The following is a 56370-nucleotide window of genomic DNA, read 5'->3' on the forward strand; positions in this document are numbered from 1 at the left end:
GGCCTGCCAACCTCCATGGAAAATCTGCAAAGTGCGGTGGATACACTCGTCCACAGTTCCAACACCCTGTTTATCCTGATTGGCGCGGTCATGGTCCTGGCCATGCACGCCGGCTTTGCCTTCCTTGAAGTCGGCACGGTGCGCCAGAAGAATCAGGTCAACGCCCTGTCGAAAATCCTCAGCGATTTCGCCATCTCCACCCTGGCCTATTTCTTTATAGGCTATTGGATCTCATACGGTGTGAGCTTCATGCAACCGGCAGCCGTCATCAGCGCCGATCATGGCTATGGCCTGGTGAAGTTTTTCTTCCTGCTGACCTTCGCCGCGGCGATCCCTGCGATCATTTCCGGTGGCATAGCCGAACGTGCGAAGTTTGCGCCGCAGTTGTGCGCCACTGCACTGATCGTGGCGTTTATCTACCCGTTCTTCGAGGGCATGGTGTGGAACGGCAATTTCGGTCTGCAAGCCTGGCTGCTTGCAAGCTTTGGCGCCAGTTTTCACGATTTTGCCGGTTCCGTGGTGGTGCACGCCATGGGAGGCTGGCTGGCGCTGGCGGCGGTGTTGCTGCTGGGGCCGCGCAATGGACGTTATCGCGAAGGGCGCCTGGTGGCGTTTGCACCGTCGAGCATCCCGTTCCTGGCGCTGGGGTCGTGGATCCTGATCGTGGGATGGTTCGGCTTTAACGTGATGAGTGCGCAGACCCTCAACGGGGTCAGCGGCCTGGTGGCCGTCAATTCGTTGATGGCCATGGTTGGCGGTACCGTGGCCGCGCTGGTGATCGGCCGTAACGACCCAGGATTCCTGCACAACGGCCCCTTGGCCGGGCTGGTGGCGATCTGCGCAGGTTCCGACCTGATGCATCCGGTGGGCGCGCTGGTCACCGGAGTAGTCGCAGGCGGCTTGTTTGTGTGGTGCTTTATCGCCGCCCAGGCACGCTGGAAGATCGACGATGTGCTGGGCGTATGGCCGTTGCACGGCTTGTGTGGCGTGTGGGGCGGCATCGCCTGCGGCATCTTCGGGCAGGCCACCCTGGGTGGGCTTGGCGGCGTCAGCTTGATCAGCCAGTTGATCGGCACCGGCCTGGGCGTGTCGGTGGCGTTTGGTGGCGGCTTGCTGGTGTACGGCGTGATCAAGCGCGTGCAAGGGCTGCGCTTGAGTCAGGAAGAGGAGTATTACGGCGCGGACCTGTCGATCCACAAGATCGGTGCGGTCAGTCAGGATTGATCGGCGCTTGTTCATCAGTGTGTGGCGGCGGATAAAACCCGTGCAGCAAGCGATAGTGGTTCTGCCGCACTTCATCCACCCGAGCCTGTACCTGTTGGTCCGGCAGGCCCAGCAGGATCAGGGCGTGGGACGCGAGCATCAGGCTTGACTCAAGCAACTCGGGCACCACTTCGCTGGCCCCCGCGGCCTTGAGTTCAGCCAACTGGCTGTCATCACGGGTGCGCACCAGGATCGGCACCTGTGGGTTGATCCGTCGCGCTTCCTTGAGCACCACCAGGGCGACATCGCTGTTGTCGACGGCGATCACCACCAACCGCGCGCGCTCCAGGCCCACGGCACTGAGCAAGGCACCCCGGCGGCAGTCGCCATAATGCACGCTGCTTTCCTCGGTAGCGGCCTCCTGCACCCGTTCGGGGTCGTCATCCAGGGCGATAAACGCCTGGTGCTCGCGGCGCAAAAACCGCCCGATCGATTGTCCCACCCGACCATAACCGCAAATCACCGCGTGCCCGTGCAACTGAGCGTTGAGCGCGGTGATGTGCTCCAGTTGCACTTGCTGGTTGGGCTTGCGATGCAGGCGCAGGGCAATGGCCGGCGCTGCGCGCAACAGCAGCGGCGTCAACAGCATCGAGCAGAACGTGGCGGCCAGTAGCAGGCCGTTGAACTCATCCGGAATCAACCGGCTCTGCTGCATCTGCGCCATCAGCGCGAAACAGAACTCGCCACCCTGGGCCAGGGCCAGGCCGCTGCGCCAGGCGGTTTCAGTGTCGCTGCCACGCAGCTTGACCAGTACGGCCACCACAGAGCCTTTGACCAACATCAGCGTAAGGGTCAGGCCGAGGATCAACAGGCTGTGGCTGACGAATAACTGCAGGTCGATCAACATGCCGATGCTGACGAAAAACAGCCCCAGCAGAATGTCGCGAAACGGCCGGATATCCGCTTCTATCTGGTGACGATAATGACTCTCGCCCAGCAACATACCGGCCAGAAACGCACCAAGGGCAGGGGACAGGCCGAGCAGGTGGGTGAGCCAGGCGGTGAGCAAGACAATTACCAGCGCCAGCAGCACGAACAACTCTGCGGAATGGGACGCGGCGACCTCATGGAACAACCGCGGCAGCAACCAGCGGCTGGCGAATAACAGGCCGACGAACAACACCACGGTTTTGCCCAGGGTCAGCGGCAATGCCCAGTACCAGGCTTGGTCACTGCTGCCGGCAAACACCGGCACCAGTGTCAGCAGCAATACCGCCACCACATCCTGGAACAGCAGCACGCCTATCGCATTCTGGCCGTGGCTGCTGAAGATCTCCCCAAGACTGGTCAGTTCCTTGCTGACGATGGCCGTGGACGACAACGCCAACCCTGCACCCAGTAACAGCGCGATGCCCGGCGCCAGGCCCAAGCCCATCAGCGCAGCGCCGAGCAGGGCGCCGCATCCCAACACCTGCAAACTGCCCAGGCCGAACACCACGCGGCGCAGGGCGAACATTTTCGACAGGGAAAACTCCAGGCCCAGGGAGAACAGCAGAAACACCACGCCCATCTCGGCCAAGTCCGGCAGGTCCTCGTTGTCGTTCACCCAGTCCAAAGCAGTCGGCCCCACCGCCAGGCCCACGCACAGGTAGCCCAGCACGGGCGGCAGTTGCAGCCGGCGAAACAGCGCAATCACCACCAGGGATGAGGCCAGGATGATCAGCAGGTTGGCAAACACAGGCATCTCCATTGCAGGTGGACGGGCAAAAAGCCGCGAGAATCGCTGAATCAGTTATAGGCCATGGTGACCTGGATCAGGTGTTTTGTCGGCAATGGGATTTCACGGCGCGAGCGGGTTTAGAATGGTCACTTGTTTTTCTGACCGGGTTCTTTCGTCATGCCTCCTGAATGCCAGCTGTTCGGCACCCTGGGTTGCCATCTGTGTGAAATTGCCGAAGCCGAAATCATGCCGCTCGTCGAACACGGGCTGCTGGTGGAGTTGGTGGATATCACTGAGCCAGATGACCTGACAGAAGACTACGGCCTGCGGATTCCGGTGCTTCGCCGCAAGGACACCGGGGCGGAACTGGACTGGCCGTTCGACACCGGCCAGGTCGTTGCCTTTCTGCGCTGACGTTTATCCGATGGCGGGCTTGCGAATATTACGTTACTGTATATTCGTACAGCGATTGAATAGAGGGAACGCCCGTGGTGAATGTTGAACAATTGAAAAGCAGCGTCAATCGCATGTCCGCCGATGTGGTGCGCGACGCGGTCAACGAGCTGCGCCTCGATGGGCTGGTCACGGAAGGCAAGACGCCCTTCAACAAAGTGCATTTCAACACCTGCTTTGCGGAAATCGAGGCGCTGTTCCAGCGTGCCGGTTATCACAAACAGTTGGATGTGGTGGGTTATCAAGGCTTGCTCTACGCGCTCTATGATCCGGGCCGTTGGGAAGCAGTGGACGTACTGCGCTGGCTCAAGGAGTTCACCGAGGCGGCGAGCGCTTCGCCGGTGCTGCGGGCCCAACTGGCCAAGGCATGAGAACGGCCCTAGGCGCAATCGCGCTCCATGCGGGATAATGCCCGCCTGTTTCCAGGTTCGAGCATTTGCATGTCCACTTCCGGTTTTTCCGCCGCCCAGCACCAAGCCAGCACGTTGTATCTGCCACCGGGGCCTTGGGCAACGGTGATCGACTGCCTGTGCGATCACTTCCCGGCCATTGGCCGTGAGCAGTGGCTGGACCGCATTGCCCGGGAACGAGTGCTGGATATCAATGGCAGCCCGATCAGCCTGGGCCTGGCCTACAAGGAAGGCCTGTGCATCTATTACTTTCGCGAAGTACCCAACGAAAAAGTGATTCCGGTACAGGAAACTATCCTGTACGCCGATGAACATCTGGTGGTGGCGGACAAGCCGCATTTCCTGCCGGTGACTCCCGCCGGCGAGTACGTTGAGCAAACCCTGTTGCGTCGCCTGATCCGTCGCCTGGACAACCCCGCCCTGGTGCCGTTGCACCGCATTGATCGGCACACGGCGGGGCTGGTGCTGTTCTCGGCCAACCCGCAAAGCCGCTCGGCGTACCAGCAACTGTTTCCCACGCGGCGTATCGACAAATTCTACGAAGCCATCGCCCCGGCCCTGCCGAATCTGAGCTTTCCCCTGGTGCATAAAAGCCGCCTGGTGGATGGCGAACCCTTCTTTCGGATGCAGGAAGGGCAGGGCGCCAGCAACACCGAGACGGCCGTTGAAGTGCGCGAGAAAAAGGGTGGTTTATGGCGTTACGGTCTGTTCCCGGTGACCGGCAAGAAACACCAACTGCGCGTACACATGACTGCCCTCGGGGCGAGTATCTGCAATGACCCGTTCTATCCCGTTGTGGTCAAGGACGCCGAGGACGACTACGCCCACCCCCTGAAGCTGCTGGCCCAGGGCGTGCGTTTCATCGACCCGCTAAATGGTGAAGAACGCAGTTTTCACAGCCGTATCACCCTCGACTGGTAAACGCCGCAAACGACAAGGCCCGCGCGAGGCGGGCCTTGTTGGCAAGCGTTAAGGCTTACAGATCTTTAACGGTGCGAACCTGGTCTTTATTGATGCGGGTGCGCTTGCCGTCAAGCTGTTGGAATTCGTAGAAACCCGAATCTTCGTCAAATTTCGGGGTGTCGACGGCCTGGATTTCGCGACCGTCATTCAGGGTGATCACTGTTGGCGAGGCGCAACCGGCGAGGGTGGCGAGGCCCAGTGCAAGCATGAGAGCGGCGATGGTCCGTTGAGTCATGAGTTTGTCTCCGAGAAAATACTTTTAAATTGCTGACCTTGTGACGTATGGGACGTCGGCAAAGTTCCTTGTGAAAGGCTCATTCTGACACGCCAGCCCGTGGGTGCAACAGCTCGGGCGTATTAAGATTGGCCAGGCGCGGGTCATCGGCCGGGCATTCCAGGCCGACGCCACCCAGTTGCAGCAGGACCTTGCGCGGGCTGCGTTCACCCGCTTGCCAGGCCCGTTCCACCTGATCTTTCAGGTCTGTTGGGATAATGCACAGCAAGGGTTCCCAGAACTCGCCATGACGCACCATGACGGGAACCTGCGGATTGCGTTGGGCAATCTGACGCAAGTCGGCCAGCAGTCGCTCATCAATCTGCGGCACATCGCACGGCAAGATCAGCAGATGTTCATGGCGTGCAGCGAAGAGTCCTGCTCGGATACCCGCCAACGGGCCGGGAAAGTCCGGGCTGTCATCACTGACCAGTTGGTCGGCATAGGGCGCGTAGTGTTCAAGGTTGCGATTGCACGAGATGATCAGGTCATCCGTGAGCGGCCTGGCCAGCCGTTGCAGGTGGGCAATCAAGGGCTCGCCCCGCCATTGAAGCAGCCCCTTGTCCTGGCCGCCCATGCGTTGGCCACGACCACCGGCCAACAACAGAATCGAACAAGGCAGGGGTGAAGATTCAAGAGACATGGCGGTTCCACTGCGGCAGGTAAAGAGGGGCCTGTGATATAACATCGGGCTGTTTTTTCGACAACTGGACCGAGCCATGAAAGCCAAGGCCGATGCGCCCTTTGTACCCCTGAATATTGCTGTATTGACCGTCAGCGACACCCGCACCCTGGACACCGACACCTCCGGCCAGGTCTTCGTCGATCGCCTGACCGCCGCCGGCCACCATCTGGCCGAGCGCGTGCTGCTCAAGGACGATCTCTACAAGATTCGCGCCCAGGTTGCCCACTGGATCGCCGAAGACGTGGTGCAAGTGGTGCTGATCACCGGGGGCACCGGCTTCACCGGCCGTGACAGCACCCCTGAAGCCGTGAGCTGCCTGCTCGACAAGCAGGTCGATGGCTTCGGCGAACTGTTCCGCCAGATCTCCGTGGCCGATATCGGCACCTCCACCGTGCAATCGCGCGCCCTGGCCGGCCTGGCCAATGGCACCCTGGTGTGCTGCCTGCCGGGCTCCACCAATGCCGTGCGCACCGGTTGGGATGGCATCCTCGCCGAGCAACTGGATAATCGTCACCGCCCATGCAATTTCGTCCCGCACCTGAAGCAGGCCCAACCCTGTGAATCCCGTGGATAAGCCGGGCAAGACCGGCGCACTGATGCCGGTGGAAGCAGCCTTGCAGCGGCTGCTCGCCATGGCGGAATCGGCGCCGATCCGTGACCAGCATGTGCTGCCCCTGGCGCAGTGCGATGGCCGCGTACTGGCTCAGGACCTGATCTCGACGCTCGACCTGCCGCCGTGGCCCAACAGTGCCATGGACGGCTACGCCGTGCGCCTGGCGGACTGGACCGGGGAACCGCTGGTGGTGAGCCAACGGATTTTCGCTGGCACTGCGCCCGAGCCGCTGGCGGCCGGCACCTGCGCACGGATCTTTACCGGCGCGCCGGTACCCGAAGGCGCAGACTGCGTGCAAATGCAGGAAAACGCGGTGGTTCATGCCGATCAGCGCGTGAGTTTCACCGAGCCGTTACGGGTGGGCGACAACATCCGACCACAGGGCCAGGAGACTACGGTGGGTGAGTGCGTACTCAGCGCCGGAACGCGCCTGGGGCCCATCGAGTTGGGCCTGGCTGCGTCTCTGGGGCGGGATCGGCTCGATGTGGTGCGTCGCCCGCGCGTGGCCGTGCTGTCGACCGGCGACGAATTGATCGAGCCAGGCTTGCCGTTGGGCCCGGGGCAGATCTACAACAGCAACCGTCGCGTGCTGTGCAGCTGGCTGGCGCGCATGGGCTGCGAAGTGATCGATGCGGGGATTCTGCCGGATGATCTGGAACAGACCCGTACGTGTTTGGCCGGCCTGGGTAGCGTCGACCTGATCTTGTCTACCGGCGGTGTGTCGGTGGGCGAAGCGGACTTCCTCGGCATTGCCTTGCGTGAAGAGGGCGAGTTGGCGTTGTGGAAGCTGGCGATCAAGCCAGGCAAACCGCTGACCTTCGGGCATTTTCGTGGCGTGCCGGTGATCGGCCTGCCAGGTAACCCGGCCTCGACCCTGGTGACCTTTGCGCTATTGGCGCGCCCGTACCTGCTGCGCCGCCAAGGCGTGGCGCAGGTGCAGCCGCTACGTTTCGAGGTGCCGGCAGGATTCGACTGGCCCAAGCCTGGCAACCGCCGCGAATATCTGCGCGGGCGTATCGAGCAGGGCAAGGCGATTATCTATCGCAACCAGAGCTCCGGGGTGCTGCGCAGTGCGGCGTGGGCGGAGGGGTTTGTGGAGGTGATGGAGGGGACCACATTGGCCATTGGCGACCGGGTCAATTTCATCCCCCTGAGCGAAGTCCTGAACTGAACACAGATCAAAAAATGTGGGAGGAGGCTTGCTCCCGATAGCGGTGTATCAGCCCCAGATAGGTTGGCTGTAATGACGCTATCGGGAGCAAGCCCCCTCCCACAGTGGATCTTGGTATGCCTGTGGCTACTCAGTAATCGTCGCCACGCTCAGTGACATCCCGCTCCATCGGCCCCGCATCCGGGTCGTAGCCCACCGGGAACTTGCCCTTCAACGTCCATGCAAACGCAATGATCTCGGCAATCGTGCGATAGAGCTCTTCTGGAATACTGTCCCCCAGTTCCATACGCGCCAGCAGCTTCACCAGCTCGGCATTTTCATAGATCGGTACTTCATTCTCCCGTGCCAGCTTGAGAATCGCTTCGGCCAGGGCGTCATCGCCCTTGGCGGTCAGGGTGGGGGCTTGTTGGCCGTCGTACTTGAGGGCGATGGCCTGGCGGGGTGGGGCGGCGTTCTTCATGCGGTTTCATCCACCCAGCGTTGTTCCAATCCGGTTTTTGCACCGCGTGGCGGGGTGCCCAGGTGGCAATCCAGGTCGCCGACGTTAAGTCCGGATGACACCAGGCGCTCGCGCAGGCTGCCCAGGTGACTTTCGATCAGGCTGGCGGTGAAAGGGCGACTGGCCCACAACTGGCTGGACAGTTTGCCCTGGGACAACTGCGCCTGAACTTGCAGCGGCCCCAGCGGCTCCATGTCGAAGGCCAGTTCGACGCGCCAAAGCATCTGCTTCGGATCTTTTTTATCCTTGCGCTCGGGCTGATCCTTGTCAGGCGCAGGCTCCTCGCGCTGAAACTTGACCTGCAACGGCACTATGTCTTGCAGGGTGCGCATGGGGATTTCCAACTGCCACGTGGTTTGCAGGCGGCCATCGGCGGTGGTGCCGGTCTGTTCCAGGCTCGACAGTTGGTGGCTCTGCAAGCGCGAGATCGCCCCGGCGGCCAGGCGCAGCAGGTTTTCCAGGTCGCCTTCACCTTCCAGTTTCGCGATCAGCCGCTCCGGCAACGGGAAACCGGCAGGTATCTGCCGAGCGCCGACCTGGCCGAGAGTGTTCAACGGGCTGCGCACAAAGTGCGGCAGCACCTGGGCCAGGGTATTGGCAGCGAGGATCGCATTCAGGTTGGTGTTGGCGGGCAGGGCGGGCAGCAGGTCCGCGACCAGGCGCAACAGCGCGCCTTTCATATCCAGCGGTGGGATTTGTGGGTTCTGCCCAGCGAGCAATTTGGCTTCCAGGAAGGCGCCGCTGTTTTGCACCACTTGTGCCAGTACCTTGGGATTGCTGACTTGCGCCAGATCGGGCAAGGCTGCCAGTAAACGCTCGGCAGCGGCCCGCAGCTCGGCCGAGGTGTTGTCGCCACGGGGCAGGTTCTGCAGGGCAGTGAACACCGCATCCAGCGAGCCTTGGCGACTTTGCTGGGTTGCCAGTTGCTGCGTCACGGCCAGTTGGTCTTTCAGCCCGCTCAGCGGCACAAAATTCAGGGTTTGCGCGTTCTGCACCACGGCACTGAGCAAGCTGCCGACCCGCAAGGGTTGAGGGCTTTCCAGCGTCAGCGTGGTACCGGCCAGGGCATTATTGAGCACACTCACCAGCGAGCGATAGATCGCCGCTTGCGCTGAGCCTTGAGGCAGCACCTGAGTGGTCAGCACCTTGGCTTGCAGCAGTGTGCCCACCGGCATTTGTGTGGTGTCGAGGCGGGTGAGGGCGGCCACGTTGGCGCTCATGGCTTGCTGCAAGCTGATGGCCAGGTTGCCCGCAGGCGTTTGGCTCACTGCCACATTGCTGCCCAGAGGCAAGGGCTGGGCGCTGCTGGCTTGAACCAGGGTCTGGCGACCACCTTCAAGGGTCAGCTTGAGCAACAGCTGAAAGGCTTCACTGCCTTGTTTCAGCGCGATGACTTCAGCGTTTACGGTTTTTCCGGCGCCAATCAACCCGGCCTGTGGCTCCAGGAGCTTGAGCAACTCGCCAGCCGCAGGCAGCGGGGCAGCCTTGGGTGCTGAGGCTGGAGGCAGTGGAGGAAGATTGATCTCACCGGTCATCGTGCGCATCGTCTCTGGGGAAATTGCCCTCTTTAGAGTAGGGCATCGCATGTATAATGCCGCCCGTCTGCAAAGAGAGCGGTAAAAACCGCACAACTATTTGATCCAGCTCTCTAAAATCGGTCGCCAAAGTCGTTATTGTGCATCTCTCTATAACGGCCGCTGCACCGCCGACTTGAACCGTAAAGGCCCGCGATCTCTTGACCAGCCCTCTTCTTGAAGCCGTAGCGCTTGCCTGTGAACGCGACCTGCGCCTGTTGTTCGAGCAACTCGACCTGCGGCTGGCGGCTGGCGACATGGTGCAAATCAGCGGCCCCAATGGCAGCGGCAAGACCAGTTTGCTGCGTCTGCTGGCCGGTTTGATGCAGCCCACGGCGGGTGTTGTTCGGCTCAACGGTAAGCCCCTGCACGAACAACGTACCGAGCTGGCACGCAACCTGGTCTGGATCGGCCACGCCGCGGGTATCAAGGACGTGCTCACCGCTGAAGAAAACCTCAGCTGGCTCAGCGCCCTGCATCACCCTGCTACCCGCGATGGCATCTGGCAGGCCCTGGCCGCCGTTGGCCTCAAGGGCTTTGAAGATGTGCCCTGTCACACGCTGTCAGCCGGCCAGCAGCGCCGCGTGGCCCTGGCGCGTTTGTACCTGCCCGGCCCGCCGCTGTGGATTCTCGACGAACCCTTCACCGCTCTCGACAAGCAAGGCGTGGCCCAACTCGAAGAGCACCTGGCCCGGCACTGCGAGCAGGGCGGCCTGGTGGTGCTCACCACCCACCATACCCTGGCACGCAAGCCGGGTGGTTACCGGGAGCTGGATCTCGGACGGTGGTCGGCATGAGTGTGTTTGCCCTGTTGGTGGCCCGTGAAGCGCGGCTGTTATGCCGTCGCCCGGCTGAACTGGCCAACCCGCTGGTGTTCTTTGCGATTGTGATCGCGCTGTTCCCGCTGGCGGTCGGCCCGGAGACTAAACTGTTGCAAACCTTGTCCCCGGGACTGGTGTGGGTCGCGGCGCTTTTATCGGTCCTGCTCTCGCTGGACGGGCTGTTTCGCAGTGATTTCGAAGACGGATCCCTGGAGCAGTGGGTCCTTTCGTCGCACCCCCTGCCACTTCTGGTACTGGCCAAGGTACTGGCACACTGGGTTTTTTCCGGCTTGGCGCTAGTCTTGCTCTCGCCGCTGCTGGCGATGATGCTGGGCTTGCCCGTCGAATGCCTGCCCGTGTTGCTGGTGTCCTTGTTGCTCGGTACGCCGGTGCTCAGCCTGTTGGGGGCGGTGGGCTCCGCCTTGACTGTGGGCTTGAAAAGGGGTGGCCTGCTGCTGGCCCTGTTGATTCTGCCTTTGTATATCCCGGTGTTGATCCTGGGCAGCGGCGCTTTGCAAGCCGCGCTCATGGGGATGCCGGCGACCGGTTACCTCTTGTGGCTTGGTAGCCTGACCGCCCTGGCGGTAACCCTGACACCCTTTGCTATAGCCGCCGGCCTGAAAATCAGCGTCGGTGAATAATGAGGTCTGACTCGGCGTTAATGACGTTGAGTCAGTAAAGACCCTAAGCTTTTCGCCACGACGAAAAGCACCCGTGATGGAAAATGCAATGAACTGGACCTGGTTTCACAAGCTCGGCTCGCCCAAATGGTTTTATGGCATCAGTGGCAAGCTGCTGCCGTGGTTGAGCGTCGCCGCCGTATTGCTGATCGGCACCGGCCTGGTCTGGGGCCTGGCCTTCGCGCCGCCGGACTACCAGCAAGGCAACAGCTTTCGCATCATCTATATCCACGTCCCTGCTGCGATGCTGGCCCAGTCCTGCTACGTGATGCTGGCGGTTTGCGGCATCGTCGGCCTGGTGTGGAAGATGAAACTGGCCGATGTGGCCCTGCAATGCGCTGCACCTATAGGTGCGTGGATGACCGCCGTGGCGCTGGTCACCGGCGCGATCTGGGGCAAGCCGACCTGGGGTTCCTGGTGGGTGTGGGATGCACGCCTGACCTCGATGCTGATCCTGCTGTTCCTGTACTTCGGCCTGATTGCCCTGGGCAACGCCATCAGCAATCGCGATAGCGCCGCCAAGGCCTGCGCGGTGCTGGCGATTGTCGGCGTGATCAACATCCCGATCATCAAATACTCGGTAGAGTGGTGGAACACCCTGCACCAGGGCGCCACCTTCACCCTCACCGAAAAACCGGCGATGCCCGTGGAAATGTGGGCGCCACTGCTGCTGATGGTGCTGGGGTTCTACTGCTTCTTCGGCGCCGTGCTGTTGCTGCGCATGCGCCTTGAAGTGCTCAAGCGTGAAGCCCGCACCAGTTGGGTCAAAGCCCAAGTGCAAACCAGCCTGGGAGCGCGGGGATGAACTTTGCTTCTTTCAGTGATTTTCTCGCCATGGGCCACCACGGCCTGTATGTCTGGAGCGCCTACGGCATCTGCCTGGCAGTGCTGGCCCTCAACGTCGCCGCGCCGATCCTGGCCCGCAAGCGTTACCTGCAACAAGAGGCGCGACGTCTGCGCCGGGAGACCGAAAAGTGAATCCGCTGCGTAGAAAGCGTCTGTTGATCATCCTTGCCATCCTGGTCGGCGTCGGCATTGCCGTGGGCCTGGCCTTGAGCGCCCTGCAGCAGAACATCAACCTGTTCTACACCCCCACCCAGATCGCCAACGGCGAAGCCCCGCTGGACACGCGCATCCGCGCCGGCGGCATGGTGGAGCAGGGCTCGTTGAAGCGTTCCGGCGATTCTCTGGACGTGACCTTCGTGGTCACCGATTTCAACAAGGCCGTGACCATCACTTACCGCGGCATCCTCCCGGACCTGTTCCGCGAAGGCCAGGGCATCGTCGCTCTGGGCAAACTCAACGCCGATGGTGTGGTAGTGGCGGACGAAGTGCTGGCCAAGCACGATGAAAAGTACATGCCGCCCGAGGTCACCAAGGCCCTGAAAGACAGTGGCCAGTCCGCGCCCGCGACCCCAGCCAAGGAGGGCTAAGTGATGACGTCCGCATTGTTTATTCCTGAACTGGGCCAACTGGCGATGATCCTCGCCCTGTGCTTTGCCGTGGTCCAGGCCGTGGTGCCGTTGCTCGGTGCCTGGCGCGGCGATCGTTTGTGGATGAGCCTGGCGCAGCCGGCCGCCTGGGGTCAGTTTGCTTTCCTGCTGTTCGCCTTCGGTTGCCTGACCTATGCCTTCATGACCGACGACTTTTCCGTCGCCTATGTCGCGAACAACTCCAACAGCGCCTTGCCCTGGTACTACAAGTTCAGCGCCGTGTGGGGCGCCCACGAAGGTTCGTTGCTGCTGTGGGCGCTGATCCTCGGCGGCTGGACCTTTGCCGTGTCGGTGTTCTCGCGCCAACTGCCGCAAGTGATGCTGGCGCGAGTCCTGGCGGTGATGGGCATGATCAGCATCGGCTTCATGCTGTTTCTGATCATGACCTCCAATCCATTCAGCCGCATCCTGCCGCAGATCCCCGCAGACGGGCATGACCTCAACCCGCTGTTGCAGGACATCGGCCTGATCGTGCACCCGCCGATGCTCTACATGGGTTACGTGGGCTTCTCCGTAGCTTTTGCGTTTGCCATCGCGGCCTTGCTTGGCGGGCGGTTGGATGCGGCGTGGGCGCGCTGGTCGCGTCCCTGGACCATCGTCGCCTGGGCTTTCCTCGGTATCGGTATCACCTTGGGTTCGTGGTGGGCCTACTACGAACTCGGCTGGGGCGGCTGGTGGTTCTGGGACCCGGTGGAAAACGCGTCCTTCATGCCCTGGTTGGTGGGCACGGCGCTGATTCACTCCCTGGCAGTGACCGAAAAGCGTGGCGTATTCAAAAGCTGGACGGTATTGCTCGCCATCGCCGCGTTTTCCCTCAGCCTGCTCGGCACTTTCCTTGTGCGTTCGGGGGTGCTGACGTCAGTGCATGCGTTTGCCTCCGACCCCGAACGCGGCGTGTTCATCCTGATCTTCCTGCTGTTTGTGGTGGGCGGTTCCCTGACCCTGTTCGCCCTGCGCGCGCCGGTGGTCAAGAGCCAGGTCGGTTTCAACCTGTGGTCGCGCGAAACCCTGTTGCTGGGCAATAACCTGGTACTGGTGGTAGCCGCGTCAATGATCCTGCTCGGCACCCTCTACCCGCTGGTGCTGGATGCCTTGAGCGGCGCCAAGCTGTCCGTGGGCCCGCCGTACTTCAATGCGTTGTTCATCCCGTTGATGGGCCTGTTGATGGTAGTGATGGCGGTCGGTGTGCTGGTGCGCTGGAAAGACACCCCGGTGAAATGGCTGGCAGGCATGTTGATGCCGGTGCTGTTGGGCAGCGTGGCCCTGGCAGTGATCGCCGGGTTCGCCTACGGCGACTTCAATTGGGCGGTACTCGCCACGTTCCTGCTGGCAGCCTGGGTGTTGCTGGCCGGCGTGCGGGACATCTTCGACAAGACGCGCCACAAAGGCCTGATCAAAGGCTTGCCCACCCTGACCCGCAGTTACTGGGGCATGCAGATCGCTCACATTGGCATCGCCGTGTGCGCTTTGGGCGTAGTGCTCTCCAGCCAGAACAGCGCCGAGCGCGACCTGCGCCTGGCGCCGGGTGAGTCCATGGACCTGGCCGGTTACCAGTTCATCTTCGAAGGTGCCAGGCACTTCGAAGGGCCGAACTTCACCTCGGATAAAGGCACCGTGCGCGTAGTGCGCAATGGCAAGGAAATCGCCGTATTGCACCCTGAAAAGCGCCTGTACACAGTGCAAAGTTCAATGATGACCGAAGCCGGTATCGACGCCGGTTTCACCCGTGACCTGTATGTGGCGCTGGGTGAACCCTTGGGCGACGGCGCCTGGGCTGTGCGGGTGCATGTCAAACCCTTCGTGCGCTGGATCTGGTTCGGCGGGTTGCTCACAGGCTTTGGCGGTTTGCTCGCCGCGCTGGATCGGCGTTATCGGGTCAAGGTCAGCAGCCGTGTGCGTGAAGCATTGGGCCTTTCAGGAGCGGCAGTATGAAACGTTGGTTGATGGTGGTGCCGCTGGCGTTGTTTCTGCTGATGGCAGTGTTCTTGTATCGCGGGCTGTACCTGGACCCGGCCGAGTTACCCTCGGCGATGATCGGCAAGCCGTTTCCCGCGTTCAACCTGCCGACGGTGCAGGGTGACAAGACCCTGACCCAGGCCGACCTGCAGGGCAAGCCGGCGCTGGTCAACGTGTGGGCCACCTGGTGCATCTCCTGCCGCGTCGAACACCCGGTGCTGAACAAGCTGGCCGAGAAGGGCGTGGTGATCTACGGCATCAACTACAAGGACGACAATGCGGCGGCCTTGAAATGGCTGGCCGAGTTTCATAACCCTTACCAGCTCGATATCCGTGATGAAGACGGCAACCTGGGTTTGAACCTGGGCGTCTATGGCGCGCCGGAAACCTTCTTCATCGACGCCAAGGGCGTGATCCGTGACAAGTTCGTCGGCGTGATCGACGAGGTAGTCTGGCGTGAGCAACTGGCCGCCAAGTACCAGGCCCTGGTCGATGAGGCCAAGCCATGAAGCGTTGGTTGACCGCTGCTGTTTTAGCCCTGGGCCTGGCCGGTGTGGCCCATGCCGCCATCGACACCTATGAATTTGCCAATGACGCCGAGCGTGAGCGTTTCCGCGACCTGACCAAGGAACTGCGCTGCCCCAAGTGCCAGAACCAGGACATCGCCGACTCCAACGCGCCCATCGCCGCTGACCTGCGCAAAGAAATCTTCCGCATGTTGGGGGAGGGCAAGGATAACCAGCAGATCATCGACTTTATGGTCGACCGCTACGGTGATTTCGTGCGCTACAAACCGGCCCTTACCGGCAAAACCGCGCTGCTCTGGTTCGGCCCCGCCGGGCTGCTGCTGGCCGGCGTTGTGGTGATGGCGGTGATCGTGCGCCGTCGCCGCGCCGCGCCTACCGATGGTTCCGATGCGCTGTCCCCTGAAGAGCGTAAACGCCTCGACCAATTGCTGGACACCAAGACTGATGATTGATTTCTGGCTCGCAGCCGGCTTGCTGCTTCTGATTGCCCTGAGTTTCCTGTTGATTCCTGTACTGCGTGACCGTCGCGCCCAGCGTGAAGAGGATCGTACCGCGCTGAACGTGGCGCTGTATCAGGAACGCGTCGCCGAGCTGCAAGTGCAGCAGGACGAAGGTGTATTGAATGCCGTGCAACTGGATACGGGCCGCGCCGAGGCGGCTCGCGAGTTGCTGGCCGATACCGAGGGCGTGGAAAAGCCCCGTGAATCGCGCCTGGGCAAACCGCTGCCGTTTTTGGCGGCGTTTCTGGTGCCGGTGCTTGGCGTTGCGCTGTACCTGCATTATGGGGCGAGCGACAAGGTCGAACTGACCCGTGAATTCTCACAGCCTCCGGTGTCCATGGCCGACATGACTCAGCGCCTGGAGCGTGCCGCGGCAGCCCAGCCGGATTCGGCCGAGGGCCTGTATTTCCTGGGGCGCGCCTACATGGCTCAGGACCGTTCCGCCGATGCCGCCAAAGTCTTTGAACGCACCGTAGCCTTGGCCGGGCGCCAGCCGGAATTGCTTGGCCAGTGGGCCCAGGCACAATACTTTGCCGACAATAAACAGTGGTCGCCCAAGGTGCAGGCGCTGACCGACGAGGCGTTAAAGCTCGATCCCAAGGAAGTCACCAGCCTTGGCCTGTTGGGGATCGCGGCTTTTGAAGGCCAGCGTTATCAGGAAGCGATCGATTACTGGAACCGTCTGCTGGCGCAACTGCCACCGCAGGACAACTCCCGTGTAGCGCTGCAAGGCGGTATTGACCGGGCTGGCGAGAAGCTTAAAGAGAGCGGCGGTACGGTCGCGCGCAAGGCGGTAATGACCGTGCGTGTAGACCTGTCCGCCGAAGCGAAAGCCAAAGCCTTGTCGACCGACACTGTGTTCATCTTCGCCCGTGCAGTCAGCGGCCCACCGGCACCCTTGGCGGCCAAGCGCGTCACCGTTGCCGAACTGCCCATCACCGTCGAACTGGGCGATGCCGACGCGATGATGCCGCAGTTGAAACTGTCCAACTTCCCCGAAGTCCAACTGGTTGCGCGCATATCCCGGGCCGGCCAACCGACCACTGGCGAATGGATCGGCCGCAGCCAACCGCTGGCCAGCAGCACCACTGCGCTGCAGCAATTGACCATCGACACTCCGGACAAGTCATTCTGAGGAAACGCCCATGACCGCATTTGCACGCATCACCCTGCTCAGCCTGGTACTCGGCCTGAGCGCCTGTGCGGTCCACCGCCCACCTGCGGCACCCACCGGCCCGACCATCCCGCCATCGGGCCCGTCGACTCAGCCGAGTACCAAGCCTTCCGGCCCGGTGACCCCGCCGCCAAAGCCACTGCCAAGCAAGTCACCCACCTTTGCTCCACCACCGGGGGCTGCCAGCCACTGGGACGGCAAGATGCAGGTGTACGTGCTCGACGACCAGCCCGACACCTTCTACCGCCAGCGTACCTACTACCGCTGGAGCAACGGCTGGAGCCGTTCCATCAGCCCCAACGGGCCCTGGGAAGAAACCAATGTGCAAGGCGTGCCGCCGGGGTTGAGCAAGCAGTACGCGCAATGACCTGTGGCGAGGGAGCGAGCTCCCTCGCCACAGTTGCCAGTTCTGTCTTAACTGACTTGCAGCAGGGCTTGCCCCCTCCCACAGGTGCGCGGCAGCGCGCACTCGGGTAATGTGGCCGCCGCCGGCCTGGCTGGCGAAAAATTGCTGGATATACTTTCCAGTGGCCGCTACCTGGCGCAGGTCGGTTGCTGCGAAGCGTTGCCGGGGGCGCAACAAGCCTGGAGACAAGCCAAGAGGGTGTTTTGATGACGGGCAGGTTGATCTATCTCATCGGGCCATCGGGTTCGGGCAAGGACAGCCTGCTGGATGCCGCACGCCTGCGCTTGCAGGCGCGTGGTTGTCGCATGGTGCGCCGGGTGATCACACGCTCGGCGGAGGCAGTCGGCGAAGCGGCGCAAGGGGTGAGCCCGCAGGAGTTTGCGCGGATGGACGCCGAGGGCGCGTTTGCCTTGAGCTGGCAGGCCAATGGCTTGTCGTATGGCATCCCCAGGGAAATCGACGAGTGGCTGGCCGCAGGGGACGATGTGCTGGTCAATGGCTCTCGCGCCCACCTGGCGCAGACCCGTGAGCGTTACCCGACATTGTTGGTGTTGCTGCTGACGGTCGATCAAGCCGTATTGCGCCAACGTTTGATCGCACGCGGGCGTGAGTCATTGGCGGACATCGAAGAGCGATTGGCGCGCAACGCGCGATTTACCGCTGAGCTGATTGCCGGAAACGGCGCTGGTTTGTTTGTGTTGGATAATTCCGGGCCCTTGGTGCACACCGTCGAACGCTTGCTGTGCTGCCTGGATCAGGCGCACTCGGTAGCTGCGGGCAATCAAGGTGTGTAGGCATTGATCATGTTTCAGATCAGATAAAAGCCTTCACCTCAAGCGTGTTTTCTTCGGTATGTTTGAGTGGGTTTCTTGATGTTGTTAAGTAAAACTCTTGATTGAATTAAGTTGATTTTTTGAAAACTGTTTCTTCTGTGGCTTAACGCCTTTGTGGCGATTGGTATGTAGGGGTGTGTCGATCCGATTAATACTTGTACGGACTTTTTGCTGTTGTGTTTAATAAATGCTTTCGCAAAAAAATAACGGTAGTTAAGGTGTTTTTGATATGGGATTTTTATCGGGCTGGCCACGGATAAGTCAGTGTCGGTAATTCATATATGGACGGTTAATTTTTCACTGTTCAGAGTATCAATACACCATGCAAATCCCTGTTAGGCATTCTGCCCGTACGCGCGCTCCGGCGATGTCGCAGTCCCGGTTATCAGCCGCTGAGAACGCAGTTGTTCTCTGGGCAAACAATAAAAAAACCTTCACCACGGATCAGGCAGCGAAACATATTACGCGCAGTGGATCCAAGTTTCATGATCTCAATAAAGATGGCAAGGTTGTCGTCGGCTTTAATTTTGCTGGCGGTTTCAATGCCGCGCAGAAAGAGCGAGCCAGACAAGCCCTGCAATACTGGGCGGATGTCGCCAATATCGAATTTGTCGAAAACGGCTCGAACACCGATGGCACCATCAGTATCAAGGGCACGTCGGGTTCGTCGGGCTGGGCAAGGCTGCCTAACAGGCATTACTCCAGAGTCCAGGCCAACATCGGCACCAGCGGTGCGCATAACCCGACCATGGGCAGCCACTTCCTGGGTTTGTTGATCCATGAACTGGGGCACACCCTCGGGTTGAGTCATCCGGGTGGATACGATGGTGGTGGCTTCAATTACGAGCGCTCTGCCGAATATGCCCAGGACACCAAGGCACGCAGTGTCATGAGTTATTGGGCGGAGACTTATCAGCCTGGGCATAATTTTGCCAGGCACAGCCCGGTAGCGCCGATGATGGATGATATCGCCGCTGCCCAGCGGCTTTACGGGGCGAATAGCAAAACCCGCAATACCGATACCACCTACGGCTTCAACTCCAACTCCGCTCGGGAGTTCTATAGCCTCAAGCGCGGGAGTGACAAACCGATTTTCACCGTTTGGGACGGCGGTGGTAACGACACGCTCGACTTCTCCGGGTTCACCCAGAACCAAACCATCAGCCTCAAGGCCGAAACGTTCTCGGATGTAGGTGGCTTGCGGGGGAATGTATCGATTGCCAAGGGCGTGAGCGTGGAAAATGCCATTGGTGGTTCCGGCGACGATACATTGATAGGCAACGAAGCTGGCAATCGTCTTACGGGCGGCCGGGGGGCGGATAAGCTTCACGGTGGTGCTGGGGCGGACACGTTCGTCTATCACCGTGTCGTCGATTCAACGCCGCAGAACCCGGACATCATCCAGGACTTCCAAAGCGGGATCGACAAGATTGACCTGACCGGAGTGCTTCAGACTGCGCAGCTCAAGTCGCTGAATTTCTCCGACCGATTCAAAGGCCGGGCGGGGGATGCGGTGCTCGGGCATGACTCGGCGACGGGGCGTTTCACCCTGGCGGTGGATACGACTGGCACTGGCACAGCTGATCTGTTGGTGACCAGCCAAGGCCAGATCAAACAGACGGATGTGGTGTGGAGCGGGCAGGCCCCAACGGTGATTCCTTTCCCCACCCCTGAAACCATTGTCGCGCCTGTTCCAGAACCTCTCCCGACGCCTATTCCAGAACCGACTCCAGACACAGACCAGCCGCACGAACCGGGTCCCAGGCCAGGGGGGAGCTTTATCCAGAACGTTTTTTCATCGTTCACGGGTTTTATAAGCAGGCTGTTTTCGATTTTTTCGTGAGTTTTCAACATTCGGTAAAACAGCCGCCAGTCCGGGCGATGCTTTTTGCGCTTGAATAATGGTAACTCTAGGGTTGCTTTTATTCAGGCCAAGCCACGGAGGCAGCGGTGCAGAGCAGGCTATTGATCAAGGAGTTGCAGGAAGCGCGCCGGGTTGTTTCAGTTTTAAGGAGAGCATTCATGCAATACCCAATCTGTATCGAATGGGGCGATGATTTCACCGCCACCGGTATCCAGATCCCTGATATCCCAGGCGCGGTCACTGCCGGGGACAGTTTCGAAGAAGCCTACAATGCCGCCGTGGAAGTGGCGCATATCCTTTTGCAGGAAATCGCCGCAGAGGGTGGGGTGATTCCGATGCCAACCTCGGTCGCCACTCATCACGCTCATGAAGACTATCTGGGCATGGGCTGGGGCATGTTGGAACTGGACATCTCGCCTTATCTTGGCAAGACCGAGAAGGTCAATGTGACCTTGCCCGGCTATGTCATTCAGCGCATTGACCGTTATGTGCGCGAGCACAAGGTCAAAAGCCGGTCCTCCTTTCTGGCGGACGCGGCGCTGGAGAAGTTGGTGCGCTCTTAGGCGGTTGCCACCTTCACCTGGCGCGATGCAGAAAGGAAACGCAACAACGCCACCAGTGGGAAAGCGCTGCCCACCAGCATCACGCTCAGCCAGCCGCCGTGTTCATACACGCTGCTGGCAATTGCCGAACCGAACGCACCGCCGATGAAGATGCTGGTCATGTACAGCGCGTTCAGGCGGCTGCGGCTGTGGGCATCGAGGGCGTATACAGCGCGCTGGCCGAGGACCATGTTCATCTGCACGCAGAAGTCCAGAACCACGCCGGTCACTGCCAGGCCGATCACGCTGTACACCGGATGCACGAACGCGGGCAGGAAACTCAACGCGCCAAACAGCATTGCCAGCAGCGAGGCGCGGTGGGTGTGGCCGGCATCGGCCAGGCGACCGGCGATGGGCGCGGCGATGGCGCCCAGGGCACCCACCAGGGCGAACAGCGCGATTTCACTTTGGCTCAGGCCATGGTTGCGCGCCAGCTCCAGTGGAGCAGCGGTCCAGAACAGGCTGAAGGTGGCAAACATGCACGCCTGGTAAAACGCACGCTGGCGCAATACCGGCTGCTTACGCAGCAAGGTGCCCAGGGAGCGCAGCAATTGGGCGTAGCTGGCGCTGTGATCGGGTTGACGCTTTGGAATGGTCAGCATCAGCACCACGCTGATAAACGCCATCAAGGCGGCGGCGGCCATAAACATCGCACGCCAGCCGAAGTGGTCGGCCACCACGCTGGACACCGGCCGCGCCAGCAGAATGCCCAGCAGCAAGCCGCCCATGATGCTGCCGACCACACGACCACGGGACTCGGCAGGGGCCAGGTGCGCGGCGAGCGGGATGAGGATCTGCACCGATACCGAACTGAAACCGATCAGTAGCGACACCAGCAAGAACAGGTTGGGCTGTTCGGTGAACGCTGCGCCCAACAGGCTAGCGATAGCCACCACGGTGGTGAAGATCATCAGCCTGCGGTTTTCCAGCAAATCACCCAACGGCACCAGGAAGAACAGGCCCAAGGCATAACCGATTTGCGTCAGCGACACGATCAGGCTGGCCATCGCCGGCGTCAGGCCGATGTCCGGGGCAATCAGTTCGATGATTGGCTGCGCGTAGTAGATGTTGGCGACGATGGCGCCGCAGCAAAACGCGAACAGCATGACCATGCTCCGGGTCATGGTGCCTGTGGCGTGAGAGGTAGCGTTCATGGCGTGCTCGTAAGGCGAAGGACGATGGGGTGAGAGAGTAAAGGCAAGGGCCGGCAGTGAGTAGGCCGCTTGGCGTGATAACTGTCATGCCGCGAAATAATGACTCAATGCAAAACCCAATGTGGGAGGGGGCTTGCTCCCGATAGCAGTGTGTCAGTCAGCACAGGCATTGGCTGACACACCGCTATCGGGAGCAAGCCCCCTCCCACAATTTTGATCGAGTCTATTCAGCCAAGATCATTCACTGGCCGGAGTAGATCTGGTCAAACACCCCACCATCGTTGAAGTGGGTCTTCTGCACCGTGCGCCAGTCACCAAATGTTTTCTCCACCGACAGGAAGTCCACCTTCGGGAAGCGGTCGGTGTATTTGGCCAACACCTTCGGATCCCGTGGGCGCAGGTAGTTGTTGGCCGCAATTTCCTGACCCTCTGGCGACCACAGGTACTTCAGGTAGTCTTCAGCGGCAGCACGGGTGCCTTTCTTTTCGACCACTTTGTCGACCACCGAAACGGGCGGCTCGGCTTCGGCGGAAACGCTTGGATAGATCACTTCGAACTGATCGCGGCCAAACTCACGGGCGATCATTTCTGCTTCGTTCTCAAAGGTCACCAGCACGTCGCCGATCTGGTTGGTCATGAACGTGGTGGTCGCGGCACGCCCACCGGTGTCCAGCACGGGCGCTTGTTTGAACAGTTTGCCGACGAAGGCCTTGGCCTTCTCTTCGTCGCCGCCGTTCTTGAGCACATAACCCCAGGCCGACAGGTAGGTGTAGCGGCCGTTACCCGAGGTTTTCGGGTTGGGCACGATCACCTGCACGCCGTCCTTGAGCAGGTCCGGCCAATCTTTCAGGGTTTTGGGGTTGCCTTTGCGCACGATGAATACGGTCGCAGAGGTAAAGGGTGCACTGTTGTTCGGCAGGCGCGTGACCCAGTTGTCCGGCACCAGCTTGCCATTGTCGGCCAGGGCATTGATGTCGGTGGCCATGTTCATGGTGATCACATCAGCCGGCAGGCCGTCGATGACCGAGCGCGCCTGTTTGCTGGAGCCGCCGAAGGACATCTGCAGCGTCAACTTGTCGTTCGGGTGCTCGGCTTCCCAATGCTTCTGAAATGCGGCGTTGTAGTCCTTGTAGAAGTCGCGCATCACGTCGTAGGAGACGTTGAGCAGGGTGGTCGCTGCCTGGGCAGAGCCCGCCAGGGCCAGGCCGGCGGCCAGAAGAGAGGCGCTGAGGATTTTTTTCACTGCTCATTCCTTGTTGTTCGAGAAGAGGGGAGGCAATTTGCCAGCGACTATAGCCGGGCCTGCATAGACCTTTAAAGATTAAAACGAACTTTGCTTATTCCAGTTTATGGAAAAGATTGCTGCCACAGCGCGAGCAAAACGCGGCGTTGGGTTCGTGGCTGTCTTTCTTGCACGCCGGGCACTCGGTACGCAGCTGTTCACCACGCATGGCACTGGCCAGCTCGGCGGTAAAAATGCCCGTGGGTACGGCAATGATCGAATAACCGGTGATCATGACCAGCGATGAAATCACCTGGCCCAGCGGTGTCTTGGGCACGATATCGCCGAAGCCCACGGTGGTCAGGGTCACGATGGCCCAGTAGATGCCCTTGGGAATGCTGGTAAACCCGTGTTCCGGGCCTTCGATCACGTACATCAAGGTACCGAACACCGTCACCAGCGTGCACACGCTGACCAGGAACACCACGATCTTCTGCTTGCTGCCGCGCAGCGCCGCCATCAAATAATTGGCTTGCTTGAGGTACGGGCTGAGCTTGAGCACGCGGAAGATTCGCAGCATCCGGATGATGCGGATGATCAGCAGGTACTGCGCATCGCTGTAGTACAGGGCAAGGATGCCGGGGACGATGGCCAGCAGGTCCACCAGGCCATAAAAGCTGAAGGCATAGCGCAGCGGCTTGGGCGAACAATACAGGCGCAGGCCGTACTCGATGGCGAAGATCAGCGTGAAGCCCCATTCGATATAGGCCAGTACGTCCGCGTAGTTCTGGTGGATCTGGTCGATGCTGTCGAGCATCACGATCACCAGGCTGGCGAGGATGATCAGCAGCAGGATGCCGTCAAAGCGCCGCCCGGCGACGGTATCGCTTTGAAACACCATGATGTAGAGCCGCTGGCGCCAGTCGTTGTTGCTGTCCATAAATCCTGCCTGAAGCGAATATCGAGCAAGCCTAGGGGGATTCGAACGGGCTGTCCATGCGGGGTTTGTGAAGCAACCGGTGGCCGGCGCGCACCAGCCAGCAGGCGAGGATAAACGGTGCAGTCAGTGCGGGCAGGTGCAGGGCGGTGAAGCCCGGCGTGAGCAGGATGGCCAGGCCGATGCCCAGCAGCGGTAACCAGGGCTGGCGACGTAACGGGCTCAGGGCCAGGGCCGCCAATGCCGGGTTATAGCTGTGCAGACCGAGCAGGGCACCGGAAGGCTCATTCAACCACAGGCCGGCCAGCACACCGAGGCTGGCGCCGATCATGGCCCATGCGGCGGCACGGCGGTCAGCCAGCAGCAAACCCAGGGCGATTAAAAGACCCGCCAGGGGCTGTTCCAGCAGCATGATTTGCCCAAGACCGGAAAAGGGCGCCGTGAGTACCGCGAACATGTCGGCCTGGGCCGGCGCAAGCGTAGTTTGAGGTACATGGCCGAGCAGCAGCCAGCCGAGGCCAACAAAGGGGGCAGTGTAGGCGGGCAAATTGTGGGGCCGGCTGGCGTGTTTCAACCATTGCCGGGTGAGGATAGCGCTCAAGCCGCCGCCCGCCAGGATCAGCGGCGGCACCAGCGCCGACCAGGCAAAGTGCTGGCTGATCAACAAGCCCAGCAGTACGCCGTTGTAGCTATACAGCCCGGCCTGACGCTCAGCTTTGGGATACCCACGGCGCTGGGCGGTGAGCAACCCCGCGACACCGCCCAGCAACGCACCGCCCAGCAAGTCCGGGGCGCCGATCAGGATCGCCAGCAGGCACAGCAGGCCGCACAGCGGGTGGCGCTGCAGGAAAATCTGGCTGAAGCCGTTGAGCAGGGCTTCGGCCCAGTCGGGGCAGGTGTGGTTGTGCATGATAGGTATTCAATGAGACCGAGTTGTCCCCATCGCAGGCAAGCCAGCTCCCACATTTGACGGTGTTCACACATCCAAATGTGGGAGCTGGCTTGCCTGCGATGAGGCCCCTACAGGCGCTAGAGCAATGTCTCGATACGCAGCGAGTTGGTCGACCCCGGCTGCCCGAACGGCACCCCTGCGGTAATCACCAAGGTATCCCCACGCTGCGCCATACCCTGGGCCTGGGCAATTTCCAGCGCGGTGGAACACACCTCGTCGACCTGGCGCAAACGATCATTGACCACCGAATGCACGCCCCACGCCACGCTCAAGCGTCGCGCCGTGGACAGGTTCGGCGTGAGGTTGAGGATCGGCGCCACCGGGCGCTCCCTTGCGGCGCGCAAGCTGGAGCTGCCAGACTCGCTGTAGTTCACCAGTACCGCCACCGGCAGGATGCTGCTGATGCGCCGGATCGCGCAACTGATGGCGTCCGACACTGTGGCATCCGCCTTGGGCCGGCTGACGTCCAGTTGCGCCTGGTAATCCGGGCCATTTTCCACCTGACGGATGATCTTGCTCATCATCTGTACCGCTTCCAGCGGGTACTCGCCCGACGCGGTTTCGGCCGACAGCATCACCGCGTCCGCGCCTTCGGCCACGGCGTTGGCGACATCGGTGACTTCGGCACGCGTCGGCGCCGGGGAGAAGCGCATGGATTCGAGCATCTGCGTGGCGACCACTACCGGCTTGCCCAGTTGGCGGCAGGTGCTGATGATGTCTTTCTGGATCTGCGGCACGCTTTCGGCCGGCACTTCCACGCCCAGGTCGCCTCTGGCCACCATGATCGCATCGCTCAACTCGGCGATTTCCTGCAGGCGCTGCACGGCTGAGGGCTTCTCGATCTTGGCCATCAGGAAGGCCTTGTCGCCAATCAGCTCGCGGGCCTCGCGGATATCTTCCGGGCGCTGCACAAAGGACAGCGCCACCCAGTCCACGCCCAGCTCCAGGCCAAAGCTCAGGTCGCGGCGGTCCTTGGCGGTGAGCGGGCTGAGTTCCAATAGCGCTTGTGGGACGTTTACGCCTTTACGGTCGGACAGCTCGCCGCCGTTGAGCACGGTGGTGTCGATGGCATCGGCGTGTTTGGTGATCACCCGCAGGCGCAGCTTGCCGTCGTCGAGCAGTAGGTCCATGCCCGGTTCAAGGGCCGCGATGATCTCTGGGTGGGGCAGGTTGATGCGGCGTTGGTCGCCGGGTGTCGGGTCGAGGTCCAGGCGCAGGGCCTGGCCGCGAATCAACTGTACCTTGCCTTCGGCAAAACGTCCGACCCGCAGCTTCGGCCCTTGCAGGTCCATGAGGATGCCCAGCGGGTAATTCAGCTGGCGCTCCACTTGGCGAATCCACTGGTAACGCTGCGCATGGTCGGCGTGCTCACCGTGGCTGAAGTTGAGGCGGAAGATATTCACCCCGGCTTGCACCAGCTCGCGAATGTCATCGATACCGTCGGTGGCCGGGCCCAGGGTGGCGAGGATTTTGACCTTCTTGTCAGGCGTCATGGTTGGCAGTCTCAAGGATCAGGATGGCGCGGAAATCGTTGACGTTGGTGCGGGTCGGCTCGGTGACGATCAAGTCGCCCAGGGCGGCGAAATAGCCGTAGCCATTATTGTTATCCAACTCGTCGCTGGCGCTCAGGCCGAGGGCTTCGGCACGGCGGTAGCTGCAGGGGGTCATGATCGCGCCGGCATTATCTTCCGAGCCGTCGATACCGTCGGTGTCGCCGGCCAGGGCGTAAACGCCGGGCATGCCCTTAAGGCTATCGGTGAGGCTGAGCAGGAATTCGGCATTGCGTCCGCCACGGCCGTTGCCGCGCACGGTGACGGTAGTTTCGCCGCCCGAAAGGATCACGCACGGCGCTGCCAGGGGCTGGCCGTGCTGCACAATCTGCCGGGCGATGCCGGCATGCACCTTGGCCACCTCCCGCGCTTCACCTTCCAGGTCACCGAGGATCAGTGGGCTGAACCCTGCCCGGCGGACCTTCACGGCCACGGCTTCCAGGGATTGCTGGGGGCGGGCGATCAATTGGAAGTGGCTGCGGGCAAGTATCGGGTCGCCAGGCTTGACGGTTTCCGAGGCGGGGTTTTGCAACCAACTGCGCACCGAGGCGGGAGCGTCGATGCCATAGCGCTTGAGGATTGCCAGGGCTTGTTGCGAAGTGCTCGGGTCACCGACGGTTGGGCCCGAGGCGATCACCGTGGCCTGGTCGCCCGGCACATCGGAAATTGCGTAGGTGTACACGGTAGCCGGCCAAGCGGCCTTGGCCAGTCGCCCGCCCTTGATCGCCGAGAGGTGCTTGCGCACGCAATTCATCTCGCCAATGGTGGCACCGGATTTGAGCAGGGCTTTATTGATGCTTTGCTTGTCGGCCAGGCTGATGCCTTCGGCGGGCAAGGCCAGCAGCGCCGAACCGCCGCCGGACAGCAGGAAAATCACACGGTCTTCTTCGCCCAGGTTGCTGATCAGCGCCAGTACGCGCTGGGCCACAGCCAGGCCGGCAGCATCCGGCACCGGGTGGGCCGCTTCGACCACCTCGATTTTTTTGCACGGCGCACCGTGCCCGTAGCGGGTGACCACCAGGCCCGATACCTCTCCCTGCCAGCAGTCTTCGACGACCAGCGCCATGGCGGCCGCGGCCTTGCCGGCGCCGATCACGATCACTCGGCCACTGCGGTCAACAGGCAGGTAGGGTTCAAGGACTTGCCGGGGGTGGGCGGCGTCGATGGCTGTGGCAAACAGCTCGCGAAGCAGGTGTTGCGGATCGACCGACATAAGCGGGCTCCCGGGGGATTCTTGTTGTTAGGAGTGCAGCCATTTCAGATTTGAAATGCGGTCAAAATGTGGGAGGGGGCTTGCTCCCGATAGCGGTGTATCAGTCGACATAGTGGTTGAATGACCGATTGCTATCGGGAGCAAACCCCCTCCTACACTGGATTGCATTCCAAGGTAGGTTACTTGTCGCGGATGGAGAAATTGGCCATGTGCTCCAGGCCCTTGATCAGTGCCGAGTGGTCCCAGTTACCGCCGCCAATCGCCGTGCAGGTGCTGAACACTTGCTGGGTGCCGGCGGTGTTCGGCAGGTTGATCCCAAGTTCCTTGGCGCCGGCCAATGCCAGGTTCAGGTCTTTCTGATGCAGGTTGATGCGGAAGCCCGGATCGAAGGTGCCCTTGATCATGCGTTCGCCATGTACTTCCAGAATCTTCGACGACGCAAAGCCACCCATCAACGCTTCACGCACCTTGGCCGGGTCGGCACCGTTTTTCGAGGCAAACAGCAAGGCTTCGGCCACCGCCTGGATGTTCAGCGCGACGATGATCTGGTTGGCGACCTTGGCGGTCTGGCCATCGCCGTTACCGCCCACCAGGGTGATGTTCTTGCCCATGGCCTGGAACAGCGGCAATGCGCGTTCGAACGTCTGCGGTTCACCACCGACCATGATGCTCAAGGTACCGGCCTTGGCGCCGACTTCACCGCCAGACACCGGTGCATCCAGGTACTGCGCGCCGGTTTCGTTGATCTTCGCCGCGAACGCCTTGGTGGCGGTGGGGGAGATCGAGCTCATGTCGATCACTACTTTATTGGGTGACAGACCGGCGGCCACGCCATCGGCGCGCAACAGCACGTCTTCGACCTGTGGGGTGTCGGGCACCATGACGATGATGAATTCCGATTCCTGGGCGACCTGCTGCGGGTTGGCCAAGGCGATGGCGCCGGCAGCAAGCAGCTCGGCGGGCGCTTTGCCGTGGTGCTCCGAGAGAAACAGTTGGTGACCGGCTTTCTGCAAGTTGGCGGCCATGGGTTGGCCCATGATGCCGGTGCCGATAAATCCGATTTTAGCCATGATCAAAATCCTCTTTTAATGTGGGAGCTGGCTTGCCTGCGATGGCATCAACCGGACCTGACTGATACACCGAGGTGTTTGCATCGCAGGCAAGCCAGCTCCCACATTGTTTTATGTTGTGTCAGTTGTCAGATGGCGTTATGGGTCTTGAGCCAACCCAAACCCGCCTCGGTCGTGGTCAACGGCTTGTACTCACAGCCGACCCAACCTGCGTAACCAATGCGGTCCAGATGCTCGAACAGGAAGCGGTAGTTGATCTCACCGGTACCTGGCTCGTTGCGCCCCGGGTTGTCTGCCAGCTGGATATGGTTGATCTCACCCAGGTGCGTTTGCATGGTCCGCGCCAGGTCGCCTTCCATGATTTGCATGTGGTAGATGTCGTATTGCAGGAACAGGTTGGCGCTGCCCACTTGCTCGCGAATCGACAGAGCCTGCGCCGTGTTGTTGAGGTAGAAGCCCGGAATGTCGCGGGTGTTGATCATCTCCATCACCAGCTTGATACCCGCCGCCTGCAGCTTCTCGGCGGCGTACTTGAGGTTGGCGACGAAGGTTTTTTCCACGGTCTCGTCATCGACGCCTTGTGGCCGGATACCTGCCAGGCAGTTGACCTGGGTGTTGCCCAATACCTGGGCATAGGCGATGGCCAGCTTGACCCCGGCGCGGAACTCCTCGACCCGGTCCGGGTGGCAGGCCAGGCCGCGCTCGCCCTTGGCCCAATCACCGGCCGGCAGGTTGAACAGCACCTGGGTCAGGCCGTTGGCATCGAGCTGTGCCTTGATATCGGCAGAGCTGAATTCGTACGGGAACAGGTATTCCACACCTTCGAAGCCGGCATCGGCGGCTGCCTTGAAGCGAGCAAGGAAGTCCTGTTCGGTAAACAGCATGGACAGGTTGGCGGCAAAGCGCGGCATAGGGTTCTCCTTAATCGAGCAGGGAAATGGCAGTCGGCGCATCGTTGCCGACCAGGGCCAGGTCTTCGAATTCGTTGACGGCGTTGATCTCGGTGCCCATGGAAATATTGGTCACTCGCTCCAGAATAATCTCAACGATCACCGGCACTTTGAATTCTTCGATCATTTCCTGAGCCTTGCGCAGGGCCGGTTGGATCTGGCCCGGCTCGAACACACGCAGCGCCTTGCAGCCCAGGCCCTCGGCGACGGCCACATGGTCGACGCCATAACCGTTGAGTTCCGGGGCGTTGAGGTTGTCGAAAGACAGCTGCACGCAGTAGTCCATTTCAAAGCCGCGCTGGGCCTGGCGGATCAGCCCCAGGTAAGAGTTGTTCACTACCACGTGGATGTACGGCAGCTTGAACTGCGCGCCCACCGCCAGTTCTTCGATCATGAACTGGAAGTCGTAGTCGCCTGACAGCGCCACCACCTTGCGGCTCGGGTCGGCCTTGACCACGCCGAGTGCCGCCGGAATGGTCCAGCCCAGCGGGCCCGCCTGGCCGCAGTTGATCCAGTGGCGTGGCTTGTACACATGTAAAAACTGCGCGCCGGCAATCTGCGACAGGCCGATGGTGCTGACGTAGCAGGTGTCTTTGCCGAACACCTGGTTCATCTCTTCGTACACGCGTTGCGGCTTGACCGGCACGTTGTCGAAGTGCGTCTTGCGGTGCAGCGTGGCTTTGCGTTGCTGGCAGTCATGCAACCAGGCGCTGCGATCCTTGAGCTTGCCGGCGGCTTTCCATTCGCGGGCGACTTCAATGAACATCGTCAGCGCGGAACCGGCGTCGGAGACGATACCCAGGTCCGGGGTGAACACGCGGCCAATCTGCGTCGGCTCGATGTCAACGTGAATGAATCTGCGCCCTTCGGTGTACACCTCCACCGAGCCGGTGTGACGGTTGGCCCAGCGGTTGCCGATACCCAGCACCACGTCCGACTTGAGCATCGTCGCGTTGCCATAACGGTGGGACGTCTGCAGGCCGACCATGCCTACCATCAGCGGGTGGTCATCGGGAATGGTGCCCCAGCCCATCAGGGTCGGAATCACCGGGATGCCGGTCAACTCAGCGAACTCCACCAGCAACTCGCTGGCGTCGGCGTTGATCACGCCACCACCGCTCACCAGCAATGGGCGTTCAGCCTGGTCCAGCATCGCCAGGGCTTTCTCGACCTGGATACGGGTGGCCAAGGGCTTGGCCAGGGGCAGTGGCTGGTAGGCGTCGATGTCGAATTCGATCTCGGCCATTTGTACGTCGAACGGCAAGTCGATCAGTACCGGGCCTGGGCGCCCGGAACGCATTTCATAGAAAGCCTTCTGGAACGCGTAGGGCACCTGGCCGGGTTCGAGCACGGTGGTGGCCCACTTGGTCACGGGCTTGACGATGCTGGTGATATCGACGGCCTGGAAGTCTTCCTTGTGCATCCGTGCACGTGGCGCTTGCCCGGTGATGCACAGGATCGGAATCGAGTCGGCCGAGGCGCTGTACAGGCCGGTGACCATGTCAGTGCCCGCCGGGCCCGAAGTGCCGATGCACACGCCGATATTGCCGGCCTTGGTGCGGGTATAGCCCTCGGCCATGTGCGAGGCGCCTTCAACGTGGCGAGCAAGGACGTGATCGATGCCACCCACCTTCTGCAAGGCTGAATACAGCGGGTTGATCGCGGCGCCCGGGATACCGAAGGCGGTATCCACACCTTCACGGCGCATCACCAGGACAGCGGCTTCGATTGCTCTCATTTTGCTCATGGTTTTGGTGCCTCTTGCTTTTTGTAATTGTATACAAGTGGTGTCTGTCCAAAGTGTATTCACGGCGGACGGCGCAGGTCAATGCATTTTATGAAACGGCCTTTGCGTTCGTCGGAACGGCTTTTTTCGACGTATGGAGCCTTTGTTTGAAAATATTGTATACAAAAACAAATGTCATTGTGTTCTATTTATTCGATCGAGCATCTGATCAAACAGAACTCCACCGCTTTCCAATAACAAAAGAAGGACGGCACCATGAGCGCTTTAACCTTGAAACTCGCCACCCAGTTGGCCGGCCATGCTATCGCCGCAGGCCGCACGATTTCTGCAGCGCCGCTGACCATCGCGGTACTCGATAGCGGGGGGCACTTGATTACCTTGCAGCGCGAAGACGGCGCCAGCCTGCTGCGCCCGCAAATCGCCATCGGCAAGGCCTGGGGGGCGATTGCCTTGGGCAAGGGCTCACGTTTACTGGCACTGGATGCGCAGCAGCGGCCGGCGTTTATCGCAGCGTTGAACAGCCTGGGGCAGGGCAGTGTGGTGCCGGCGCCGGGCGGGGTGTTGATACGGGATCAGTCGGGGGTGGTGTTGGGGGCGATTGGAATCACCGGGGATACGTCGGATATTGACGAGCAGTGTGCGATCACGGCGATTGAGGGGGTGGGGTTGATGGCGGATGCGGGGGTGTCGGCTTGAGTCGTTCTGACTGTGAGTAAGCTATCGCAGGCAAGCCAGCTCCCACATTGACGGTGTTCACAGATCTAACTGTGTGAGCCCACTCAGTGTGGGAGTTGGCTTGCCTGCGATGCAGTCGACTCGGTCTACAGTCAAACCCAAATGGCATCCCATAGCGGATAGTCGCCAAATTTCTTTACCAACCCGGCCCTGAGTGGATTGGCTACGATGTAACGTGCAATCCCCTCAAGGCTTTCCTCTCGACGCACGGCATGATCATGAAAGCCCGGCTGCCAGAGGCGACCTTGGCGGCCCGCCACCGCATTCACCACTCGGGTGCTCTTGGATTTAACTTGGCGCATCAAGTCGGCAAGCGAACCTTTCTCCAGAGAAACAAGCCAATGGAAATGATCAGGCATCACTACCCAGGCCAATGATGTTGCGAGCCCTTTATATTGAGCGATCCTGAATTGTTGTACGACCAGGCGGCCGAGTTTGAAGTCGCTGAAGATGGGCTCGCGTTCAAGGGTGTTGGTGGTGAGCAGGTAAATGCGGTTGGATTCGTTATAGCGTCCGATGCGCAGGCGATTTGAAGCAGGGAGATCGGGCATTCCTTGGCCTCTCTTCAGATGGTGTTCTGAGAGGCCAGACTGAGGGGCGAAGGCTGATCGGCAGGCTTTTAGCAGGATGTGTCTGGATGGGCGCTATCGCGGGCAAGCCCGCTCCCACAGGGGATTGTGACCACTTTACATTTTGTGTTCGGCGCAAATCCGTGTGGGAGCTGGCTTGCCTGCGATAGCCTCGCCGCGGTCTATCAATCCGGCTCACACCCCTTGAGCACCAGCCGGATAATCGTCTGCGCCGCCGCCTCATAATCGGCTTCATCCAACTTGGCCTTGCCGGTAACGGCTGAGATCTGCCAGTCAAAGTCCGCATAGGTCTGGGTCGCCGCCCAGATGCTGAACATCAGGTGATTAGGGTCGATAGTCGCAATCAACCCACGATCCACCCAGTTCTGGATGCAATCGATATTGTGCTTGGCCTGGGCATTGAGCTGTTCAACCTGCTCGGCGCTCAGGTGTGGGGCGCCGTGCATGATTTCGCTGGCGAACACCTTGGAGGCGAACGGCAGGTCGCGGGAGATGCGAATTTTGGAGCGGATGTAGTTGCTCAATACTTCCTTGGGCTCCCCTTCGGGGTTGAACGGCGTGGAAGCGGCCAGGATCGGCTCGATAATGCTTTCGAGCACCTCGCGGTAGAGGTTGTCCTTGGACTTGAAGTAGTAATAGACGTTGGGCTTGGGCAGCCCGGCCTTGGCGGCGATGTCGCTGGTTTTGGTCGCGGCGAAGCCCTTGTCGGCAAACTCCTCGCTCGCCGCCCGCAGGATTTTTTCTTTGTTGCGCTCGCGAATGCTGCTCATAAACCAGACGTTTCCTTGCCATGACAGGCGGTTGCGCATGGTAGCACCGGCCATCAGCAGGCCTCAACAATCTGGCCGCAAGGCCGTGCGCCGGGCTATGCTCGCGTCATCTCTCTCTAACGGAAGTCCGGTTCATGGCAGGAAGCAGCTTATTGGTATTGATCGACGATATCGCGGCGGTACTCGATGACGTCGCGCTGATGACAAAAATGGCCGCCAAGAAGACATCGGGCGTGCTGGGCGATGACCTTGCACTGAACGCCCAGCAGGTCTCCGGCGTGCGCGCCGAGCGGGAAATCCCGGTGGTGTGGGCGGTGGCCAAGGGCTCGTTTATCAACAAGTTGATCCTGGTGCCGACGGCCCTGTTGATCAGCGCCTTCGCTCCGTGGGCGGTGATACCACTGTTGATGCTCGGCGGCGCCTACCTGTGTTTCGAGGGCTTCGAAAAACTCGCCCACAAATTCCTGCACAGCAAGGCTGAAGATCAAGCCGAACACGCGCAGTTGGCTGAAGCGGTGGCCGACCCGGCAACCGATCTGGTGGCGTTCGAGAAAGACAAGATAAAGGGCGCGATCCGTACCGACTTCATTCTGTCGGCCGAGATCATTGCCATCACCCTCGGCATCGTCGCCGATGCGCAACTGACGCAGCAAGTGATCGTGCTGTCGGGTATCGCCATTGTCATGACCATCGGCGTATATGGATTGGTGGCCGGTATCGTCAAGCTCGACGACCTGGGGCTGTGGCTGACGCAGAAGCCGGGTCAGGTGGCGCGCAGTATTGGCGGCGCGATTCTGAGTGCGGCCCCCTACATGATGAAGAGCCTGTCAGTGATTGGCACGGCGGCGATGTTCATGGTCGGTGGCGGCATCCTCACCCATGGCGTGCCCGTGGTGCATCACTGGATCGAAACGGTAAGCCAAAGCACCGGGGCGCTGGCATGGTTGATGCCGACGTTGCTGAATGCGGTGGCGGGGATTATTGCCGGGGCTGTGGTGCTGGCGGCGGTCAGCATCGTGGGCAAGGGCTGGAAAGCACTCAGGGCATGACGTAGCACGTACAAAAAAGGCCATTCAATCGAATGGCCTTTTTCATGGGGGCGAATTACTCGGCAATCTGCAACTTGCGCGATTCCGTGTAGATATACCGCACCTTTTCATACTCGAACGGCGAGTTCATCTGACCATAGCGAAAGCTGGTCTGGTAGCGCTTGTCCACTGCGCGCAGGGCCCAGACTTCCGGGTGGTTGGAGCTGACTTCGGACACGTTGAGGAAGTTGATCTGCGATTCTGCCGTGTAGTCCACCAGCAAGCCGGTGGTATCACGCAGGTTCGACGGGCCAAAGATCGGCAACACCACATAGGCACCGCCCGGTACGCCGTAGAAGCCCAGGGTCTGGCCGAAGTCTTCACTCTGGCGTGGCAGGCCCATGGCCGTTGCCGGGTCCCACAGGCCGGCGACGCCGATGGTGGTGTTGACCAGCAGGCGCCCGGTGGTTTCCAGGGAGCGATGGCCCTTGAGTTGCAACAGGCTGTTCAACAGATTGGGCACATCGCCCAGGTTGTTGAAGAAGTTGCTCACACCGGTGCGCAGGAAGCTCGGCGTGACGTAGCGGTAGCCATTGACCACCGGCAGGAACACCCATTGGTCGAAGCGGTAGTTGAAGTGGTAAACGCGGCGGTTCCACGACTCCAGCGGGTCGTAGACGTTGAGCGCGGTAAGCGTGGAACGCTCGAATTCACGCTGGTCCAGGCCCGGGTTGAACTTGAGCTTGGTCAGCGGCTCCTTGAAGCCGTCGGCATCGACCTTGATGGGCTCTTGAGCCTTACTGTTGTCGGCATTGGCCACGCCTGCGCACAACATTGCGGCGAGCAGCAGAAGATATTTAGCCACGGAAGAACTCCAGCATGGCGTCGGCGTTGACGCGGTAATTGAGGTTGCCGCAGTGGCCGCCCAGCGGGTAGACGGTCAAGCGATCGCCGAAGGTTTTACGCAGGAAACCCAGATCGCCAGGGCCGAGGATCACGTCATCGGCGTTATGCATTACGGCGATTTTCGGGCTGTCGCGCAGGTAGTCCTTGAGGGCGTACAGGCTGACCTGATCGATCAGTTGCAGCAGGCTGCCGCCGTCGGAGCGGGCGCGCCACATCGGGATCACTTGCTCGGTGAGGTAGCAGTCGAAGTCGCATTGCAGGGCACGCTTGAGGAACGGCGTGAGGCTGGTGCCTTCGGTGATCGGGTATTTAGGCGGAATGATCAGGCCACGGCGGTTGATCAGGTCCGAGGTAAATGCAATGTCGGCAGCCGAGAAGCGGAACGAGGTGCCGATCAACATGGCCATCTGTTCGTTGCTCAGGTGCTGCTTGGACTGCTGGAAGTCATAGAGCAGCGCATCGTTGAGGTCGATGTAGCCTTTTTGCTGGAAGTAGCGGGTCAGTTTGCTCAACACCAGTTCATAGAAAGTGGTGGTGTTGTTGATGCCCTTGACCTCGGTCTGTACCAGCTTGTCGAGGTTGGTGATCGAGGTGTAGAGGTTGACCGGCGGGTTGAGCAGCAGCACTTTCTTGAAATTGAAGGTGCGGCGCGTCTCATCGAGCTTGCTGACGAACGCCGCATCCAGCGCCCCCAGGCTATAGCCGGTGAGGTAGAAGTCGGTGACCGGCAGCGAGGCGTTCTGCGCGCGCACGGCTTGCATCACGCGGTACATGTCTTCGGCGTCTTCCTGGGTGATACCCGGGGTGGCGAAGCGCGAGGCAGCGCTGATGAAGTCGAAGCTGGTGGGCGATGACAACTGCACCACGTGGTAGCCGGCCTGGTAATACAGCTTCTTCAGGTATTCGTTGATGCTGCTGTCGAACCGCGCACCGGTGCCGGCGATCAGGAAGATCAACGGCGCAGCGCGATCTTGCTTGGCAATGCGGTAGGTGAGTTTCTTCACCGGCCAGAAATTGTCCGGCAAGCTGAACTCACGCTCGGGGCGCATATTCAGGGTGTAATCGGATTGGTTGATCTCATCATCGGTCGGCAAGGTTGGCCGAAGGTCGGGAGGCGTGGTGGCGATGGTCGCTTCGAACGGGTTGGTCAAAGGGTAGCCATAGCTGGCCTGGTCGATATCGACGGCCAGTGCTGACGCACTCAAAAATAGGCTGCCCAGCAAGGCAGCACAGCGCAAGGAACGGAGCATGACTTAATCCCTAAGAGGAAACGTGCTGAATGAAATTCGCAGGCTATGACCACCGCGTTGCCACCGAAGTGCCAGGCAGCGGCACGAAAAGTCGGAAAAAACGTCGGAATCGGGGTAATAGTAGCCAGACGATACACTTTGCCATGCATTGTTGAACAGATATCTGCGCGAACACCTTGCTAACGGCCGCGGTGGGATTAAGCTGAGCGCCGTTTTTGCCTATCGGAGTGCCCCATGTCCCGCCGCTTGCCGTTGATTTTGCTGCTTGTTGCTCTGCCGTTATGGCTGGCTGCCAGTTATGCCGCACGTTATGGCTTTATGGAGGATGGGCAGTGGGTCGGCCTCTGCGCAGAGGAGGCCAGCCGCTGGGAGTGCCAGGTGCGTGCGAACCTTGGGTTGATGATTCACTTCAAGGTGCTGGGCTGGGCGGCGTTGATCACCTCGGTGTTGGGCTTTTTTGTACCGGGGCGTGCGGGATGGGCGTTGGCAGTAGTGGGGTTGGTGTTCGGGTTGCCGGCACTGGCGTTGTACAACACGACGTTTGCGGTGTTTGCGGTGGTGATTGCGGGATTGCGGTTGGTCAGGAAGCCTGGCTGCGCCTGATGTGGCCTCATCGCAGGCAAGCCAGCTCCCACAGTTGATTGGGTTCACACATTTCTATCTGTGAGCACGGTCAAATGTGGGAGCTGGCTTGCCTGCGATAGCGATCTTAAGCCTTGCGCACTCGCAAGCAACGCCACAAAGCCGCAACCATCAGCACGCTGACCACAGCCCAACCCCAGGCCTGCTGATTCAACAGCCCTTCGCGGTACAACTGCGGCGCAATGCCGGCACCGATAATGAAGGCCAGCAGCGCAATCTCCCGACGCGGCCCGGTCACCGGGCGCACCAGGTACACCAGGGCTGGCAGCACCAGCGCCGCGCTCGGGAAGCTGCGGTAACGCGGGTCAAACACCAGCGCCAGCATCATCACCGCCCCCGCAAACCCGGCAATCGCCACCAGCCAGCCAGCGCGTTGCTCCAGCCAGTTGAATGCACGCTCGCGCCACCCCTCACGGGCTCCGAGGGCCAGGGCGGCGTGGGCCAGCACCAACAGGTTCAAGACCACCAGCAAGCCTGCCCATACCCATTCATCGTTGAAACGCGCAGTGACGCGGGTCAGTTCGGCCCAGGTGCCGATGGAGCAGGCAGCCACCGCACCGAACAGTGGCAGGAGCACCGCGGAGCGCTTGCTGCGAATGCGGCCACCGAGCGCCAGGGTACCGAGCAGAATCACGGCGCCTACGCCCAGCCACAACGACCAGTACGGCACATTGGTCACCGGCCCTGCGAGGATGCCCTTGTCCTGGCGGTCTGCATCGAACAGCCCCCAATACCCGCCGACGGCACCTTCACTGGCGCGCTTCCAAGGTTGGTCAAACGCTTCGATCAGGTTGTAGCGCCAGCCATTGGCTTCGGCCATGGCGACAAAGCCGCGCATGAACCTGGCTTCATTCACCCGGCTCGGCACGGCAGTCTCGCGCTGACGGCCTTCGCTGGGCCAACCGGTCTCGCCGATCACGATGTCCTTGGGCGCGAACTTGTGGCCGAAGGTCTGGCGTACGTCGCCTACATGCTTGAGCGCCTGGTCGATGCCGGACGGCTCATCTTCCCAGTACGGCAGCAGGTGAATGGTCAGGAAGTCCACCGCCGGCTCGATTTCCGGGTGTTGCAGCCAGAACTCCCACACATCGGCATAGGTGACCGGTTGCTTGATCTGGCTTTTGACTTGATGGATCAGCGCCACCAGTTGCTTGGCCGTGACTTCCTTGCGCAGCAGCGCCTCGTTGCCGACGATCACCGAAGTGACGATATCGGGATTGGTGTTGGCCGCCGCGATCAGTTCGTTGATTTCTTTCTGGGTCGCCACCGGATCACTGCTGACCCAGGCGCCGGCCATGACCTTCAAACCATGCTTGCGCGCCATGTCCGGCAAGGCTTCCAGGCCGGTCATGGAGTAGGTGCGGATGCATTCAAAGCGTGTGGCCAGCAAGGCCAGGTCGGCATCCATGCGTTCGGGACGCAGCTTGAATGGCTGGTCAAACGGCGACTGGTCCTTGTCGAAGGGCGTGTAGGACGCACACTGCAACTTGTGGCTGGCGCTCGCCACATCCGGCAGCACTACCGGCCGGCCGAGGCCATACCAGTAGCCGGCGAGGGCAAGCACACCAAGGATCAAGGCAAGAAAATAGGGCAGGGCAGGAAAGCGGGCAGTCGCAGGCATGGTCGGCTTATCTGGGGGAGCAAAGGCGCGCATCTTACCCGGATTTGGCGCGTGCCAGTGCGGCTGCATAATTTTGACATGCAAACTTCGGGCGGGATTCTGACGATAACTCCTACAAAACGTCCTGCTGGCGATGTGATGTCGTTTCTTGCTCAACCAAGGTCGCCCACAGAGCAGGGCAAAGGCCTACGCAGGTTGATGATAAAACTGTCAGTACTCCACTGATGCCTCAGCAACCGGATCGATGCGCGTGAAGGGGGCGCGGTGCACCGCATAACAACAGGTTGATGTCGCTCGGCATCCGTCGGGCGCAGCACTTTCGGGGAAGTACATATGAAGATGCGACGACTCTTGGGCGCAGCTGCCACGCTGGTAGTTGCGATGGGCTCCACACTGGTCAGTGCCGACAGCAAAACCCTGAGCATCGGTTACGTGGACGGTTGGTCCGACAGCGTTGCCACGACCCATGTGGCGGCGGAAGTGATCAAGCAAAAGCTCGGTTATGACGTGAAACTGCAAGCGGTCGCCACGGGGATCATGTGGCAGGGCGTCGCCACCGGCAAGCTCGATGCCATGCTGTCTGCCTGGCTGCCGGTGACCCATGGTGAATACTGGACCAAGAACAAGGACAAGGTGGTCGACTACGGCCCCAACTTCAAGGATGCAAAAATTGGCTTGATCGTACCGGAGTACGTCAAGGCCAAATCCATCGAAGACCTCAAGACCGACACCACCTTCAAAAACAAGATCGTCGGCATCGACGCCGGTTCAGGCGTGATGCTCAAGACCGACGACGCCATCAAGCAATACGGCCTGGACTACAAACTGCAAGCCAGCTCGGGCGCGGCGATGATCGCCGAACTGACACGTGCCGAAGACAAGCAGGAATCCATTGCGGTAACCGGTTGGGTGCCCCATTGGATGTTCGCCAAGTGGAAACTGCGTTTCCTGGACGACCCAAAAGGGATTTATGGTGCTGCTGAAACCGTCAACAGCATCGGCAGCAAGGGCCTGGAAAAGAAAGCGCCGGAAGTGGCAGCTTTCCTGAAAAAATTCCAGTGGGCCTCCAAGGATGAAATCGGTGAAGTCATGCTCGCTATCCAGGAAGGCGCCAAGCCAGACGCAGCGGCCAAGGATTGGGTGGCCAAGCACCCTGAGCGCGTCGCCGAGTGGACCGCTAAATAAAAGCCACTGATGCACCCCTGTGGGAGGGGGCTTGCTCCCGATAGCGGTAGGTCAGTCACAGATTTTTTGACTGGCACATCGCTATCGGGAGCAAGCCCCCTCCCACATTGGTTTCGCACCGCCTCAAATCTTCCTGCGCTTTGGCCATCCCTCGCTACACTCGATCTACTACTAAGGTCGTCTGGAACCTCTTCCGCAGCCGCATACAGTGGATATGTTCCAAAATAATAAAAAAGCTGTGCTGCGAGGATAAAAACAATGAACGACAGCATTTACCTCTCGATTCAAAACAGCCCGCGTTTCAAGGAGCTGGTCAGGAAAAGGGAAAGGTTCGCCTGGATTCTCTCGGCGATCATGCTAGGGCTTTACTCCGCTTTCATCCTGTTGATTGCCTACGGGCCACAAATACTGGGGGCCAAGATCAGCCCCGGTTCCTCGATTACCTGGGGCATTCCCCTGGGCGTCGGGCTGATTGTGTCTGCCTTCATTCTCACTGGCATCTACGTACGCCGGGCCAACGGCGAATTTGACGACCTGAACAATGCGATTCTCAAGGAGGCTGCGCAATGATCCGGCGTCTATTGGCTATATTCGGCGCTTCGCTGTTTGCTCCGGCCGTCTGGGCGGCGGACGCATTGACCGGTGAAGTGCACAAGCAACCGCTGAACGTCTCGGCCATCGTGATGTTCGTCGCGTTTGTCGGCGCCACCCTGTGCATCACGTATTGGGCGTCCAAGCGCAACAAGTCGGCGGCTGACTACTATGCGGCAGGCGGCAAGATCACCGGTTTCCAGAATGGCTTGGCGATTGCCGGTGACTACATGTCGGCCGCGTCCTTCCTGGGGATTTCCGCGTTGGTGTTCACTTCCGGCTACGATGGCCTGATCTACTCGATCGGCTTTCTGGTGGGCTGGCCGATCATTCTGTTCCTGATCGCCGAGCGCCTGCGTAACCTGGGCAAGTACACCTTTGCCGACGTGGCGTCCTATCGCCTGGGGCAAACTCAGATCCGCAGCCTGTCGGCCTGTGGCTCGCTGGTGGTGGTAGCGTTCTACCTGATCGCGCAGATGGTTGGCGCGGGCAAGTTGATCCAGCTGCTGTTCGGCCTGGACTACCATGTGGCGGTGATCCTGGTCGGCATCCTGATGTGCCTGTACGTGTTGTTCGGCGGCATGTTGGCGACCACCTGGGTGCAGATCATCAAGGCAGTGCTGCTGCTCTCCGGTGCTTCGTTCATGGCGCTGATGGTGATGAAGCACGTCAACTTCGACTTCAACACGCTGTTTGCCGAGGCGATCAAGGTTCACCCTAAAGGTGAAGCGATCATGAGCCCGGGTGGGCTGGTGAAAGACCCGATCTCGGCATTCTCCCTTGGCCTGGCCCTGATGTTCGGTACCGCCGGCCTGCCGCACATCCTGATGCGCTTCTTCACGGTGAGCGATGCCAAGGAAGCACGTAAAAGCGTGCTGTATGCGACCGGCTTCATTGGTTACTTCTACATCCTGACGTTCATCATCGGCTTTGGCGCGATTCTGCTGGTCAGCACCAATCCGGCGTTCAAGGATGCAGCAGGCGCCTTGCTTGGCGGTAACAACATGGCGGCGGTGCACCTGGCTAACGCGGTGGGCGGCAGTATCTTCCTGGGCTTCATCTCGGCTGTGGCCTTCGCCACCATCCTTGCGGTGGTTGCCGGCTTGACCCTGGCCGGCGCTTCAGCGGTGTCCCATGACCTGTATGCCAGCGTGATCAAGAAAGGCAAGGCCAACGAGAAGGATGAAATTCGCGTATCGAAGATCACCACTATCGCCCTGGCGGTGCTGGCGATTGGCTTGGGTATCCTGTTCGAAAGCCAGAACATTGCGTTCATGGTCGGCCTGGCGTTCTCGATTGCCGCCAGCTGTAACTTCCCGGTGTTGCTGCTTTCCATGTACTGGAAAAACCTCACCACCCGTGGCGCCATGATCGGCGGCTGGCTGGGCTTGATCAGTGCCGTGGGCCTGATGATCCTCGGCCCGACCATCTGGGTGTCGATCCTGCACCATGAAAAAGCCATCTTCCCGTACGAGTATCCGGCGCTGTTCTCGATGATCATTGCGTTCATCGGCATCTGGTTCTTCTCCATCACCGACAAATCGGCGGCGGCAGAGAAGGAGCGTGCGCTGTATTTCCCGCAGTTTGTGCGTTCGCAGACTGGCCTGGGGGCGAGTGGGGCGGTTAATCACTAAGTCGTCAGATGCATAAGAGATACCTCGGTCGCAAGGCCGGGGTATTTTTTTGCCTGGGTCTTTTGTGTTGCCTGGGCTGGCCTCATCGCGGGCAAGCCCGGCTCCCACAGGTTGACTGTGTGAACCCGATCGACTGTGGGAGCTGGCTTGCCTGCGATGGCGGTAGATCAGGCCACACAAACAAAAACGGCCTCCGCTAAGGGAGGCCGTTCTCATTACAAGCAAACCGCTAAGTGCTTACTTGCGATCTTCCAGCTTGGTAATGTCACGCGACTCGTAGCCGGTGTACAGCTGGCGTGGGCGGCCAATCTTGTACGGGCTGGAGAGCATTTCTTTCCAGTGGGAAATCCAGCCCACGGTCCGCGCCAGGGCGAAGATCACGGTGAACATGCTGGTTGGAATGCCGATCGCCTTGAGGATGATCCCCGAGTAGAAGTCGACGTTCGGGTACAGCGAGCGCTCGATGAAGTACGGGTCGGTCAGGGCGATCTCTTCCAGGCGCATGGCCAGTTCGAGTTGCGGATCGTTCTTGATGCCCAGTTCCTTCAGCACTTCGTCGCAGGTCTGCTTCATGACGGTCGCGCGAGGGTCGCGGTTCTTGTAGACCCGGTGACCGAAGCCCATCAGCTTGAATGGATCGTTCTTGTCCTTGGCCTTGGCGATGAACGTGTCGATGTTGGATACATCGCCGATTTCATCGAGCATGGTCAATACGGCTTCGTTCGCACCGCCGTGGGCAGGGCCCCACAGTGCGGCGATACCGGCGGCGATACAGGCAAACGGGTTGGCACCCGAAGAGCCGGCCAGGCGGACGGTAGAAGTGGAGGCGTTTTGTTCATGGTCGGCGTGGAGGATGAAGATCCGGTCCATTGCCTTGGCCAGCACCGGGCTGATCGGTTTGATCTCGCACGGGGTGTTGAACATCATGTGCAGGAAGTTTTCCGCGTACGTCAGATCGTTGCGCGGGTACATCATGGGCTGGCCCATGGAGTACTTGTAAACCATTGCGGCCAGGGTCGGCATCTTGGCAACCAGGCGGATCGCGGAAATTTCGCGATGCTCGGCGTTATTGATGTCCAGGGAGTCATGATAGAAGGCCGACAGGGCACCGACCACGCCGCACATGACGGCCATCGGGTGGGCGTCGCGACGAAAGCCGTTGAAGAAGGTCTTCAACTGCTCGTGAACCATGGTGTGGTTCTTCACGGTGCTGACGAACTGGGCCTTTTGCTCGGCTGTTGGCAATTCGCCATTTAGCAGCAGGTAGCAGGTTTCCAGGTAGTCCGACTTTTCAGCCAGTTGTTCGATCGGGTAGCCGCGATGAAGCAGAATGCCATTGTCACCATCGATATAGGTGATCTTCGACTCGCAGGAAGCGGTCGACATGAAGCCTGGGTCGAAAGTAAAACGGCCCGTGGCCGTCAGGCCCCGTACGTCGATAACATCGGGACCAACGGTGCCGGTTAAAATGGGCAGCTCGACGGGGGCTGCGCCCTCGATGATCAACTGCGCTTTTTTGTCAGCCATGTGGCCTCCTATTTATGCTTCAAATCATCAGACAGACCCCCCACGCAGGGCCCGCACCACTATATTGATATAAATCCAGATGTCAATTTGCCTAAAGTCTTGCGCCAGAAGGCTTTAACCGTACTTTTTCGTCGAAATTGCCTGCCATTTACGCCTTTTATCCCGCCAGCGCAATCAGCTATTAGGGTGAGGTGTGCGCGTTGTCATTAGTAACCTAACTGTCTATACTCGGCCACCGACCGCCAAGGGCTTTTGGGCTTGCTTTCATTGGGGGTCGCACTCCCTGGGTGGTGCTTACCTGACCAGTCGCACTCCCCAACAACTTTGCCCTGATTGTTAGGGGCTCTTCAGTGTGAAAAAAAGCCGTGAATAGCCAACGACCTGTAAACCTAGACCTAAGGACCATCAAACTCCCCATCACCGGCGTTACGTCGTTCCTGCACCGTGTTTCCGGCATCATCCTGTTCCTGGGCTTGGGCATCATGCTTTATGCATTGAGCAAATCCCTGGGTTCCGAGGAAGGTTACGCCGAGGTGAAGGCATGCTTGACCAGCCCGCTGGCCAAGTTCGTAGCATGGGGCCTCCTGTCCTCTCTTCTGTATCACCTGGTAGCCGGTGTGCGCCACTTGATCATGGACATGGGCATCGGTGAGACGCTGGAAGGCGGCCGCCTGGGCTCGAAAATCATCATCGCCATTTCCGTGGTGCTGATCGTTCTGGCAGGAGTTTGGATATGGTAACCAGCGTAACGAATCTGTCGCGTTCGGGCCTCTATGACTGGATGGCACAGCGTGTGTCTGCGGTCGTTCTCGCGGCTTATTTCATTTTTCTGATCGGATACCTCGTCGCAAACCCGGGCATCGGCTATGAGCAGTGGCACGGCCTGTTTTCCCACAATGCGATGCGAATCTTCAGTCTGCTGGCCCTTGTAGCCCTGGGCGCACACGCCTGGGTTGGCATGTGGACCATCGCGACCGACTACCTGACGCCTATGGCGCTTGGCAAGTCCGCGACTGCAGTACGTTTCCTCTTCCAGGCAGTATGCGGCGTCGCGATGTTCGCTTACTTCGTCTGGGGTGTGCAGATTCTTTGGGGTATCTGATTCATGGCTAACATTCCAACTATTTCATTCGACGCCATCATTATTGGTGGCGGCGGTGCGGGCATGCGCGCTGCTCTGCAGCTGGCCCAGGGTGGTCACAAGACTGCCGTGATCACCAAGGTGTTCCCGACGCGCTCCCACACCGTATCGGCCCAGGGTGGCATCACCTGCGCCATCGCCTCCGCCGACCCGAACGATGACTGGCGCTGGCACATGTACGATACCGTCAAGGGTTCCGACTACATCGGTGACCAGGACGCTATCGAGTACATGTGTCAGGAAGGCCCGGCCGCAGTGTTCGAGCTGGACCACATGGGTCTGCCGTTCTCGCGTACCGAGCAAGGTCGTATCTACCAGCGTCCATTCGGCGGGCAGTCGAAGGATTACGGTAAAGGCGGGCAGGCTGCCCGTACTTGCGCTGCGTCCGACCGTACCGGTCACGCGCTGTTGCACACCCTTTATCAGGGCAACCTGAAAGCCGGTACCACGTTCCTGAACGAGTACTACGCTGTTGATCTGGTGAAGAACGGCAAGGGCGAGTTCGTCGGCGTGATCGCCATCTGCATCGAAACCGGTGAAACCACCTACATCCGCGCCAAGGCTACCGTGCTGGCGACTGGCGGTGCAGGCCGTATCTACGCCTCGACCACCAATGCCCTGATCAACACCGGTGACGGCGTCGGCATGGCACTGCGTGCTGGCGTACCGGTGCAAGACATCGAAATGTGGCAGTTCCACCCCACCGGCATCGCCGGCGCCGGTGTACTGGTCACCGAAGGTTGCCGTGGTGAAGGTGGTTACCTGATCAACAAGCACGGCGAGCGTTTCATGGAGCGTTATGCTCCGAACGCCAAAGACCTGGCTGGTCGTGACGTCGTGGCCCGTTCGATGGTTAAAGAGATCATCGCCGGTAACGGTTGTGGCCCGAATGGTGACCACGTACTGCTCAAACTCGATCACCTCGGTGAAGAAGTGCTGCACAGCCGCCTGCCAGGTATCTGCGAACTGTCCAAGACCTTTGCTCACGTTGATCCAGTGGTTGCTCCGGTTCCGGTTGTTCCGACCTGCCACTATATGATGGGCGGCGTACCGACCAACATTCACGGCCAGGCGATCACCCAGAATGCCGAAGGCGTGGACGAGATCATCCATGGTCTGTTCGCGGTAGGTGAAGTGGCTTGTGTATCGGTTCACGGTGCCAACCGCCTGGGCGGCAACTCGTTGCTCGACTTGGTAGTGTTCGGTCGCGCGGCCGGCCTGCATCTGGAAAAGGCGCTGACCGACGGCATCGAATACGATGACGCCACCGACGCCAACATCGAAGCGGCCCTGGCGCGCCTGAACGCTCTGAACGAGCGCACAGATGGCGAAGACGTGGCAACCCTGCGTCGCGAGCTGCAAAACTGCATGCAGAACTACTTCGGTGTGTTCCGTACCGGCGAATACATGCAGAAAGGTATCGCCCAGTTGGCTGACCTGCGCAAGCGTATCGCCAACGTCAAGATCAACGATAAGAGCCAGGCGTTCAACACCGCTCGTATCGAAGCCCTTGAGCTGCAAAACCTGCTGGAAGTGGCTGAAGCGACGGCGATCGCCGCCGAGGTTCGTAAAGAATCCCGTGGTGCTCACGCTCGTGAAGACTTTGAAGATCGCGATGACGAAAACTGGTTGTGCCACACCCTGTACTTCCCGGGTGACAAGCGCGTAACCAAGCGTGCCGTGAACTTCTCGCCGAAGACGGTGCCGACGTTTGAACCGAAGATTCGGACTTACTAAGGGTGGCTGCCATGTTGAAAGTCAGTGTTTATCGCTACAACCCTGATCAGGACGCTGCGCCGTTCATGCAGGAGTTCCAGGTCGATACCGGTGGTAAAGACCTGATGGTGCTGGATGTACTGGCACTGATCAAAGAGCAGGACGAAGGTTTCTCCTATCGTCGCTCTTGCCGTGAGGGTGTTTGCGGCTCCGACGGCATGAACATCAACGGCAAGAATGGCCTGGCGTGCATCACGCCGCTGTCTGCTGTTGTCAAAGGCAACAAGCTGATCGTTCGTCCTCTGCCAGGTTTGCCGGTTATCCGTGACCTGGTCGTCGATATGAGCATCTTCTACAAGCAATACGAGAAAGTTAAGCCGTTCTTGCAGAATGACACGCCGGCTCCGGCCATCGAGCGTCTGCAATCCCCGGAAGAGCGCGAGAAGCTTGACGGTCTGTACGAGTGCATCCTGTGTGCTTGCTGCTCGACGTCGTGCCCGTCTTTCTGGTGGAACCCGGACAAATTCCTGGGTCCAGCTGCACTGCTGCAAGCGTACCGCTTCCTGGCAGACAGCCGTGACACCAAGACGTCCGAGCGTCTGGCTTCGCTGGATGACCCGTTCAGCGTATTCCGCTGCCGCGGGATCATGAACTGCGTCAACGTATGCCCCAAAGGCCTGAACCCGACTAAGGCCATTGGTCACATCCGTAACATGCTGCTGCACAGCGGCGTGTAACTGACGTTGTAGTAAAGCAGGACCGTTGTGCCCGTAAATGCTGCGGCGCAGGCTTCAACCGGCGCCGTAGTTTTAACTTGAGCAGCGACTTACAAAGCCGCGGCTCTTATTTTGAAGAAATGAGACAAGCAGGGGCATTCGGGTTGGTACCCGAACTATCAGCGTGATCCTAAGTGGCTTGTTTTGGTCGCTGCACTTGGCCTTTTGCAAGCAAACTCGGTGTATTCGCCGGTGGTGTCCCCAAAATGAGGGTGACCAAGCATGCAAGAAAGCGTGATGCAGCGCATGTGGAACAGCAGCACCTTAGACGGTGGTAATGCTGCCTATGTGGAAGAGCTCTATGAGCTCTACCTGCACGACCCTAACGCTGTGCCAGAAGAATGGCGCACCTATTTTCAGAAGTTGCCTGCAGACGGTAACGCTGCCACCGATGTATCGCACGCAACAATTCGCGATCAGTTCGTGCTGCTGGCAAAGAACCAGCGCCGCGCCCAACCGGTTTCCGCCGGCAGCGTGAGCAGTGAGCACGAGAAGAAGCAAGTTGAAGTACTGCGACTGATCCAGGCCTACCGTATGCGTGGCCACCAGGCAGCCCAGCTTGACCCGCTGGGGCTGTGGCAGCGTCCTGCACCTGCAGACCTGTCGATCAATCATTACGGCTTGACCAATGCCGATCTTGATACGACCTTCCGTGCCGGCGACCTGTTCATCGGCAAAGAGGAAGCGAGCCTACGCGAAATTCACGAAGCGTTGCAGCAGACATATTGCCGCACCATCGGCGCTGAATTCACGCACATCACCGATTCCGAGCAGCGCCAGTGGTTCCAGCACCGCCTGGAAGGCGTGCGTGGCCGTCCGGTCTTGTCCGCCGATGTCCGCAGCCACTTGCTGGAGCGCGTGACCGCGGCCGAGGGCCTCGAGAAATACCTGGGTACCAAATACCCGGGCACCAAGCGTTTCGGCCTGGAAGGCGGCGAAAGCCTGATTCCGATGCTCGACGAGCTGATCCAGCGTTCCGGTTCCTACGGCACCAAGGAAATCGTGATCGGCATGGCTCACCGTGGTCGCCTGAACGTGTTGGTCAACACCTTCGGCAAGAACCCGCGCGAGCTGTTCGACGAGTTCGAAGGCAAGAAGAAGGTCGAGCTGGGTTCCGGTGACGTCAAATACCACCAGGGCTTCTCGTCCAACGTGATGACCACCGGCGGTGAAGTTCACCTGGCCATGGCGTTCAACCCATCCCACCTGGAAATCGTTTCGCCAGTGGTCGAGGGTTCGGTACGTGCGCGCCAGGATCGTCGTAACGATGCCACCGGTGAGAAGGTTCTGCCGATTTCCATCCACGGTGACGCGGCATTCGCCGGTCAAGGCGTGGTCCTGGAAACGTTCCAGATGTCGCAGACTCGCGGCTTCAAGACCGGCGGTACCGTTCACATCGTCATCAACAACCAGGTCGGCTTCACCATCAGCAACCCGTTGGACGCGCGTTCCACCGAGTACGCCACCGATGTTGCCAAGATGATCCAGGCGCCGATCCTCCATGTGAATGGCGATGATCCGGAAGCCGTGCTGTTCGTGACCCAACTGGCAGTCGACTACCGCATGCAGTTCAAGCGTGACGTGGTGATCGACCTGGTTTGCTACCGCCGTCGCGGTCACAACGAAGCGGACGAGCCAAGCGGCACCCAGCCGTTGATGTACCAGCAGATCACCAAGCAGCGCACCACCCGTGAGCTGTACGCCGAAAGCCTGACCAAGGCCGGCGTGGTTGACGATGCGCGTGTTCAGGCGAAAGTCGATGAATACCGCAACGCGCTGGACAATGGCCTGCATGTAGTGAAAAGCCTGGTCAAGGAGCCGAACAAAGAGTTGTTCGTTGACTGGCGTCCGTACCTGGGCCACACCTGGACTGCACGTCACGATACATCCTTCGATTTGAAGACGTTGCAGGAACTGTCCGCCAAGCTGCTGGAAATTCCCGAAGGCTTCGTCGTACAGCGCCAGGTGGCGAAGATCTACGAAGATCGTCAGAAGATGCAAGCCGGCGGCCTGCCGATCAACTGGGGTTACGCCGAAACCATGGCGTACGCGACCCTGGCGTTCGAAGGTCACCCGATCCGCATGACCGGCCAGGACATCGGCCGCGGTACGTTCTCGCACCGTCATGCGGTATTGCACAACCAGAAAGACGCGGGCACCTACATCCCGTTGCAGAACCTGTACGAAGGCCAGCCACGTTTCGACCTGTACGATTCGTTCCTGTCCGAAGAAGCCGTACTGGCGTTCGAATACGGCTACTCCACCACCACGCCTAATGCGCTGGTGATCTGGGAAGCCCAGTTCGGCGACTTCGCCAACGGTGCCCAGGTGGTTATCGACCAGTTCATCACCAGCGGCGAGCACAAGTGGGGCCGCCTGTGCGGTCTGACCATGCTGCTGCCACACGGTTATGAAGGCCAGGGTCCGGAGCACTCTTCGGCCCGTCTGGAGCGTTACCTGCAATTGTGCGCCGAGCACAACATCCAGGTGTGCGTGCCGACCACTCCGGCGCAGATCTACCACTTGCTGCGTCGCCAGGTGATCCGCCCGCTGCGCAAGCCGCTGGTCGTGCTGACTCCGAAATCGCTGTTGCGTCACAAACTGGCCGTTTCGACCCTGGAAGATCTGGCCCAAGGTTCGTTCCAGACCGTGATTCCAGAGATCGATACACTGGACGCCGCCAAGGTCACTCGCCTGATCCTGTGCAGCGGCAAGGTCTACTACGATCTGTTGGAAAAACGCCGTGCCGAAGGCCGCGAAGACATCGCCATCGTGCGTATCGAGCAGCTTTACCCGTTCCCGGAAGATGACCTCATGGAGATCATCGCGCCTTACACCAACCTCACGAACGTGGTGTGGTGTCAGGAAGAACCGATGAACCAGGGCGCCTGGTACAGCAGCCAGCATCATCTGCGTCGCAGCATCGGCAACCACAACAAGGCCTTGGTCCTTGAGTACGCCGGTCGTGATGCTTCTGCTGCACCTGCGTGTGGCTATGCGTCGATGCACGCCGAGCAGCAGGAAAAACTGCTGCAAGATGCTTTCACTGTTTAACGCCTTCGCGCTGACTGAAACCGAATTTTAAGGACCTACAGATAATGGCTATCGAAATCAAAGCCCCGTCATTCCCGGAATCGGTTGCCGATGGCACCGTTGCCACCTGGCACAAGAAACCAGGCGAGGCCGTCAAGCGTGACGACCTGATCGTCGACATCGAGACTGACAAAGTCGTACTGGAAGTGTTGGCCGAAGCTGACGGCGTGCTGGGCGCGATCGTGGCTGAAGAGGGCGCTACCGTTCTGTCGAACCAGGTACTGGGTTCGATCGAAGAGGGCAGCGCTGCTGCAGCTCCTGCTCCTGCCGCCGCTGCTGCTGCACCGGCTGCTTCGGCGCCTGCCGCTGCACCGGCAGCCGGTGGCGAAGATCCAATCGCTGCACCAGCTGCGCGTCAACTGGCTGAAGAGAACGGCATCAACCTGGCTTCCATCAAGGGCACCGGCAAAGACGGCCGCGTGACCAAGGAAGACGTGGTTGCTGCGGTTGAAGCCAAGAAGAACGCTCCGGCTGCCGCGCCTGCCAAGGCTGCTGCTCCAGCGGCTGCTGCCCCGGTGTTCGCTGCCGGCGACCGTACCGAGAAGCGCGTACCGATGACTCGCGTGCGTGCCACCGTGGCCAAGCGCCTGGTTGAAGCGCAGTCGAACATGGCGATGCTGACCACGTTCAACGAAGTCGACATGACTGAAGTCATGGCCCTGCGCTCCAAGTACAAGGACCTGTTCGAGAAGTCCCACAACGGCGTGCGCCTGGGCTTCATGTCGTTCTTCGTGAAAGCGGCCACCGAAGCACTCAAGCGCTTCCCGGCAGTCAACGCTTCCATCGACGGCGGCGACATCGTTTACCACGGCTATGCAGATATCGGCGTTGCCGTGTCCAGCGACCGTGGCCTGGTAGTTCCAGTGCTGCGTAACGCCGAGCTGATGAGCCTGGCCGAAATCGAAGGCGGCATCGCCGGCTTCGGCAAGAAAGCCCGTGACGGCAAGCTGACCATCGACGAGATGACCGGCGGTACCTTCACCATCACTAACGGTGGTACCTTCGGTTCGATGATGTCGACGCCGATCGTCAACCCACCGCAAGCCGCGATCCTGGGCATGCACAACATCATCCAGCGTCCGATGGCCATCAACGGCCAGGTCGTGATCCGCCCAATGATGTACCTGGCATTGTCTTACGATCACCGCCTGATCGATGGTAAAGAAGCCGTGACGTTCCTGGTGACCATCAAGAACCTGCTGGAAGACCCGGCTCGCCTGCTCCTGGATATTTGATTGGAGCAGCTTCAAGTTGCGAGCTGCAAGCTGCAAGTAAACGCAGTTTGGCTTGCAGCTTGTGGCTTGACGCTTGAAGCTAATAGAGGATCTATTTCATGACACAGAAATTTGACGTTGTAGTGATTGGTGCAGGCCCTGGCGGCTATGTTGCCGCCATCAAGGCTGCGCAACTGGGCCTCTCGACTGCTTGCATCGAAAAGTACACCGACAAGGAAGGCAAACTGGCGCTGGGCGGTACCTGCCTGAACGTTGGTTGCATTCCTTCCAAGGCGCTGCTGGACAGCTCCTGGAAATTCCACGAAGCCCAAGACGGCTTCGCGATCCACGGCATCAACCATGCTGGCGTGACCATGGACGTGCCAGCAATGGTCGGCCGTAAAGCCAACATCGTCAAAGGCCTGACTTCCGGCGTTGCCACCTTGTTCAAGGCCAACGGTGTGACTTCCATTCAGGGTCACGGCAAGCTGCTGGCCGGCAAGAAAGTCGAAGTCACCAAGCCAGACGGTTCGGTTGAAGTCATCGAAGCCGAAAACGTGATCCTGGCACCTGGCTCGCGTCCAATCGACATTCCGCCTGCCCCAGTTGATAACAACGTGATCGTTGATTCGACCGGCGCCTTGGAATTCCAGGCTGTGCCTAAGCGCCTGGGCGTGATCGGCGCTGGCGTAATCGGTCTGGAACTGGGTTCGGTATGGTCCCGTCTGGGCGCTGAAGTCACCGTGCTGGAAGCCCTGGACACGTTCCTGCTGGCGGCCGACACTGCAGTCTCCAAAGAGGCGCTGAAAACCCTGACCAAACAAGGTCTGGACATCAAGCTCGGCGCCCGTGTCACCGGCTCCAAGGTCAACGGCGAAGAAGTCGTGGTGACCTACACCGATAAAGACGGCGAGCAGACCATCACCTTCGACAAGCTGATCGTTGCCGTTGGTCGCCGTCCAGTGACCAACGACCTGCTGGCTTCCGACAGCGGCGTGAACATCGACGAGCGTGGCTTCATCCACGTTGACGATCACTGCGCGACCACCGTACCGGGCGTATATGCGATCGGCGACGTGGTTCGTGGCATGATGCTGGCCCACAAGGCTTCCGAGGAAGGCATCATGGTCGTCGAGCGCATCAAGGGTCACAAGACCCAGATGAACTACGACCTGATCCCGTCTGTTATCTACACCCACCCGGAAATCGCATGGGTCGGCAAGAACGAACAGCAGTTGAAAGCTGAAGGCGTTGAAGTTAACGTCGGCACCTTCCCGTTTGCCGCTTCCGGCCGTGCCATGGCAGCCAACGACACCGGTGGTTTTGTCAAAGTCATCGCTGATGCCAAGACTGACCGCGTATTGGGCGTCCACGTGATTGGCCCAAGCGCTGCAGAACTGGTTCAGCAAGGCGCGATCGGTATGGAATTCGGCACCAGTGCCGAGGACCTGGGTATGATGGTCTTCTCCCATCCGACCCTGTCCGAAGCGTTGCACGAAGCAGCGTTGGCAGTGAATGGCGGTGCCATCCACATCGCCAACAAGAAGAAGCGCTAAGCGAGATAATAAGAAACCACGGCGGAGTTGCCCGTCGTGAGCCTTGCGCGCAAGACTCACCGCGGAATATCCGCTGGACGCAGCCTTGCGCAGCTTTACGGGCCATAAGCCCCGCAAGTTGCGCAAGCAGCAGTCACAGGTGGCGCGGCACTCATAATGAGCGCAGCGCCGAATGCGCAGTACCTAACGAAGACGGTAAAAAGCATGAATCTTCACGAGTATCAGGGTAAGCAGCTGTTCGCTGAATACGGCCTGCCAGTTTCCAAGGGCTACGCAGTAGACACCCCGGAAGCAGCAGCAGAAGCTTGCGACAAAATCGGTGGCAGCGAGTGGGTTGTCAAAGCCCAGGTCCACGCCGGTGGTCGCGGTAAAGCGGGCGGCGTTAAGCTGGTTCGCAGCAAAGAAGACGCCAAGGCCTTCGCACAGCAGTGGCTGGGCAAGCGTCTGGTGACTTACCAGACTGATGCCAATGGCCAGCCAGTCACCAAGATCCTGGTTGAATCGTGCACTGATATCGCTAAAGAGCTGTACCTGGGCGCTGTCGTTGACCGTTCGAGCCGTCGCATCGTGTTCATGGCTTCCACCGAAGGTGGCGTGGACATCGAGAAAATCGCTCACGAAACCCCAGAAAAAATTCTGAAGGCCACTATCGATCCACTGGTTGGCGCACAGCCGTTCCAGGGTCGTGAACTGGCGTTCCAGCTGGGTCTGGAAGGCAAGCAAGTTGCCCAGTTCGCCAAGATCTTCGTAGGTCTGGCCAAACTGTTCCAGGATCACGATCTGGCCCTGCTGGAAGTGAACCCGCTGGTGATCAAGGCTGACGGCGACCTGCATTGCCTTGATGCCAAGATCAACATCGACGCCAACGCCATGTACCGTCAGCCTAAGCTGAAGACTTTCCACGATCCGTCGCAAGACGATCCGCGCGAAGCGCACGCTGCCAAGTTCGAACTGAACTACGTAGCGCTGGAAGGCAACATCGGTTGCATGGTCAACGGTGCTGGCCTGGCCATGGGTACCATGGACATCGTCAACCTGCATGGCGGCAAACCAGCCAACTTCCTCGACGTAGGTGGTGGCGCTACCAAGGAACGCGTTACCGAAGCGTTCAAGATCATCCTGTCCGACTCCAACGTCGCTGCAGTACTGGTCAACATCTTCGGCGGCATCGTTCGTTGCGACATGATTGCCGAAGGCATCATCGGTGCAGTGAAAGAAGTTGGCGTTAAAATCCCGGTTGTTGTTCGCCTTGAAGGTAACAACGCTGAACTGGGCGCTAAAGTACTGGCAGAAAGCGGTTTGAACATCATCGCGGCTACCAGCCTGACCGACGCTGCTCAACAAGTTGTCAAAGCTGCGGAGGGCAAGTAATGAGCGTCCTGATCAATAAAGACACCAAAGTTATCTGCCAGGGTATTACCGGTTCGCAAGGTAGTTTCCACACCCAGCAAGCCATCGAATACGGCACCAAGATGGTTGGCGGCGTAACTCCGGGCAAAGGCGGTACCGAGCACCTGGGCCTGCCAGTGTTCAACACCGTGAAAGAAGCGGTAGAAGCCACTGGCGCCACTGCCAGCGTGATCTACGTTCCAGCTCCTTTCTGCAAGGACTCGATCCTGGAAGCGGCATTCGGCGGCATCAAGCTGATCGTGTGCATCACCGAAGGCATTCCTACCCTGGACATGCTGGACGCTAAGGTTAAGTGCGACGAGCTGGGTGTAGTCCTGATCGGCCCTAACTGCCCAGGCGTGATCACTCCAGGCGAATGCAAGATCGGCATCATGCCAGGTCACATTCACTTGCCAGGCAAGGTCGGTATCGTTTCCCGTTCCGGCACCCTGACCTACGAAGCTGTGAAGCAGACCACTGACGCCGGTTTCGGTCAGTCGACTTGCGTCGGCATCGGCGGTGACCCGATCCCAGGCTCGAACTTCATCGATATCCTGAAGCTGTTCCAGGAAGACCCGAAGACCGAAGCGATCGTGATGATCGGTGAGATCGGCGGTTCGGCTGAAGAAGAAGCGGCTGCCTACATCAAGGCACACGTGACCAAGCCGGTTGTTTCCTACATCGCTGGTGTGACTGCCCCTGCGGGCAAGCGCATGGGCCATGCTGGCGCAATCATCTCTGGCGGCAAAGGCACTGCAGACGAGAAGTTCGCTGCACTGCAAGACGCAGGTGTGAAAACCGTGCGTTCGCTGGCAGACATCGGCAAGGCCCTGGCCGAGCTGACCGGTTGGGCTGTCAAGTAAGCCTCGCGCTTAGCTGACGCTTCACCACACAAAGGCCACCTTCGGGTGGCCTTTGTGCATTCTGAAATAGAGTGAGGATGTACTTGGTCCCGTGTGGGAGCTGGCTTGCCTGCGATGCAGGCACCTCGGTGCATCAGACACATCGAGTCGATGCCATCGCAGGCAAGCCAGCTCCCACAGGGGCCAGCATTGCCCAATTAAGTATGAAAACGCGACATTCAAATGTCGCTTATCGGACAGTTCGCCCCGCAACAGTGCGTTTGTCAGCCTGATTCTGTACTCTAGCCGCCTCTTTATGCGTCCGCATCCCAAAAGGAAGCTGCGCGCTAGACCGGTCGGTCCCCATAAGGGCCGGCAGCATTTCCCTCATCCATAGGGAAGCCCTCTCTAAATTCCGATTCAGTAGTGTGGTATTTCCTCAAATGAAAGTGTTGAAAAGCCAGGATATCCTGGCGCTGGGCTTTATGACCTTTGCCCTGTTCGTGGGCGCTGGCAACATCATCTTCCCGCCTATCGTGGGTTTGCAGTCCGGGCCCCATGTCTGGATGGCGGCGCTTGGCTTTTTGATCACCGCGGTCGGTTTGCCGGTGGTCACCGTGATTGCCCTGGCCAAGGTCGGTGGTGGCATGGATGCGCTGAGCAGCCCGATCGGCAAGATCGCCGGTGGCCTGCTGGCGGCGGCGGCGTACCTGGCGGTGGGGCCGCTGTTCGCTACCCCGCGTACTGCGACCGTGTCATTCGAAGTGGGCCTGGCGCCACTGACCGGTGAAAGCCCGTTGGCGCTGTTCCTCTACAGCTCGGTGTATTTCCTGGTGGTGTTCTTTGTGTCCCTGTACCCAGGTCGACTGCTGGACACCGTGGGCCGCTTCCTCGCGCCGCTGAAGATCATCGCCCTGGCCATCCTCGGCATTGCCGCGTTTGCGTTGC

Annotated in this window: 55 protein-coding genes and 1 pseudogene (1 of these 56 running past the window's edge); 36 read left to right on the forward strand and 20 right to left on the reverse strand. The window is 60.0% G+C overall.

The window, feature by feature from the left end; all coding sequences use genetic code 11:
- Positions 1–15 precede the first annotated feature (15 nt).
- Positions 16–1224, forward strand: coding sequence for an ammonium transporter (locus tag E4O97_RS13950; RefSeq protein ID WP_032877119.1), 1209 nt, complete (start codon positions 16–18; stop codon positions 1222–1224).
- Here E4O97_RS13950 and E4O97_RS13955 read toward each other — a convergent pair.
- Complete coding sequence (locus E4O97_RS13955) at positions 1211–2947, reverse strand: monovalent cation:proton antiporter-2 (CPA2) family protein (protein WP_143508419.1); 1737 nt, start codon at positions 2945–2947, stop codon at positions 1211–1213. The genes E4O97_RS13950 and E4O97_RS13955 overlap by 14 nt on opposite strands.
- A 153-nt stretch (positions 2948–3100) precedes the next feature.
- Here E4O97_RS13955 and E4O97_RS13960 point away from each other — a divergent pair, with 153 nt between their 5' ends.
- The 3 genes from E4O97_RS13960 (at position 3101) to E4O97_RS13970 (ending at position 4707) form a co-directional block, all read left to right on the forward strand.
- A complete protein-coding gene (locus E4O97_RS13960) occupies positions 3101–3337 on the forward strand; it encodes a glutaredoxin family protein (protein ID WP_078820707.1) in 237 nt (78 codons plus the stop codon).
- Positions 3338–3411: 74 nt separating this feature from the next.
- Positions 3412–3747, forward strand: coding sequence for a hypothetical protein (locus E4O97_RS13965; protein ID WP_003189932.1), 336 nt, complete (start codon positions 3412–3414; stop codon positions 3745–3747).
- Positions 3748–3816: 69 nt separating this feature from the next.
- Positions 3817–4707 (forward strand): pseudouridine synthase, encoded by an 891-nt coding sequence (locus E4O97_RS13970; RefSeq protein ID WP_248161539.1) that lies wholly within the window; start codon positions 3817–3819, stop codon positions 4705–4707.
- A 55-nt stretch (positions 4708–4762) separates the two neighbouring features.
- On the opposite strand, the gene E4O97_RS13975 is transcribed toward E4O97_RS13970, so the two are convergent.
- Positions 4763–4984: a YgdI/YgdR family lipoprotein gene (locus E4O97_RS13975; RefSeq protein ID WP_005786486.1), complete on the reverse strand. Its 222-nt coding sequence runs from the start codon at positions 4982–4984 to the stop codon at positions 4763–4765.
- A gap of 79 nt (positions 4985–5063) precedes the next feature.
- Positions 5064–5666: a molybdenum cofactor guanylyltransferase MobA gene (mobA, locus tag E4O97_RS13980; protein ID WP_148852293.1), complete on the reverse strand. Its 603-nt coding sequence runs from the start codon at positions 5664–5666 to the stop codon at positions 5064–5066.
- A 76-nt stretch (positions 5667–5742) separates the two neighbouring features.
- Between mobA and moaB the strand changes: the two genes are divergently transcribed.
- Positions 5743–6282: a molybdenum cofactor biosynthesis protein B gene (gene moaB / locus E4O97_RS13985; protein ID WP_032877117.1), complete on the forward strand. Its 540-nt coding sequence runs from the start codon at positions 5743–5745 to the stop codon at positions 6280–6282.
- Positions 6266–7492: a gephyrin-like molybdotransferase Glp gene (gene glp / locus E4O97_RS13990; protein WP_148852292.1), complete on the forward strand. Its 1227-nt coding sequence runs from the start codon at positions 6266–6268 to the stop codon at positions 7490–7492. The genes moaB and glp overlap by 17 nt, the downstream gene beginning before the upstream one ends.
- A 130-nt stretch (positions 7493–7622) precedes the next feature.
- On the opposite strand, the gene E4O97_RS13995 is transcribed toward glp, so the two are convergent.
- Positions 7623–7952, reverse strand: coding sequence for an EscU/YscU/HrcU family type III secretion system export apparatus switch protein (locus tag E4O97_RS13995; protein WP_032877115.1), 330 nt, complete (start codon positions 7950–7952; stop codon positions 7623–7625).
- Positions 7949–9526 carry a flagellar hook-length control protein FliK gene (locus E4O97_RS14000; RefSeq protein ID WP_248161541.1) on the reverse strand — a complete coding sequence of 526 codons (1578 nt, stop codon included), beginning with the start codon at positions 9524–9526 and terminating at the stop codon, positions 7949–7951. The genes E4O97_RS13995 and E4O97_RS14000 overlap by 4 nt, the downstream gene beginning before the upstream one ends.
- A gap of 200 nt (positions 9527–9726) precedes the next feature.
- On the opposite strand from E4O97_RS14000, the gene ccmA reads away from it, so the two are divergent.
- From ccmA to E4O97_RS14070, 14 genes and pseudogenes are all read left to right on the forward strand, one after another.
- Positions 9727–10362: a cytochrome c biogenesis heme-transporting ATPase CcmA gene (gene ccmA / locus E4O97_RS14005; RefSeq protein ID WP_248161543.1), complete on the forward strand. Its 636-nt coding sequence runs from the start codon at positions 9727–9729 to the stop codon at positions 10360–10362.
- Positions 10359–11027: a heme exporter protein CcmB gene (gene ccmB / locus E4O97_RS14010; protein WP_248161545.1), complete on the forward strand. Its 669-nt coding sequence runs from the start codon at positions 10359–10361 to the stop codon at positions 11025–11027. The genes ccmA and ccmB overlap by 4 nt, the downstream gene beginning before the upstream one ends.
- 88 nt (positions 11028–11115) lie before the next feature.
- Positions 11116–11871, forward strand: coding sequence for a heme ABC transporter permease (locus E4O97_RS14015; RefSeq protein ID WP_032877112.1), 756 nt, complete (start codon positions 11116–11118; stop codon positions 11869–11871).
- Positions 11868–12044, forward strand: a complete 177-nt coding sequence (gene ccmD, locus E4O97_RS14020; protein ID WP_078820712.1) for a heme exporter protein CcmD — start codon at positions 11868–11870, stop codon at positions 12042–12044. Before E4O97_RS14015 ends, ccmD begins: the two co-directional genes overlap by 4 nt.
- A complete protein-coding gene (gene ccmE, locus E4O97_RS14025; RefSeq protein ID WP_005786506.1) occupies positions 12041–12499 on the forward strand; it encodes a cytochrome c maturation protein CcmE in 459 nt (152 codons plus the stop codon). The genes ccmD and ccmE overlap by 4 nt, the downstream gene beginning before the upstream one ends.
- 3 nt (positions 12500–12502) lie before the next feature.
- A complete protein-coding gene (locus E4O97_RS14030; protein WP_248133342.1) occupies positions 12503–14491 on the forward strand; it encodes a heme lyase CcmF/NrfE family subunit in 1989 nt (662 codons plus the stop codon).
- Entirely contained in the window at positions 14488–15024 is a 537-nt protein-coding gene (locus E4O97_RS14035) for a DsbE family thiol:disulfide interchange protein (RefSeq protein WP_005786510.1), read from the forward strand. The genes E4O97_RS14030 and E4O97_RS14035 overlap by 4 nt, the downstream gene beginning before the upstream one ends.
- Positions 15021–15494 (forward strand): cytochrome c-type biogenesis protein, encoded by a 474-nt coding sequence (locus E4O97_RS14040; RefSeq protein WP_005786512.1) that lies wholly within the window; start codon positions 15021–15023, stop codon positions 15492–15494. Before E4O97_RS14035 ends, E4O97_RS14040 begins: the two co-directional genes overlap by 4 nt.
- Positions 15487–16677 carry a c-type cytochrome biogenesis protein CcmI gene (ccmI, locus tag E4O97_RS14045; RefSeq protein ID WP_248161547.1) on the forward strand — a complete coding sequence of 397 codons (1191 nt, stop codon included), beginning with the start codon at positions 15487–15489 and terminating at the stop codon, positions 16675–16677. Before E4O97_RS14040 ends, ccmI begins: the two co-directional genes overlap by 8 nt.
- A gap of 10 nt (positions 16678–16687) precedes the next feature.
- The gene (locus tag E4O97_RS14050; protein ID WP_005786516.1) at positions 16688–17083 is read left to right on the forward strand and encodes a hypothetical protein; all 396 of its coding nucleotides are present in this window, start codon (positions 16688–16690) and stop codon (positions 17081–17083) included.
- Positions 17084–17167: 84 nt separating this feature from the next.
- Positions 17168–17329, forward strand: a pseudogene (locus tag E4O97_RS14055) (hypothetical protein); the annotation flags it as partial.
- Positions 17329–17916 carry a phosphonate metabolism protein/1,5-bisphosphokinase (PRPP-forming) PhnN gene (gene phnN / locus E4O97_RS14060; RefSeq protein WP_032877108.1) on the forward strand — a complete coding sequence of 196 codons (588 nt, stop codon included), beginning with the start codon at positions 17329–17331 and terminating at the stop codon, positions 17914–17916. The pseudogene E4O97_RS14055 and the gene phnN, both read left to right, overlap by 1 nt.
- A 361-nt stretch (positions 17917–18277) precedes the next feature.
- Entirely contained in the window at positions 18278–19798 is a 1521-nt protein-coding gene (locus tag E4O97_RS14065) for a M10 family metallopeptidase C-terminal domain-containing protein (protein WP_103735072.1), read from the forward strand.
- A gap of 179 nt (positions 19799–19977) precedes the next feature.
- Positions 19978–20382 carry a type II toxin-antitoxin system HicB family antitoxin gene (locus tag E4O97_RS14070; RefSeq protein WP_032877106.1) on the forward strand — a complete coding sequence of 135 codons (405 nt, stop codon included), beginning with the start codon at positions 19978–19980 and terminating at the stop codon, positions 20380–20382.
- Here E4O97_RS14070 and E4O97_RS14075 read toward each other — a convergent pair.
- From E4O97_RS14075 to gcl, 9 genes are all read right to left on the reverse strand, one after another.
- Positions 20379–21575 carry an MFS transporter gene (locus tag E4O97_RS14075; RefSeq protein WP_081883284.1) on the reverse strand — a complete coding sequence of 399 codons (1197 nt, stop codon included), beginning with the start codon at positions 21573–21575 and terminating at the stop codon, positions 20379–20381. The genes E4O97_RS14070 and E4O97_RS14075 overlap by 4 nt on opposite strands.
- 241 nt (positions 21576–21816) lie before the next feature.
- Positions 21817–22818 (reverse strand): sulfate ABC transporter substrate-binding protein, encoded by a 1002-nt coding sequence (locus E4O97_RS14080; RefSeq protein ID WP_248161550.1) that lies wholly within the window; start codon positions 22816–22818, stop codon positions 21817–21819.
- Positions 22819–22912: 94 nt separating this feature from the next.
- On the reverse strand, positions 22913–23737 hold the full coding sequence (locus tag E4O97_RS14085) for an ion transporter (RefSeq protein ID WP_005786531.1): 825 nt from the start codon (positions 23735–23737) through the stop codon (positions 22913–22915).
- A 31-nt stretch (positions 23738–23768) separates the two neighbouring features.
- On the reverse strand, positions 23769–24644 hold the full coding sequence (locus E4O97_RS14090) for an urea transporter (protein WP_078820717.1): 876 nt from the start codon (positions 24642–24644) through the stop codon (positions 23769–23771).
- Between the two features lie 119 nt (positions 24645–24763).
- On the reverse strand, positions 24764–26179 hold the full coding sequence (pyk, locus tag E4O97_RS14095) for a pyruvate kinase (RefSeq protein ID WP_032877103.1): 1416 nt from the start codon (positions 26177–26179) through the stop codon (positions 24764–24766).
- Complete coding sequence (locus tag E4O97_RS14100) at positions 26169–27449, reverse strand: glycerate kinase (RefSeq protein ID WP_078820718.1); 1281 nt, start codon at positions 27447–27449, stop codon at positions 26169–26171. Before E4O97_RS14100 ends, pyk begins: the two co-directional genes overlap by 11 nt.
- Before the next feature lie 179 nt (positions 27450–27628).
- Positions 27629–28519, reverse strand: coding sequence for a 2-hydroxy-3-oxopropionate reductase (locus E4O97_RS14105; RefSeq protein WP_103735074.1), 891 nt, complete (start codon positions 28517–28519; stop codon positions 27629–27631).
- Positions 28520–28647: 128 nt separating this feature from the next.
- Positions 28648–29430, reverse strand: a complete 783-nt coding sequence (gene hyi / locus E4O97_RS14110) for a hydroxypyruvate isomerase (RefSeq protein WP_032877100.1) — start codon at positions 29428–29430, stop codon at positions 28648–28650.
- Positions 29431–29440: 10 nt separating this feature from the next.
- Entirely contained in the window at positions 29441–31216 is a 1776-nt protein-coding gene (gene gcl, locus E4O97_RS14115; RefSeq protein WP_032877099.1) for a glyoxylate carboligase, read from the reverse strand.
- Positions 31217–31471: 255 nt separating this feature from the next.
- Here gcl and E4O97_RS14120 point away from each other — a divergent pair, with 255 nt between their 5' ends.
- The gene (locus E4O97_RS14120; protein WP_032877098.1) at positions 31472–31912 is read left to right on the forward strand and encodes a heme-binding protein; all 441 of its coding nucleotides are present in this window, start codon (positions 31472–31474) and stop codon (positions 31910–31912) included.
- 131 nt (positions 31913–32043) lie between these two features.
- Here the strand turns inward: E4O97_RS14120 and E4O97_RS14125 are convergent, their stop codons facing one another.
- Together E4O97_RS14125 and E4O97_RS14130 are read right to left on the reverse strand one after the other, a co-directional pair.
- Positions 32044–32502, reverse strand: a complete 459-nt coding sequence (locus E4O97_RS14125) for a transposase (protein ID WP_032877097.1) — start codon at positions 32500–32502, stop codon at positions 32044–32046.
- Between the two features lie 203 nt (positions 32503–32705).
- The gene (locus tag E4O97_RS14130; protein WP_148852281.1) at positions 32706–33311 is read right to left on the reverse strand and encodes a TetR/AcrR family transcriptional regulator; all 606 of its coding nucleotides are present in this window, start codon (positions 33309–33311) and stop codon (positions 32706–32708) included.
- 134 nt (positions 33312–33445) lie between these two features.
- On the opposite strand from E4O97_RS14130, the gene E4O97_RS14135 reads away from it, so the two are divergent.
- Positions 33446–34360, forward strand: a complete 915-nt coding sequence (locus tag E4O97_RS14135) for a DUF808 domain-containing protein (RefSeq protein ID WP_078820720.1) — start codon at positions 33446–33448, stop codon at positions 34358–34360.
- A 55-nt stretch (positions 34361–34415) separates the two neighbouring features.
- Here the strand turns inward: E4O97_RS14135 and E4O97_RS14140 are convergent, their stop codons facing one another.
- Positions 34416–35204 carry a VacJ family lipoprotein gene (locus E4O97_RS14140; RefSeq protein ID WP_103735077.1) on the reverse strand — a complete coding sequence of 263 codons (789 nt, stop codon included), beginning with the start codon at positions 35202–35204 and terminating at the stop codon, positions 34416–34418.
- Positions 35197–36495, reverse strand: a complete 1299-nt coding sequence (locus E4O97_RS14145) for a serine/threonine protein kinase (protein WP_122733748.1) — start codon at positions 36493–36495, stop codon at positions 35197–35199. The genes E4O97_RS14140 and E4O97_RS14145 overlap by 8 nt, the downstream gene beginning before the upstream one ends.
- A 234-nt stretch (positions 36496–36729) precedes the next feature.
- On the opposite strand from E4O97_RS14145, the gene E4O97_RS14150 reads away from it, so the two are divergent.
- Positions 36730–37098 carry a hypothetical protein gene (locus E4O97_RS14150; protein ID WP_148852278.1) on the forward strand — a complete coding sequence of 123 codons (369 nt, stop codon included), beginning with the start codon at positions 36730–36732 and terminating at the stop codon, positions 37096–37098.
- A gap of 106 nt (positions 37099–37204) precedes the next feature.
- Here the strand turns inward: E4O97_RS14150 and E4O97_RS14155 are convergent, their stop codons facing one another.
- On the reverse strand, positions 37205–38758 hold the full coding sequence (locus E4O97_RS14155) for a glycosyl hydrolase family 17 protein (RefSeq protein ID WP_248161552.1): 1554 nt from the start codon (positions 38756–38758) through the stop codon (positions 37205–37207).
- Between the two features lie 333 nt (positions 38759–39091).
- Here E4O97_RS14155 and E4O97_RS14160 point away from each other — a divergent pair, with 333 nt between their 5' ends.
- From E4O97_RS14160 to E4O97_RS14170, 3 genes are all read left to right on the forward strand, one after another.
- On the forward strand, positions 39092–39943 hold the full coding sequence (locus tag E4O97_RS14160) for a glycine betaine ABC transporter substrate-binding protein (RefSeq protein WP_032877092.1): 852 nt from the start codon (positions 39092–39094) through the stop codon (positions 39941–39943).
- Between the two features lie 258 nt (positions 39944–40201).
- A complete protein-coding gene (locus tag E4O97_RS14165) occupies positions 40202–40513 on the forward strand; it encodes a DUF485 domain-containing protein (RefSeq protein WP_005786564.1) in 312 nt (103 codons plus the stop codon).
- Positions 40510–42168, forward strand: a complete 1659-nt coding sequence (locus E4O97_RS14170; protein WP_005786566.1) for a cation acetate symporter — start codon at positions 40510–40512, stop codon at positions 42166–42168. The genes E4O97_RS14165 and E4O97_RS14170 overlap by 4 nt, the downstream gene beginning before the upstream one ends.
- A 237-nt stretch (positions 42169–42405) precedes the next feature.
- On the opposite strand, the gene gltA is transcribed toward E4O97_RS14170, so the two are convergent.
- Complete coding sequence (gene gltA / locus E4O97_RS14175) at positions 42406–43695, reverse strand: citrate synthase (protein ID WP_005786568.1); 1290 nt, start codon at positions 43693–43695, stop codon at positions 42406–42408.
- A gap of 365 nt (positions 43696–44060) precedes the next feature.
- Here gltA and sdhC point away from each other — a divergent pair, with 365 nt between their 5' ends.
- The 10 genes from sdhC to brnQ form a co-directional block, all read left to right on the forward strand.
- Positions 44061–44435 (forward strand): succinate dehydrogenase, cytochrome b556 subunit, encoded by a 375-nt coding sequence (gene sdhC / locus E4O97_RS14180; protein ID WP_003190005.1) that lies wholly within the window; start codon positions 44061–44063, stop codon positions 44433–44435.
- Complete coding sequence (sdhD, locus tag E4O97_RS14185) at positions 44429–44797, forward strand: succinate dehydrogenase, hydrophobic membrane anchor protein (RefSeq protein ID WP_003172805.1); 369 nt, start codon at positions 44429–44431, stop codon at positions 44795–44797. The genes sdhC and sdhD overlap by 7 nt, the downstream gene beginning before the upstream one ends.
- Before the next feature lie 3 nt (positions 44798–44800).
- Positions 44801–46573, forward strand: coding sequence for a succinate dehydrogenase flavoprotein subunit (gene sdhA / locus E4O97_RS14190; RefSeq protein WP_005786572.1), 1773 nt, complete (start codon positions 44801–44803; stop codon positions 46571–46573).
- An 11-nt stretch (positions 46574–46584) separates the two neighbouring features.
- Positions 46585–47289, forward strand: a complete 705-nt coding sequence (locus E4O97_RS14195) for a succinate dehydrogenase iron-sulfur subunit (RefSeq protein WP_005786573.1) — start codon at positions 46585–46587, stop codon at positions 47287–47289.
- Between the two features lie 261 nt (positions 47290–47550).
- A complete protein-coding gene (locus E4O97_RS14200; RefSeq protein WP_216090962.1) occupies positions 47551–50382 on the forward strand; it encodes a 2-oxoglutarate dehydrogenase E1 component in 2832 nt (943 codons plus the stop codon).
- A gap of 44 nt (positions 50383–50426) precedes the next feature.
- A complete protein-coding gene (gene odhB / locus E4O97_RS14205) occupies positions 50427–51656 on the forward strand; it encodes a 2-oxoglutarate dehydrogenase complex dihydrolipoyllysine-residue succinyltransferase (RefSeq protein WP_032877091.1) in 1230 nt (409 codons plus the stop codon).
- A gap of 98 nt (positions 51657–51754) precedes the next feature.
- The gene (gene lpdA / locus E4O97_RS14210; RefSeq protein WP_005786578.1) at positions 51755–53191 is read left to right on the forward strand and encodes a dihydrolipoyl dehydrogenase; all 1437 of its coding nucleotides are present in this window, start codon (positions 51755–51757) and stop codon (positions 53189–53191) included.
- A 204-nt stretch (positions 53192–53395) separates the two neighbouring features.
- Complete coding sequence (sucC, locus tag E4O97_RS14215) at positions 53396–54562, forward strand: ADP-forming succinate--CoA ligase subunit beta (protein WP_003190011.1); 1167 nt, start codon at positions 53396–53398, stop codon at positions 54560–54562.
- Positions 54562–55443, forward strand: a complete 882-nt coding sequence (gene sucD / locus E4O97_RS14220; protein WP_248161554.1) for a succinate--CoA ligase subunit alpha — start codon at positions 54562–54564, stop codon at positions 55441–55443. Before sucC ends, sucD begins: the two co-directional genes overlap by 1 nt.
- A gap of 422 nt (positions 55444–55865) precedes the next feature.
- Positions 55866–56370, forward strand: partial view of a branched-chain amino acid transport system II carrier protein gene (gene brnQ / locus E4O97_RS14225; protein WP_005786584.1) — the beginning only. Its footprint extends 809 nt past the window's final position; only the first 505 of its 1314 coding nucleotides appear in the window; it begins with the start codon at positions 55866–55868; the stop codon falls past the right edge of the window.

This window comes from Pseudomonas sp. W15Feb34 (genome assembly GCF_023127765.1).
GTDB classification, from domain to species: Bacteria; Pseudomonadota; Gammaproteobacteria; order Pseudomonadales; family Pseudomonadaceae; genus Aquipseudomonas; species Aquipseudomonas synxantha_A.

Coding starts and splice junctions, on each gene's coding strand:
- ccmB (WP_248161545.1), top strand. CDS start 10,359: ATGAGTGTGTTTGCCCTGTTGGTGGCCCGTGAAGCGCGGCTGTTATGC.
- E4O97_RS14090 (WP_078820717.1), bottom strand. CDS start 24,644: ATGCACAACCACACCTGCCCCGACTGGGCCGAAGCCCTGCTCAACGGC.
- E4O97_RS14160 (WP_032877092.1), top strand. CDS start 39,092: ATGAAGATGCGACGACTCTTGGGCGCAGCTGCCACGCTGGTAGTTGCG.
- E4O97_RS14120 (WP_032877098.1), top strand. CDS start 31,472: ATGAGCGCTTTAACCTTGAAACTCGCCACCCAGTTGGCCGGCCATGCT.
- E4O97_RS13950 (WP_032877119.1), top strand. CDS start 16: ATGGAAAATCTGCAAAGTGCGGTGGATACACTCGTCCACAGTTCCAAC.
- E4O97_RS14130 (WP_148852281.1), bottom strand. CDS start 33,311: ATGAGCAGCATTCGCGAGCGCAACAAAGAAAAAATCCTGCGGGCGGCG.
- E4O97_RS14200 (WP_216090962.1), top strand. CDS start 47,551: ATGCAAGAAAGCGTGATGCAGCGCATGTGGAACAGCAGCACCTTAGAC.
- E4O97_RS14030 (WP_248133342.1), top strand. CDS start 12,503: ATGACGTCCGCATTGTTTATTCCTGAACTGGGCCAACTGGCGATGATC.
- phnN (WP_032877108.1), top strand. CDS start 17,329: ATGACGGGCAGGTTGATCTATCTCATCGGGCCATCGGGTTCGGGCAAG.
- E4O97_RS13995 (WP_032877115.1), bottom strand. CDS start 7,952: ATGAAGAACGCCGCCCCACCCCGCCAGGCCATCGCCCTCAAGTACGAC.
- E4O97_RS14125 (WP_032877097.1), bottom strand. CDS start 32,502: ATGCCCGATCTCCCTGCTTCAAATCGCCTGCGCATCGGACGCTATAAC.
- E4O97_RS14040 (WP_005786512.1), top strand. CDS start 15,021: ATGAAGCGTTGGTTGACCGCTGCTGTTTTAGCCCTGGGCCTGGCCGGT.
- E4O97_RS14155 (WP_248161552.1), bottom strand. CDS start 38,758: ATGCCTGCGACTGCCCGCTTTCCTGCCCTGCCCTATTTTCTTGCCTTG.
- E4O97_RS14135 (WP_078820720.1), top strand. CDS start 33,446: ATGGCAGGAAGCAGCTTATTGGTATTGATCGACGATATCGCGGCGGTA.
- E4O97_RS14000 (WP_248161541.1), bottom strand. CDS start 9,526: ATGACCGGTGAGATCAATCTTCCTCCACTGCCTCCAGCCTCAGCACCC.
- E4O97_RS13960 (WP_078820707.1), top strand. CDS start 3,101: ATGCCTCCTGAATGCCAGCTGTTCGGCACCCTGGGTTGCCATCTGTGT.
- hyi (WP_032877100.1), bottom strand. CDS start 29,430: ATGCCGCGCTTTGCCGCCAACCTGTCCATGCTGTTTACCGAACAGGAC.
- gltA (WP_005786568.1), bottom strand. CDS start 43,695: ATGGCTGACAAAAAAGCGCAGTTGATCATCGAGGGCGCAGCCCCCGTC.
- ccmI (WP_248161547.1), top strand. CDS start 15,487: ATGATTGATTTCTGGCTCGCAGCCGGCTTGCTGCTTCTGATTGCCCTG.
- E4O97_RS14065 (WP_103735072.1), top strand. CDS start 18,278: ATGCAAATCCCTGTTAGGCATTCTGCCCGTACGCGCGCTCCGGCGATG.
- gcl (WP_032877099.1), bottom strand. CDS start 31,216: ATGAGCAAAATGAGAGCAATCGAAGCCGCTGTCCTGGTGATGCGCCGT.
- E4O97_RS14085 (WP_005786531.1), bottom strand. CDS start 23,737: ATGGACAGCAACAACGACTGGCGCCAGCGGCTCTACATCATGGTGTTT.
- sucC (WP_003190011.1), top strand. CDS start 53,396: ATGAATCTTCACGAGTATCAGGGTAAGCAGCTGTTCGCTGAATACGGC.
- E4O97_RS14105 (WP_103735074.1), bottom strand. CDS start 28,519: ATGGCTAAAATCGGATTTATCGGCACCGGCATCATGGGCCAACCCATG.
- E4O97_RS14075 (WP_081883284.1), bottom strand. CDS start 21,575: ATGAACGCTACCTCTCACGCCACAGGCACCATGACCCGGAGCATGGTC.
- E4O97_RS14150 (WP_148852278.1), top strand. CDS start 36,730: ATGTCCCGCCGCTTGCCGTTGATTTTGCTGCTTGTTGCTCTGCCGTTA.
- sdhA (WP_005786572.1), top strand. CDS start 44,801: ATGGCTAACATTCCAACTATTTCATTCGACGCCATCATTATTGGTGGC.
- moaB (WP_032877117.1), top strand. CDS start 5,743: ATGAAAGCCAAGGCCGATGCGCCCTTTGTACCCCTGAATATTGCTGTA.
- pyk (WP_032877103.1), bottom strand. CDS start 26,179: ATGACGCCTGACAAGAAGGTCAAAATCCTCGCCACCCTGGGCCCGGCC.
- E4O97_RS13975 (WP_005786486.1), bottom strand. CDS start 4,984: ATGACTCAACGGACCATCGCCGCTCTCATGCTTGCACTGGGCCTCGCC.
- E4O97_RS14170 (WP_005786566.1), top strand. CDS start 40,510: ATGATCCGGCGTCTATTGGCTATATTCGGCGCTTCGCTGTTTGCTCCG.
- sucD (WP_248161554.1), top strand. CDS start 54,562: ATGAGCGTCCTGATCAATAAAGACACCAAAGTTATCTGCCAGGGTATT.
- odhB (WP_032877091.1), top strand. CDS start 50,427: ATGGCTATCGAAATCAAAGCCCCGTCATTCCCGGAATCGGTTGCCGAT.
- E4O97_RS14100 (WP_078820718.1), bottom strand. CDS start 27,449: ATGTCGGTCGATCCGCAACACCTGCTTCGCGAGCTGTTTGCCACAGCC.
- lpdA (WP_005786578.1), top strand. CDS start 51,755: ATGACACAGAAATTTGACGTTGTAGTGATTGGTGCAGGCCCTGGCGGC.
- sdhD (WP_003172805.1), top strand. CDS start 44,429: ATGGTAACCAGCGTAACGAATCTGTCGCGTTCGGGCCTCTATGACTGG.
- E4O97_RS14015 (WP_032877112.1), top strand. CDS start 11,116: ATGAACTGGACCTGGTTTCACAAGCTCGGCTCGCCCAAATGGTTTTAT.
- E4O97_RS14195 (WP_005786573.1), top strand. CDS start 46,585: ATGTTGAAAGTCAGTGTTTATCGCTACAACCCTGATCAGGACGCTGCG.
- ccmD (WP_078820712.1), top strand. CDS start 11,868: ATGAACTTTGCTTCTTTCAGTGATTTTCTCGCCATGGGCCACCACGGC.
- mobA (WP_148852293.1), bottom strand. CDS start 5,666: ATGTCTCTTGAATCTTCACCCCTGCCTTGTTCGATTCTGTTGTTGGCC.
- E4O97_RS14145 (WP_122733748.1), bottom strand. CDS start 36,495: ATGCTCCGTTCCTTGCGCTGTGCTGCCTTGCTGGGCAGCCTATTTTTG.
- E4O97_RS13970 (WP_248161539.1), top strand. CDS start 3,817: ATGTCCACTTCCGGTTTTTCCGCCGCCCAGCACCAAGCCAGCACGTTG.
- E4O97_RS14165 (WP_005786564.1), top strand. CDS start 40,202: ATGAACGACAGCATTTACCTCTCGATTCAAAACAGCCCGCGTTTCAAG.
- E4O97_RS14035 (WP_005786510.1), top strand. CDS start 14,488: ATGAAACGTTGGTTGATGGTGGTGCCGCTGGCGTTGTTTCTGCTGATG.
- E4O97_RS14070 (WP_032877106.1), top strand. CDS start 19,978: ATGCAATACCCAATCTGTATCGAATGGGGCGATGATTTCACCGCCACC.
- E4O97_RS14050 (WP_005786516.1), top strand. CDS start 16,688: ATGACCGCATTTGCACGCATCACCCTGCTCAGCCTGGTACTCGGCCTG.
- E4O97_RS13955 (WP_143508419.1), bottom strand. CDS start 2,947: ATGCCTGTGTTTGCCAACCTGCTGATCATCCTGGCCTCATCCCTGGTG.